Origin of the sequence: Streptomyces lasiicapitis, assembly GCF_014646335.1 — a bacterium.
Classification (GTDB): Bacteria; Actinomycetota; Actinomycetes; order Streptomycetales; family Streptomycetaceae; genus Streptomyces; species Streptomyces lasiicapitis.
In genome coordinates this window covers 1-57,671 of sequence record NZ_BMNG01000006.1, presented here as the reverse complement: position 1 = coordinate 57,671, position 57,671 = coordinate 1, and the positions used below count along the sequence as shown (strand labels likewise).

Annotated in this window: 44 protein-coding genes and 2 tRNA genes (1 of these 46 running past the window's edge); 12 read left to right on the top strand and 34 right to left on the bottom strand. The window is 71.6% G+C overall.

Features of this window, described 5'->3' with window-relative positions:
- Both dnaJ and hrcA read right to left on the bottom strand, forming a co-directional pair.
- Positions 1-473, bottom strand: partial view of a molecular chaperone DnaJ gene (dnaJ, locus tag IEY91_RS14390; protein ID WP_164325158.1) — the 5' portion only. Its footprint begins 664 nt before the window's first position; the window shows 473 of its 1,137 coding nt (coding positions 1-473); it begins with the start codon at positions 471-473; the stop codon falls past the left edge of the window.
- Positions 474-1,490, bottom strand: a complete 1,017-nt coding sequence (gene hrcA / locus IEY91_RS14385; RefSeq protein ID WP_164325156.1) for a heat-inducible transcriptional repressor HrcA — start codon at positions 1,488-1,490, stop codon at positions 474-476.
- Positions 1,491-1,684: 194 nt separating this feature from the next.
- On the opposite strand from hrcA, the gene IEY91_RS14380 reads away from it, so the two are divergent.
- Both IEY91_RS14380 and IEY91_RS14375 read left to right on the top strand, forming a co-directional pair.
- Complete coding sequence (locus IEY91_RS14380) at positions 1,685-2,449, top strand: MBL fold metallo-hydrolase (protein WP_189174240.1); 765 nt, start codon at positions 1,685-1,687, stop codon at positions 2,447-2,449.
- A gap of 23 nt (positions 2,450-2,472) precedes the next feature.
- The gene (locus IEY91_RS14375; protein ID WP_189174239.1) at positions 2,473-3,291 is read left to right on the top strand and encodes a DUF3097 domain-containing protein; all 819 of its coding nucleotides are present in this window, start codon (positions 2,473-2,475) and stop codon (positions 3,289-3,291) included.
- A gap of 110 nt (positions 3,292-3,401) precedes the next feature.
- On the opposite strand, the gene hemW is transcribed toward IEY91_RS14375, so the two are convergent.
- Together hemW and IEY91_RS14365 are read right to left on the bottom strand one after the other, a co-directional pair.
- Entirely contained in the window at positions 3,402-4,634 is a 1,233-nt protein-coding gene (hemW, locus tag IEY91_RS14370; protein ID WP_189174238.1) for a radical SAM family heme chaperone HemW, read from the bottom strand.
- A 99-nt stretch (positions 4,635-4,733) separates the two neighbouring features.
- Positions 4,734-6,641, bottom strand: a complete 1,908-nt coding sequence (locus IEY91_RS14365; RefSeq protein WP_229696955.1) for a SpoIIE family protein phosphatase — start codon at positions 6,639-6,641, stop codon at positions 4,734-4,736.
- A 612-nt stretch (positions 6,642-7,253) separates the two neighbouring features.
- Between IEY91_RS14365 and IEY91_RS14360 the strand changes: the two genes are divergently transcribed.
- Positions 7,254-11,399: a HAMP domain-containing hybrid sensor histidine kinase/response regulator gene (locus IEY91_RS14360; protein ID WP_189174467.1), complete on the top strand. Its 4,146-nt coding sequence runs from the start codon at positions 7,254-7,256 to the stop codon at positions 11,397-11,399.
- 13 nt (positions 11,400-11,412) lie between these two features.
- Positions 11,413-11,997, top strand: a complete 585-nt coding sequence (locus tag IEY91_RS14355) for a response regulator (protein ID WP_164325146.1) — start codon at positions 11,413-11,415, stop codon at positions 11,995-11,997.
- 60 nt (positions 11,998-12,057) lie between these two features.
- Here IEY91_RS14355 and IEY91_RS14350 read toward each other — a convergent pair whose 3' ends face one another.
- Together IEY91_RS14350 and lepA are read right to left on the bottom strand one after the other, a co-directional pair.
- Complete coding sequence (locus IEY91_RS14350) at positions 12,058-13,947, bottom strand: AMP-dependent synthetase/ligase (protein WP_164325144.1); 1,890 nt, start codon at positions 13,945-13,947, stop codon at positions 12,058-12,060.
- Positions 13,948-14,207: 260 nt separating this feature from the next.
- Positions 14,208-16,073 (bottom strand): translation elongation factor 4, encoded by a 1,866-nt coding sequence (lepA, locus tag IEY91_RS14345; RefSeq protein WP_164325142.1) that lies wholly within the window; start codon positions 16,071-16,073, stop codon positions 14,208-14,210.
- Positions 16,074-16,305: 232 nt separating this feature from the next.
- Between lepA and rpsT the strand changes: the two genes are divergently transcribed.
- Positions 16,306-16,572 carry a 30S ribosomal protein S20 gene (gene rpsT, locus IEY91_RS14340; protein ID WP_164325140.1) on the top strand — a complete coding sequence of 89 codons (267 nt, stop codon included), beginning with the start codon at positions 16,306-16,308 and terminating at the stop codon, positions 16,570-16,572.
- A gap of 224 nt (positions 16,573-16,796) precedes the next feature.
- Here the strand turns inward: rpsT and holA are convergent, their stop codons facing one another.
- Entirely contained in the window at positions 16,797-17,783 is a 987-nt protein-coding gene (gene holA / locus IEY91_RS14335) for a DNA polymerase III subunit delta (protein WP_189174236.1), read from the bottom strand.
- Positions 17,784-17,919: 136 nt separating this feature from the next.
- Between holA and IEY91_RS14330 the strand changes: the two genes are divergently transcribed.
- Entirely contained in the window at positions 17,920-18,165 is a 246-nt protein-coding gene (locus tag IEY91_RS14330; RefSeq protein ID WP_164325136.1) for a hypothetical protein, read from the top strand.
- A 16-nt stretch (positions 18,166-18,181) separates the two neighbouring features.
- Here IEY91_RS14330 and IEY91_RS14325 read toward each other — a convergent pair whose 3' ends face one another.
- The 6 genes from IEY91_RS14325 to leuS form a co-directional block, all read right to left on the bottom strand.
- Positions 18,182-19,063, bottom strand: a complete 882-nt coding sequence (locus IEY91_RS14325; RefSeq protein ID WP_164325134.1) for a YceI family protein — start codon at positions 19,061-19,063, stop codon at positions 18,182-18,184.
- Positions 19,064-19,196: 133 nt separating this feature from the next.
- A complete protein-coding gene (locus IEY91_RS14320; protein WP_189174235.1) occupies positions 19,197-22,271 on the bottom strand; it encodes a ComEC/Rec2 family competence protein in 3,075 nt (1,024 codons plus the stop codon).
- A complete protein-coding gene (locus IEY91_RS14315; protein WP_189174234.1) occupies positions 22,268-23,227 on the bottom strand; it encodes a ComEA family DNA-binding protein in 960 nt (319 codons plus the stop codon). Before IEY91_RS14315 ends, IEY91_RS14320 begins: the two co-directional genes overlap by 4 nt.
- A 538-nt stretch (positions 23,228-23,765) precedes the next feature.
- Complete coding sequence (locus IEY91_RS14310; protein WP_189174233.1) at positions 23,766-24,611, bottom strand: DegV family protein; 846 nt, start codon at positions 24,609-24,611, stop codon at positions 23,766-23,768.
- 133 nt (positions 24,612-24,744) lie between these two features.
- Positions 24,745-25,545, bottom strand: coding sequence for a hypothetical protein (locus IEY91_RS14305; RefSeq protein WP_189174232.1), 801 nt, complete (start codon positions 25,543-25,545; stop codon positions 24,745-24,747).
- 307 nt (positions 25,546-25,852) lie between these two features.
- Positions 25,853-28,795: a leucine--tRNA ligase gene (gene leuS / locus IEY91_RS14300; RefSeq protein WP_189174231.1), complete on the bottom strand. Its 2,943-nt coding sequence runs from the start codon at positions 28,793-28,795 to the stop codon at positions 25,853-25,855.
- A gap of 437 nt (positions 28,796-29,232) precedes the next feature.
- On the opposite strand from leuS, the gene IEY91_RS14295 reads away from it, so the two are divergent.
- Both IEY91_RS14295 and IEY91_RS14290 read left to right on the top strand, forming a co-directional pair.
- Positions 29,233-30,726, top strand: coding sequence for a ferric reductase-like transmembrane domain-containing protein (locus IEY91_RS14295; protein WP_229696953.1), 1,494 nt, complete (start codon positions 29,233-29,235; stop codon positions 30,724-30,726).
- Complete coding sequence (locus tag IEY91_RS14290) at positions 30,723-32,312, top strand: NADH-quinone oxidoreductase subunit NuoF family protein (protein WP_164325122.1); 1,590 nt, start codon at positions 30,723-30,725, stop codon at positions 32,310-32,312. The genes IEY91_RS14295 and IEY91_RS14290 overlap by 4 nt, the downstream gene beginning before the upstream one ends.
- 115 nt (positions 32,313-32,427) lie before the next feature.
- Here IEY91_RS14290 and IEY91_RS14285 read toward each other — a convergent pair.
- Positions 32,428-32,500, bottom strand: a tRNA-Ala gene (locus IEY91_RS14285).
- 114 nt (positions 32,501-32,614) lie between these two features.
- On the opposite strand from IEY91_RS14285, the gene IEY91_RS14280 reads away from it, so the two are divergent.
- Positions 32,615-33,895, top strand: a complete 1,281-nt coding sequence (locus IEY91_RS14280) for a glycosyltransferase 87 family protein (protein WP_189174230.1) — start codon at positions 32,615-32,617, stop codon at positions 33,893-33,895.
- On the opposite strand, the gene IEY91_RS14275 is transcribed toward IEY91_RS14280, so the two are convergent.
- From IEY91_RS14275 to IEY91_RS14265, 3 genes are all read right to left on the bottom strand, one after another.
- Positions 33,864-34,097 carry a hypothetical protein gene (locus IEY91_RS14275; protein ID WP_016643127.1) on the bottom strand — a complete coding sequence of 78 codons (234 nt, stop codon included), beginning with the start codon at positions 34,095-34,097 and terminating at the stop codon, positions 33,864-33,866. The two genes, IEY91_RS14280 and IEY91_RS14275, sit on opposite strands and share 32 nt — an antisense overlap.
- 3 nt (positions 34,098-34,100) lie before the next feature.
- Positions 34,101-34,277 carry a hypothetical protein gene (locus IEY91_RS14270; protein WP_189174229.1) on the bottom strand — a complete coding sequence of 59 codons (177 nt, stop codon included), beginning with the start codon at positions 34,275-34,277 and terminating at the stop codon, positions 34,101-34,103.
- An 87-nt stretch (positions 34,278-34,364) separates the two neighbouring features.
- The gene (locus IEY91_RS14265; protein WP_189174465.1) at positions 34,365-35,729 is read right to left on the bottom strand and encodes an MFS transporter; all 1,365 of its coding nucleotides are present in this window, start codon (positions 35,727-35,729) and stop codon (positions 34,365-34,367) included.
- A 193-nt stretch (positions 35,730-35,922) separates the two neighbouring features.
- On the opposite strand from IEY91_RS14265, the gene IEY91_RS14260 reads away from it, so the two are divergent.
- Positions 35,923-36,828, top strand: coding sequence for a helix-turn-helix transcriptional regulator (locus IEY91_RS14260; RefSeq protein WP_373287943.1), 906 nt, complete (start codon positions 35,923-35,925; stop codon positions 36,826-36,828).
- Positions 36,829-36,907: 79 nt separating this feature from the next.
- Here the strand turns inward: IEY91_RS14260 and IEY91_RS14255 are convergent.
- From IEY91_RS14255 to IEY91_RS14225, 7 genes are all read right to left on the bottom strand, one after another.
- Positions 36,908-36,980: transfer RNA gene (locus IEY91_RS14255), tRNA-Ala, on the bottom strand.
- Positions 36,981-37,096: 116 nt separating this feature from the next.
- On the bottom strand, positions 37,097-37,738 hold the full coding sequence (locus IEY91_RS14250; protein WP_189174228.1) for a histidine phosphatase family protein: 642 nt from the start codon (positions 37,736-37,738) through the stop codon (positions 37,097-37,099).
- Positions 37,735-38,193, bottom strand: coding sequence for a ribosome silencing factor (gene rsfS / locus IEY91_RS14245; protein WP_164325116.1), 459 nt, complete (start codon positions 38,191-38,193; stop codon positions 37,735-37,737). Before rsfS ends, IEY91_RS14250 begins: the two co-directional genes overlap by 4 nt.
- Positions 38,194-38,292: 99 nt before the next feature.
- On the bottom strand, positions 38,293-40,110 hold the full coding sequence (locus IEY91_RS14240) for an LCP family protein (protein WP_189174227.1): 1,818 nt from the start codon (positions 40,108-40,110) through the stop codon (positions 38,293-38,295).
- Positions 40,111-40,147: 37 nt separating this feature from the next.
- Positions 40,148-40,795 (bottom strand): nicotinate-nucleotide adenylyltransferase, encoded by a 648-nt coding sequence (gene nadD / locus IEY91_RS14235; RefSeq protein ID WP_164325112.1) that lies wholly within the window; start codon positions 40,793-40,795, stop codon positions 40,148-40,150.
- Between the two features lie 68 nt (positions 40,796-40,863).
- Complete coding sequence (locus tag IEY91_RS14230; RefSeq protein WP_189174226.1) at positions 40,864-41,028, bottom strand: hypothetical protein; 165 nt, start codon at positions 41,026-41,028, stop codon at positions 40,864-40,866.
- 110 nt (positions 41,029-41,138) lie between these two features.
- Positions 41,139-41,291: a hypothetical protein gene (locus tag IEY91_RS14225; protein WP_189174225.1), complete on the bottom strand. Its 153-nt coding sequence runs from the start codon at positions 41,289-41,291 to the stop codon at positions 41,139-41,141.
- Between the two features lie 101 nt (positions 41,292-41,392).
- Here IEY91_RS14225 and IEY91_RS14220 point away from each other — a divergent pair, with 101 nt between their 5' ends.
- Positions 41,393-42,517 carry a M48 family metallopeptidase gene (locus IEY91_RS14220; protein ID WP_229696951.1) on the top strand — a complete coding sequence of 375 codons (1,125 nt, stop codon included), beginning with the start codon at positions 41,393-41,395 and terminating at the stop codon, positions 42,515-42,517.
- Between the two features lie 43 nt (positions 42,518-42,560).
- On the opposite strand, the gene IEY91_RS14215 is transcribed toward IEY91_RS14220, so the two are convergent.
- The 5 genes from IEY91_RS14215 to proB all read right to left on the bottom strand — a co-directional run bounded on the left by IEY91_RS14215 (position 42,561) and on the right by proB (position 47,738).
- The gene (locus IEY91_RS14215; protein WP_164325110.1) at positions 42,561-43,625 is read right to left on the bottom strand and encodes an SCO2583 family membrane protein; all 1,065 of its coding nucleotides are present in this window, start codon (positions 43,623-43,625) and stop codon (positions 42,561-42,563) included.
- 100 nt (positions 43,626-43,725) lie between these two features.
- Entirely contained in the window at positions 43,726-44,373 is a 648-nt protein-coding gene (locus IEY91_RS14210; protein WP_189174224.1) for an SCO2584 family spore wall biosynthesis protein, read from the bottom strand.
- Positions 44,374-44,422: 49 nt separating this feature from the next.
- Positions 44,423-45,706 (bottom strand): glutamate-5-semialdehyde dehydrogenase, encoded by a 1,284-nt coding sequence (locus IEY91_RS14205; RefSeq protein WP_164325107.1) that lies wholly within the window; start codon positions 45,704-45,706, stop codon positions 44,423-44,425.
- Between the two features lie 130 nt (positions 45,707-45,836).
- On the bottom strand, positions 45,837-46,340 hold the full coding sequence (locus IEY91_RS14200) for a DUF8830 family protein (RefSeq protein WP_164325105.1): 504 nt from the start codon (positions 46,338-46,340) through the stop codon (positions 45,837-45,839).
- A gap of 264 nt (positions 46,341-46,604) precedes the next feature.
- The gene (gene proB / locus IEY91_RS14195) at positions 46,605-47,738 is read right to left on the bottom strand and encodes a glutamate 5-kinase (protein WP_189174223.1); all 1,134 of its coding nucleotides are present in this window, start codon (positions 47,736-47,738) and stop codon (positions 46,605-46,607) included.
- Between the two features lie 309 nt (positions 47,739-48,047).
- Between proB and IEY91_RS14190 the strand changes: the two genes are divergently transcribed.
- A complete protein-coding gene (locus tag IEY91_RS14190; protein WP_189174222.1) occupies positions 48,048-50,138 on the top strand; it encodes a CDP-glycerol glycerophosphotransferase family protein in 2,091 nt (696 codons plus the stop codon).
- Positions 50,139-50,250: 112 nt separating this feature from the next.
- On the opposite strand, the gene obgE is transcribed toward IEY91_RS14190, so the two are convergent.
- The 5 genes from obgE to IEY91_RS14165 all read right to left on the bottom strand — a co-directional run.
- The gene (gene obgE / locus IEY91_RS14185; RefSeq protein ID WP_164325099.1) at positions 50,251-51,699 is read right to left on the bottom strand and encodes a GTPase ObgE; all 1,449 of its coding nucleotides are present in this window, start codon (positions 51,697-51,699) and stop codon (positions 50,251-50,253) included.
- 135 nt (positions 51,700-51,834) lie between these two features.
- A complete protein-coding gene (rpmA, locus tag IEY91_RS14180; RefSeq protein WP_030362615.1) occupies positions 51,835-52,089 on the bottom strand; it encodes a 50S ribosomal protein L27 in 255 nt (84 codons plus the stop codon).
- A gap of 14 nt (positions 52,090-52,103) precedes the next feature.
- Positions 52,104-52,424: a 50S ribosomal protein L21 gene (rplU, locus tag IEY91_RS14175; protein WP_030362614.1), complete on the bottom strand. Its 321-nt coding sequence runs from the start codon at positions 52,422-52,424 to the stop codon at positions 52,104-52,106.
- Positions 52,425-52,638: 214 nt separating this feature from the next.
- Complete coding sequence (locus IEY91_RS14170; protein ID WP_164325097.1) at positions 52,639-54,009, bottom strand: phospholipase D-like domain-containing protein; 1,371 nt, start codon at positions 54,007-54,009, stop codon at positions 52,639-52,641.
- A gap of 259 nt (positions 54,010-54,268) precedes the next feature.
- A partial coding sequence (locus IEY91_RS14165; RefSeq protein ID WP_189174221.1) for an Rne/Rng family ribonuclease occupies positions 54,269-57,671 on the bottom strand: 3,403 nt, incomplete at its 5' end.

Genomic DNA, 57,671 nt, shown 5'->3' with positions numbered 1-57,671 from the left:
TGCGCGGAGGTGCCGGGCGCGGCCCCTTCGCCGGAACACGTGGTGCAGACGACGGCCGTGTCGACCTGGATGTCCTTGGTCGTACCGAAGGCCGCCTCGTTGAGGTCGATCTCCAGGCGGATCATCGCGTCCTGGCCGCGCCGGGTGCGCGAGCGCGGCCCGCGCTGCGACGCCGTACCGAAGAACGCGTCCATGATGTCGGAGAAGTTGCCGAAGCCACCGGCCCCGAAACCGCCCGCACCGCCGCCGCCCGCCTGGGACAGCGGGTCGCCGCCGAGGTCGTAGACCTGCTTCTTCTGCGGGTCCGACAACACCTCGTACGCGGCGTTGATCTCTTTGAAGCGCTCTTGCGTCTTCGGGTCAGGATTGACGTCCGGGTGCAGCTCGCGTGCGAGCCGCCGGAAGGCCTTCTTGATGTCGTCCTGGGAAGCGTCGCGGCGCACGCCTAGTACGGCGTAGTAGTCCGTGGCCACTTACGACTCCGCCAGGATCTGTCCGACGTAACGTGCCACTGCGCGTACTGCTCCCATCGTTCCCGGATAGTCCATGCGGGTCGGTCCGACCACGCCGAGCTTGGCGACTGCCTCGCTCCCCGAACCGTAGCCGACCGAGACCACCGACGTGGAGCTGAGTCCCTCGTGGGCGTTCTCGTGGCCGATCTTTACGGTCATGCCCGAATCCGTCGCCTCACCAAGCAACTTGAGGAGGACGACCTGTTCCTCGAGGGCCTCGAGGACGGGCCTGATCATGAGGGGAAAGTCATGTCCGAAGCGGGTGAGATTGGCGGTTCCGCCGATCATCAGCCGCTCCTCGGTCTCCTCCACGAGCGTTTCGAGGAGGGTGGAGAGGACCGTGGCGACCGTTCCCCGGTCGTCCTTGTCGAAGGATTCGGCGAGGTCCTGCACGAGCTGCGGCACGTCCGAGAAGCGGCGGCCCGCGACCCGGCTGTTGAGCCGCGCCCGCAGATCCGCGAGCGACATCTCACCGAACGGCGCCGGGCAGTCGATCATGCGCTGCTCGACCCTGCCGGTGTCCGTGATCAGCACCAGCATCAGTCGGGCCGGAGCCAGTGAGAGAAGCTCCACATGCCGCACCGTCGAGCGCGTCAGCGACGGATACTGCACCACCGCGACCTGCCGGGTGAGCTGCGCGAGCAGCCGCACCGTCCGCCCGACCACGTCGTCCAGGTCCACCGCGCCGTCCAGGAAGTTCTGGATCGCACGGCGCTCCGGCGCGGTCATCGGCTTGACGCCCGCGAGCTTGTCGACGAAGAGGCGGTACCCCTTGTCGGTGGGGATGCGCCCGGCGCTGGTGTGCGGCTGGGCGATGAACCCTTCCTCCTCCAGGGCGGCCATGTCGTTGCGGACCGTGGCCGGCGAGACGCCGAGGTGGTGGCGCTCGGTGAGCGCCTTGGAGCCGACGGGCTCCTCCGTGCCGACGTAGTCATGGACGATGGCGCGCAGCACTTCGAGCCTGCGTTCACTGAGCATCGCGCACACCTCCCGCTCTCGTCCCTCGCCCTGAGCCCCCGCGGTGGCCCCTCACCCTGGCACTCACCCCGGGCGAGTGCCAGCCTTCACCGAGTCAGTGTACGGCCGGTGGGTACAGGCCCGGCAAGGGCCGACCCCTTTGTCATGCCGACGGGTGGCCACGGCCCCCGCTTCGTCGGCGCTAGCGTCGCCCCATGAACACGAGGGATACGAGCACGCCCGTCGCCGCCCCGGCCTGGGAGGAGGCGGGCTGGGAACGGCTCGCCGCACGCGTGGGGCGGTGCAGGCTGCCCGTGTGGGACTGCACCGCGGGGCTCGTCGTCGGCGACGACGCCGCCCTCATGGTCGAGGCCGGGTCCAGCCTGCGCGAGGGCTCCCGGCTGCGCGCCGACGCCCGGCGGCTGCTCGGCGGCGACCGGCGTGTGACCCATCTCGCCCTCACCCACCCCCACTTCGACCATGTGCTCGGCGGCGCGGCGTTCGCGGGCGTCGAGGTGTTCGGCGCCGTCGGCGTCGACAGCGTCCTGGACCACGACCGCGAAGGGCTGCGTGCCGACGCCGTCGCCCAGGGCCTCGACCCGGCCGCCGCGGCCGAGGCCGCCGACCTCCTCGTCCTCCCCCGCCACCTGGTGTGCGGCGAGCGGACCCTCGACCTGGGCGGGCTCCAGGTGCTGCTCGCCAACGTCGGCCCCGGGCACACCGGCCACGACCTGGCCGTCCTCGTGCCCGGCGGCCGGGGCGAGCCCGAGGTCGTCTTCTGCGGCGACCTCGTCGAGGAGTCCGGTGAGCCGCAGGCCGGGCCCGACGCGGCGCCCCGGCACTGGCCCGCCGCGCTCGACCGGCTGCTCGACCTGGGCGGCGAGGACGCGGTGTACGTGCCCGGACACGGGGCCGTCGTCGACGCCGCCTTCGTACGCCGCCAACGCGACGAGCTGGCCCGGCGGTTCGGCGTCGCCTGACGCCATGCCATAACGTCTGGCCCATGCGCAGCTACAACCCGGACCTGACGCCGCCCTGGAAGAAGTCGGCTCCCGTCCCCGAAGTGCCCGCCGAGGCCGACCTGGTCGTGGAGGAGGTCGGGACGGGCTTCTGCGGTGCGGTGATCCGCTGCGAGAAGACTGCCGAGGGGCCGACGGTCACCCTGGAGGACCGCTTCGGCAAGCACCGCGTGTTCCCGATGGCGCCGCGCGGATTCCTCCTCGAAGGCCGGGTGGTCACCCTGGTCCGCCCCACCGCGGCCGCCGCCCCGCGCAAGCCCGCCCGCACCGCCTCCGGCTCCCTCGCCGTCCCCGGCGCGCGGGCGCGCGTGGCCCGTGCGGGGCGCATCTACGTCGAGGGCCGGCACGACGCCGAGCTGGTCGAGAAGGTCTGGGGCGACGACCTGCGCATCGAGGGCGTGGTCGTCGAGTACCTGGAAGGCATCGACGACCTCCCCGCCATCGTCGACGAATTCGCCCCCGGCCCCGACGCCCGCCTGGGCGTCCTCGTGGACCACCTGGTCCCCGGCTCGAAGGAATCCCGCATCGCCGCGGCCGTCAGCAGCGACCACGCTCTGATCGTCGGCCACCCCTACATCGACGTGTGGGAGGCCGTGAAGCCGTCCTCGGTGGGCATCACGGCGTGGCCCCGCGTCCCCCACGGCCAGGACTGGAAGACGGGCGTGTGCCGCGCCCTGGGCTGGCCGGACAACACGGGCGCGGCGTGGCAGCACATCCTGGGCAGGGTCCACACGTACAAGGACCTGGAGCCGGAGCTGCTCGGACGGGTGGAGGAACTGATCGATTTCGTCACAGCCCCCTAGCCCCGGGGCGCCCTTCTGCCGCCGGACGAGGAGATATCAGCCCGTCCGGCGCTTGAGGACGAGGCGCGAAGCGCCAACAGGGGGAAAGGGGCGAAGCCCCATGAGAACGCTCAGTCGACCAGGTCCCGCACGACGGCGTCGGCAAGCAACCGCCCCCGCAGGGTGAGGACGGCCCGCCCCTCCGCGTAGGGGCCGGCCTCAAGCAACCCATCAGCGAGCGCACGCCACGCGGCTGCCAGCCCGGCATCCCGCAGCAGCTCCAACGGACACCCCTCCCGAAGCCGCAGCTCAAGCAACACCCGCTCAACCCGCCGATCCTCGTCCGAGAGAACCTCCCGCCCGGCCCCGGGCGACCTCCCCCCGGCCAGCGCAGCGGCATACGCGCCGGGGTGCTTCACGTTCCACCACCGCACGCCCCCCACGTGGCTGTGGGCCCCCGGCCCGGCCCCCCACCAGTCGGCGCCCCGCCAGTACAACTCGTTGTGCAGACACCGCCCCGCCTCGGAAGTGGCCCAGTTCGACACCTCGTACCAGTCGAACCCCGCACCCCCAAGAACCTCATCGGCGATGAGATACCGATCCGCGTGCACGTCGTCATCGGTCATCGGCACCTCCCCGCGCCGAATCCGCCGGGCGAGCTGCGTCCCTTCCTCGACGATCAGCGCGTACGCGGACACATGATCGGGCCCGGCCCCGAGAGCCGCGTCCAGGGAGGCCCGCCAATCATCGTCCGTCTCCCCAGGGGTGCCGTAAATGAGATCGAGGTTGACGTGCTCGAACCCCGCGGCACGCGCTTCGGCGACGCAGGCCTCGGGCCGCCCCGGCGTATGCGTACGGTCGAGGATCTTCAGTACGTGCTGCTTGGCGCTCTGCATGCCGAAGGAGATCCGGTTGAAGCCGCCCTCGCGCAGCGCGCTCAGATAGGCGGGGCCGACGGACTCCGGGTTCGCCTCGGTGGTGATCTCCGCGTCGTCGGCGAGCCCGAACTCGTCGCGGACGGCGGCCAGCATGCGTACGAGGTCGTCGGCGGCGAGCAGCGTGGGCGTGCCGCCGCCGACGAACACGGTCCGCACGGGCCGGGGGTCGTCGCCGAGGACCTTCCGCGCGAGGCGGACCTCGTCGACGAGGGTGTCGGCGTAGTTGTCGCGGGAGGCGAGGACGCCGCCGGTGCCGCGCAGCTCGGTGGCGGTGTACGTGTTGAAGTCGCAGTAGCCGCAGCGGGTGGCGCAGTACGGCACGTGCAGATAGAACCCGAGCGGCCGCTCACCCGCTCCGACCAGGGCGGACTCGGGCAGCGCCCCATCCTCGGGCATGGACTCACCATCGGGCAGTGCGGAAGGCATACCTGCCATTGTCCCGTACCCACGCGGCCCGCCCACCGCTCCCTGGGGCTCCGCCCCAGACCCCGCTCCTCAAACGCCGGAGGGGCTATATCCCCCGCCTCACCGCGCCTGCAGCACCAGCAAAGCCAAATCATCATCCGGCGGTCGCTGCGAGAACTCATGCACAAGCCGGCGAATCCGCTCAGCCACAAGCCCCGCGTCAAGCCCCGCACACCCCGCCAGCGCATGCGCGAGCCCATCCTCGTCGTCGAACAGATGCCGCCCGGACCGCCGCTCGGTGACCCCGTCCGTCACACACAGCAACGTGTCCCCGGGAAGCAGGTCAAAGCTCACACTCGTGTAGGTCTCGTCGTCGACGACCCCCAGCAGCATCTGCGGCCCCGCGACAGCCCGCACCTCCCCGTCGGCACCGAGCAGCAGCGGCAACGGATGCCCCGCGCACGCGACGGTGCACCGCACCCCGCCCTCGTACGGAACAAGCTCCCCATACAGAAGAGACAGGAAGCGCGAGGTGGGGCCGTCCATGGGCTCCTCCTGGCCGCCCGCGACCGCGAGGACGGCCGCGGCGGCGTCGGCGGCCTCCGTGGCATCGTCGAGGAGGAGCTGGTTGAGCCGGTCGAGGACCTCCGCGACCTGATACCCCTCGCGGGCGAGCAGCCGCAGCCAGGGCCGCGCGAGCCCGATGACGACGGCGGCCTCGGGCCCTTTGCCCTGGACGTCGCCGAGCGCGAAGCACCAGCGCCCCTGTCCGGCGGGGAACACGTCGTAGAAGTCGCCGCCGGGCCCGCCCTGCTCCAGCGGCTCGTACACGATGCCGCTCTCCACGCCGGGGATCTCCGCGACGGCGCTGGGCAGCAGCCCGCGCTGGAGGACCCGGCTGATGGTGGCCTGCCGCTGATAGCGGCGGGCCGCGCCGATCGCGAGGGCGACGCGGCGGCTGAAGTCCTCCACGAGGCCCGTGGCCTCGTCGGGGAAGCGGACGAGTCCGGCCCGCCCGATCACCAGCGTGCCGAGCTGCCGCCCGCCCGCCACCAGGCGGTACGCGAGTGCCGCGCCCGCCGATTCGCCGCCGCCCAGGGCCTCCCCGGGCCACGGCACGGCCACCGCACCCGATCCCGCCGCCTCCGTCAGCCGCGGCGGCTCCTTCTCCAGGAGCCGCCGCAGCTCTTCTATCCGCTGTTCACTGGTGTGCCAGACGCGCGCGAGGCGCGTTCCCGGCGCGCGCCCGTCGGGCGTGCGCCCGGGGCCTTCCGTCTCGTCGTCCAGCCACACCGCGCACCAGTCCGCGAGCCGTGGCACGAGCAACTGTCCGGCGAGGGCCGCGACCAGGTTCTCGTCGAACTGCCCGGCGAGCAGGTCGGAGGCCTCGGCGAGGAAGGTGAGCGCCCCGCGGTTGATCCACTCCGTGTCGTGCGAGGCTCTCTTGGGCAGCGGCGCCAGGATCTCCGCGGCGCGCAGCCCGCGCTGCAGGGCCTGTTCGCCCGCGTACTTCTCTATCTCCTGCACGGCGGGGACGCCCTCGACGGGCAGCCGGGCCCAGACCGTCTTGGTGCCGGAGCGGTAGGTGATGCCCCAGGACTCGGAGAGGGTGGCGACGAGTTGGAGGCCGCGGCCGTACTCCGGGGTGCCGGGCTGCGAGGAGCGCGGTTCACTGCGGACGGCGCGCGACGGGTGGTGGTCGGAGACCTCGATGACCAGGGCGTCGGCGCTCTCGCCCGGCAGCCCCTCGTCGAACCGGCAGAGGACCTCGACGGCCGTGCCCGCGTGCACCACCGCGTTCGTCACCAACTCGCTGACCAGGAGCACCGAGTCGTCGGCGAGCCGGTCGTTGATGCCCGCCGCGGCGGGCGTGCCGAGCTCCGTCCAGTCGGCGAGCGCGGCCCGCACGAAACGGCGGGCGGCGGCGGGCGCGAGCGGGTTTCCGGGCAGGGACGTGCGCACTACCGGCGGCGGCCCGGGACGTACCGCGGGCTGGGCGGAAGCACGAAAAGCAGTCTCCCGTTGCATCGGAATGGCCCCCACTGTGCGGCTCCTGAGCAGTTCGGACGAATAGGCCTCAGGCGACACGGACAGAGTGACAGACTGACTGGGCCCATAAGCACCGAGTTACCGAAGTGGGCCACCATGAGTGAGAACAGTGCTATGCCCGCGCTCGGACGCGGTCAGATTCCGTCATCCGCCGCTCCGGGGAGCCCCGCGCGGATTCCGTCCCCGGGCGCCGCGCCGGCGCCCGGCCCACTTCCCCCACCGGCCGCTCCGGCGGATTCCGGCGGCCGCAGCCGGCCGGACGGGGCAGCCGTGGCACCCGACGCGATCCGGCCACCCGGCGGCGCCCCGCCCGACACCCTGCCACCGACCCCGGGTCCGGACCGTCTTGACGCTCCGTCACCGTCAATCGCCGCTGATATATCGGCACTTGACGCCCCGTCGGGTACGGCGGCGAAGGTTCCCGCCCGCCGGGCCCTCGCCGCCGCGCGCACCTCCGCGTCCTCCGCCCGCGCCAAGGTCCCGCCCCCGGCCGGGGAGCGGGCCCGCGCGTCGGCCACCACCCCGTCCGGTGCCCTCTCCGTCGCCTCCACCCCCGAGTCCTCCGCCGACCTGCGGGCCCTGCTCGCCGCCATGCGGGCCGCCCGCGACGGCAACTTCACCAAGGCCCCGCACACCAGCTCCGGCCTGGTGGCCGAGCTCGTCACCGTGTTCAACGAACTGGTGGACCGCTCCACGCACTTCGACGACGAACTCATCCGCGTACGCCGCGAGATGGTCCGCCACGGCCGCCTCGACGAGCGGTTCACGGCGAGCCCGGGGCAGGGCAGTTGGGCCACCCGGATCATCGAGGTGAACTCGCTCCTGGACTCCCTCGTCGCGCCCGCCACCAATGCGACCCGGGTCCTGAACGCCGTCGCGGGCGGCGACCTCACCCAGCGCGTCGACCTGCACGACGGGTCCCGGGAGCTGCGCGGCGACCTGCGCCGGCTCGGCCGCGCCGTCAACACGATGGTCGACCAGCTGTCACTCTTCACGGGCGAAGTGACGCGGGTGGCCCGCGAGGTCGGCACGGAGGGGCGGCTCGGCGGGCGCGCCAAGGTCCGCGGCCTCTCCGGGAGCTGGCGCGACGTGACGGAGGCCGTCAACACGATGGCGTCCCGCCTCACCGCCCAGGTGCGCGACATCGCCCTGGTCACCACGGCCGTCGCGCAGGGCGACCTGACCCGCACGGTCACCGTCGAGGCCACCGGCGAGCTGCTCGAACTGAAGCTCACCGTCAACACGATGGTCGAGCAGCTCTCCGCGTTCGCCGCCGAGGTGACACGAGTGGCCCGCGAGGTCGGCACCGAGGGGCGGCTCGGCGGGCGCGCCCAGGCCCGGGGTGTCTCCGGGGTGTGGAAGGACCTCACCGACAACGTCAACTTCATGGCGTCCAACCTCACCTCCCAGGTGCGCAACATCGCGCAGGTCACCACCGCCGTCGCCAACGGCGACCTGAGCCAGAAGATCACCGTGGACGCCCGCGGCGAGATCCTGGAGCTCAAGGACACCGTCAACACGATGGTCGACCAGCTCTCCGCCTTCGCCGACGAGGTCACCCGCGTCGCCCGCGAGGTCGGCACCGAGGGCAACCTCGGCGGCCGCGCCCACGTACGCGGCGTATCGGGCGTCTGGAAGGACCTCACCGACAACGTCAACTTCATGGCGGACAACCTCACTTCGCAGGTCCGCAACATCGCCCTCGTGTCGACGGCGGTCGCCCAGGGCGATCTGTCGAAGAAGATCACCGTGGAGGCGAAGGGCGAGATCCTGGAGCTGAAGTCGACGATCAACACGATGGTCGACCAGCTCTCCGCCTTCGCCGACGAGGTCACCCGCGTCGCCCGCGAGGTCGGCACCGAGGGCAACCTCGGCGGTCAGGCGCAGGTGCGCGGCGTGTCCGGCGTCTGGGAGGAGCTGACGGACAACGTCAACTTCATGGCGTCCAACCTCACCTCCCAGGTGCGCAACATCGCGCAGGTCACCACCGCCGTCGCCAACGGCGACCTGTCCAAGATGATCACGGTGACGGCGCGCGGCGAGATCCTGGAGCTGAAGGACACCGTCAACACGATGGTGGAGCAACTGCGCGCCTTCGCGGACGAAGTCACGCGTGTGGCGCGTGAGGTGGGCACGGACGGGCGGCTCGGCGGCCGGGCCCAGGTGCTCGGCGTATCGGGCGTCTGGAAGGACCTCACCGACAACGTCAACTACATGGCGGACAACCTCACCGGGCAGGTCCGCAACATCGCGCAGGTCGCGACGGCCGTGGCGCAGGGCGACCTGTCGAAGAAGATCGACGTGGACGCGCGCGGCGAGATCCTGGAGCTGAAGACCACCATCAACACGATGGTGGACACCCTGTCCTCCTTCTCGTCCGAGGTGACACGCGTCGCCCGCGAGGTCGGCTCGGAGGGCCAGCTCGGCGGCCAGGCCCGCGTCGAGGGCGTGTACGGCACGTGGAAGCGCCTGACCACGAACGTGAACGAGCTCGCGCTGAACCTCACCACGCAGGTCCGCGCGATCGCCGAGGTCGCCTCCGCGGTGGCGCAGGGCGACATGTCCCGCTCGATCACCGTCGAGACGCGCGGCGAGGTCGCCGAGCTGAAGGACAACATCAACCTGATGGTGTCCAACCTCCGTGAGACCACCCGCGCCAAGGACTGGCTGGAGTCCAACCTGGCCCGGCTCGCCGGCCTGATGCAGGGCCACCGGGACCTGATGGAGGTCGCCGACCTGATCCTGCGCGAGCTGACGCCGCTGGTGAACGCGGGGTACGGCGCGTTCTTCCTGGCCGACCCGGACGCCGACGGCACCGTGCCGCTGCAGACCTCGCCCGCCAAGGGCCTCGCCTTCATCGCGGGCTACGGCTCGGCGCAGGGCAGCGCCACCGAGGCGGAGGGCTTCCTCGTCGACACCGGCGGCATGCCCGCGCACGGCCTGGTGCGCCAGGCCGCCCTGGAGAAGAAGCGCATCCTCCTCGACGAGGTCCCGCCCGACTACATCAAGATCCACTCAGGCCTCGGGGACGCCTCACCGGCCAGCGTCGTCATCATCCCGATCCTCTTCGAGGACAAGCTCCTCGGCGTCATCGAGCTGGCCACGTTCTCCCGCTTCTCCGACGTCCACCTGGCGTTCTTCGACCAGTTCGTGAACACCATCGGCGTCGCCATCAACACCATCATCGCCAATTCCCGTACGGAGTCGCTGCTCAGCGAGTCCCAGCGGCTCGCCACGCAGTTGCAGGAGCGCTCCGACGAACTCCAGCGCCAGCAGGCCGAGTTGCGCCGCTCGAACGCCGAGCTGGAGGAGAAGGCGGCCCTGCTCGCCACGTCCTCGCAGTACAAGTCGGAGTTCCTCGCGAACATGTCGCACGAGCTGCGCACCCCGCTGAACTCCCTGCTGATCCTGGCCCGGCTGCTCTCCGACAACCCCGACAGCCATCTCTCCGACCAGGAGGTGCAGTTCGCGACCACCATCCACCGTTCGGGGTCCGACCTGCTCCAGCTCATCAACGACATCCTCGACCTGTCGAAGATCGAGGCGGGCCGCATGGACGTACGCCCCAAGAAGCTCCCGCTGATCAAGGTCCTGGACTATGTGCACGCCACGTTCCGCCCGCTCACGCTCGACCGGGGCCTCGCCTTCGACGTGACGGTCGGGCACGACGTGCCGCGCGAGATGTTCTCCGACGAGCAGCGGCTCCAGCAGATCCTGCGCAACCTGCTGTCCAACGCGGTCAAGTTCACCTCCAACGGCCGCGTCGAGCTGCGCGTGCAGCACGTCACGCAGTCCCCGGACCCGCTGCTCAGCGACCGTGGCGACCTGATCAGCTTCGCCGTGCAGGACACCGGCATCGGCATCCCGCCGGAGCAACTCCCGGTGATCTTCGAGGCGTTCCAGCAGGTCGACGGCACCACCAACCGCAAGTACGGCGGCACCGGGCTCGGCCTGTCCATCAGCCGCGAGATCGCGGGACTGCTCGGCGGCCGCATCACCGCCGAGAGCAGGCCCGGTGACGGCTCCACCTTCACGCTGTACGTTCCGGTCGTGCACCCAGGACACGGCGCGGCGGCCGCGGCGTACGCCTCCGCGCGCATCGCGCCGACGCCCCTCCCGCCGGACGAGCCCACCACGATGGCCGCGCACACGCTGCCGGAGGTCGACGACAACTGGCCGGCGCCCGCCAAGCTGGAGACCTGGAAGGAGGGGCGCGCGGGCCGGGTCCTGCCGGGCCGCCGGGTGCTCATCGTCGACGACGACATCCGCAACGTCTTCGCGCTGACCCATGTCCTCAGCCGCGTGGGCCTGGTGGTGCTCTACGCCGAGAACGGCCGCGAGGGCATCGAGACCCTGGAGCGCAACCCCGACACCGACCTGATCCTGATGGACATCATGATGCCGGAGATGGACGGGTACGAGACCATCGCCGCCATCCGCCGCACGCCCCGCTGGACCGGTCTGCCCATCGTGGCGCTGACCGCGAAGGCCATGCCCGGCGACCGCGAGAAGGCCATCTCACAGGGCGCCACGGACTACGTCCCGAAGCCGGTGGACGTGGACCAGCTCCTCACCGTCGTCTCGGCGCTCCTGGACCCCGAGGGCGCGGCGGCCTACAAACTGGCGGCTGCCGCGTCCGAAGATTCCACCGAGTCCGTCGAACCCGACGAAGCCACTCAGTTCATTGAGCGCACTGAGTCCGATCAGTCCGCCGAGTCCACCGAAGTCACCGAGTGAGGCACTTGTCACCATGAGCACAGAGGCGCCGACCGACAACCGCGCCAGCATCCTCCTTGTCGACGACATGGAGGACAACCTGATGGCCCTGGAGGCGGTGCTTGGCTCCCTCAACGAGCCTCTCGTCCGGGCCCGTTCCGGCGAGGAGGCGATGAAGGCACTGCTGCGGCAGCGATTCGCCGTAATCCTGCTCGACGTCCGGATGCCGGGCATGGACGGCTTCGAGACCGCGTCCAACATCAAGCGCCTGGACCAGACGAAGGACGTGCCCATCATCTTCCTGACGGGCACGGACAACGACGCTGGCTATGCCTTCCGCGGCTACGCGACGGGCGCGGCGGACTACCTCACCAAGCCCTTCGACCCCTGGGTGCTGCGCGCCAAGGTCACGGTCTTCCTCGAACTGCACCGCAAGAACCAGCAGTTGGAGCGGATGCTGGCGCGCGAGCACGAGCAGTTCGACGAGCTGGCCGAGCGGCTCGCCGCGATCGAGCGGCACATGGCGGCGAGCAGCCTGACGGACGTCCTCGAACTGCGCCACCACGTCACGCACATGGAGGAACTGCTCGGGGAGATGCGGCGGGGCCGGGGCGGGTGAGGGCGCCCCGGCCGGGCGCGCGATCATGCCTTGCGCGCCCCGGTCCGGCAGAGGCGGGGCTCAGGCCTCGCGCGAGCCCGCGTACATCTCCTCGATCAGGCCCTTGTACGCGCGCTCCACGACGGGCCGCTTCAGCTTCAGGCTCGGCGTCAGCTCGCCGTGCTCCACGTCGAGGTCGCGCGGGAGCAGCTTGAACTTCTTGATGGTCTGCCAGCGCTGCAGTCCGTCGTTGAGCTCCTTCACATAGCCCTCGACCAGCGTGACCGTGGCGGGGTCCGCGACGACGGCGGCGTACGACTTGCCGCCGAGCCCGTTCTCCTCGGCCCAGGCCATGATGGACGGCTCGTCCAGGGAGATGAGCGCGGTGCAGAAGTTCCGGTCGGCGCCGTGCACCAGGATGTTGGAGACGTACGGGCAGACGCCCTTGAACTGGCCCTCGACCTCGGCGGGCGAGATGTACTTGCCGCCGGAGGTCTTGATCAGGTCCTTCTTGCGGTCGGTGATGCGCAGATAGCCGTCGGGGGACAGCTCGCCGATGTCGCCGGTGTGGAACCAGCCGTCGGACTCCAGTACCTCGGCGGTCTTCTCGGGCTGGCCGTGGTAGCCCTCCATGACGCCGGGGCCGCGCAGCAGGATCTCGCCGTCGTCCGCGATGCGCACCTCGGTGCCGGGCAGCGGCTTGCCGACGGTGCCGGTGCGGTAGGCCTCGCCGGGGTTGACGAAGGACGCGGCGGAGGTCTCGGTGAGGCCGTAGCCCTCCAGGATGTGGATGCCGGCGCCCGCGAAGAAGTAGCCGATCTCGGGCGCGAGCGCCGCCGATCCTGACACCGCGGCCCGCAGGCGCCCGCCGAAGGCCTCGCGCAGCTTGGTGTAGACGAGCTTGTCGGCGACCTTGTGCTTGGCGCCGAGCCCGAACGGCACCGAGGCGACACCGGTCCGGCGGAAGTTGTCCTGACTGGTCTTCGCGTACTCGCGGGCGACCTCGGCCGCCCACTGGAAGATCTTGTACTTCGCGCCGCCGCCCGCCCGCGCCTTGGCCGCGACGCCGTTGTAGACCTTCTCGAAGATGCGTGGCACGGCGGCCATGTACGTCGGCTGCACCACCGGAAGATTCTCGATGATCTTGTCCACGCGGCCGTCCACGGCGGTGACGTGGCCGAGCTCGATCTGCCCGCTGGTCAGCACCTTGCCGAAGACGTGCGCGAGCGGCAGCCACAGGTACTGCACGTCCTCGGACGTGAGAAGGCCGGTCGCCGCGATGGCCTTGGCCATGTACGACCAGTTGTCGTGCGGGAGCCGCACGCCCTTGGGGCGGCCCGTCGTCCCCGACGTATAGATGATCGTCGCGAGGTGATCGGACTTGATCGCCTTGATGCGCTCCTTGACCGCCTCCGGGTTCTTCTCCAGATAGGCGGCGCCGCGGGCCTCCAGGTCGGCGAGCGTAAGGACCCAGCCCTCGGGGTCGTCCGCCGCGGGCTCGACACCCTCGGCATCGAAGACCACGACATGCTTCAGCTCGGGCAGGTTCCCGCGCTGCTCGCGCGCCTTGGCCAGCTGCTCGGCGTTGTCGGCGATCAGGACCCGGCTGCCGGAGTCGCCGAGGATGAACGCGGACTCCTCGGCGTTGGTCTGCGGATACACGGTCGTGGTGGCCGCGCCCGCGCACAGGATGCCGAGGTCGGCGAGGATCCACTCGGCGCGGGTCGCGGAGGCGAGAGCCACCCGGTCCTCGGGGCGCAGGCCCAGGTCGATGAGGCCGGCCGCGATGGCGAAGACCCGCTCGGCGGCGCCCGCCCAGCTCAGCGACTTCCAGTCGTCAGGACCCTGACCGGACGCCGCCGGGACGGGATAGCGGTAGGCCTCGGCGTCGGGTGTGGCCGCGACCCGCTCCAGGAAGAGGTGCGCCACGGAGGGCGGTCGGTTCTCGATCAAGGTCTGTGTGTCGCTCACGACATCCTCCGGGCCCGCGACGGTGCGTCCTACTGGCTGGTGTCCTGCTGGCTGCGTTCTGCTGGCTGCGGCCTGCGCTCTCGTGCCTCTCCGGGCACTTGTTTAACTTGCGAGTAACCTACGAGCAGAGATCAGAGTAAAGGCCGGACGCCATGTGCGTAAGGGGCTGCCGCCTGTCACTTCCCACGGGTTCCGCGGGGTGAACGCGTGGAGCGCCCGTCCGGTGGCCGGACGGGCGCTCCACGTAAGACGCTCGGGGGCTACTTCTTCTTGCCGGAGCCCTCGTCGCTGGACAGCACCGCGATGAAGGCCTCCTGCGGGACCTCCACGGAGCCGACCATCTTCATCCGCTTCTTGCCTTCCTTCTGCTTCTCGAGCAGCTTGCGCTTACGCGAGATGTCACCGCCGTAGCACTTGGCGAGGACGTCCTTGCGGATGGCGCGAATGGTCTCGCGGGCGATGACCCGGGAGCCGATGGCGGCCTGGATGGGCACCTCGAAGGCCTGCCGCGGGATGAGCTCGCGCAGCTTGGCCACGAGCCGCACGCCGTACGCGTACGCCGCGTCCTTGTGCGTGACGGCGGAGAAGGCGTCGACCTTGTCGCCGTGCAGCAGGATGTCGACCTTGACGAGGCTGGCGGACTGCTCGCCGGTGGGCTCGTAGTCCAGCGAGGCATAGCCGCGGGTCTTGGACTTCAGCTGGTCGAAGAAGTCGAAGACGATCTCCGCGAGCGGCAGCGTGTAGCGGATCTCGACGCGGTCCTCGGAGAGGTAGTCCATGCCGAGGAGCGTGCCGCGGCGGGTCTGGCAGAGCTCCATGATCGAGCCGATGAACTCGCTGGGCGCGAGGATCGTGGCGCGTACGACGGGCTCGTACACCTCGTCGATCTTGCCCTCGGGGAACTCGCTCGGGTTGGTGACCGTGTGCTCGGTGCCGTCCTCCATGATCACGCGGTAGACCACGTTCGGAGCGGTGGCGATGAGGTCGAGCCCGAACTCGCGCTCGAGCCGCTCACGGATCACGTCGAGGTGCAGCAGCCCCAGGAAGCCGACGCGGAAGCCGAAGCCGAGCGCGGCGGAGGTCTCCGGCTCGTAGACGAGCGCGGCGTCGTTGAGCTGCAGCTTGTCGAGGGCGTCGCGCAGGTCGGGGTACTCCGAGCCGTCCAGCGGATACAGACCCGAGAACACCATCGGCTTGGGGTCCTTGTAGCCGCCGAGCGCCTCGGTCGCGCCCTTGTGCAGGGAGGTGATCGTGTCACCGACCTTGGACTGACGGACGTCCTTCACGCCGGTGATGATGTAGCCCACCTCGCCGACGCCGATGCCGTCGGCCGGGGTCATCTCGGGGGACGAGACGCCGATCTCGAGCAGCTCGTGCGTGGCGCCGGTCGACATCATCCGGATCCGCTCACGCTTGTTGAGCTGGCCGTCGACGACTCGTACGTACGTCACCACGCCCCGGTACGAGTCATAGACCGAGTCGAAGATCATCGCGCGGGCGGGCGCGTCCTTGACGCCGACCGGCGCCGGGACCTCGGCCACGACCTTGTCGAGCAGCGCCTCCACGCCGAGCCCGGTCTTCGCGGAGACCTTCAGCACGTCGTCGGGGTCGCAGCCGATGAGGTTGGCGAGCTCCTCGGAGAACTTCTCCGGCTGGGCCGCCGGCAGGTCGATCTTGTTGAGCACCGGAACGATCTTGAGATCGTTCTCCATCGCCAGATACAGGTTGGCGAGGGTCTGCGCCTCGATGCCCTGGGCCGCGTCGACCAGGAGGACCGTGCCCTCGCAGGCCGCGAGCGAACGTGAGACCTCATAGGTGAAGTCCACGTGACCCGGGGTGTCGATCATGTTCAGGATGTGCGTCTTGCCCTGGTCGGGGCCCTCGGACGGGGCCCAGGGCAGACGCACCGCCTGGGACTTGATCGTGATGCCGCGCTCGCGCTCGATGTCCATGCGGTCGAGATACTGGGCACGCATCTGCCGCTGCTCGACCACGCCGGTGAGCTGCAGCATGCGGTCGGCGAGCGTGGACTTGCCGTGGTCGATGTGCGCGATGATGCAGAAATTGCGGATCAGAGCCGGGTCGGTACGGCTCGGCTCGGGCACAGTCTTAGGGGTCGCGGGCACGCAGGGTCCTGTCTCTTGAGGCGCCTTATGCCTCGGGTCGGATCGATACGTAGCCTCCATCGTCCCACGGGTGGGAGGCAGGGACCGGTTTGGGCCGGTCGGAGGGCGGCTGGTACCGTGGGCAGCTGTGTCTCACTGCCCTCGGACAGTTCTCTTGTTCCTTGGGTCAGCCCTCGGGCACGAGGCACATGTCAGAGAAATCAGCAGTACCTGAACCTGAGAAGGCTCTTTCGTGGCGAACATCAAGTCCCAGATCAAGCGGAACAAGACCAACGAGAAGGCGCGCCTGCGCAACAAGGCGGCCAAGTCCGCGCTCAAGACGTCGATCCGCAGGACCCGTGAGGCGATCACCGCGGGTGACGCCGAGAAGGCCACCGTCGCGCTGCGCGACGCCAGCCGCAAGCTGGACAAGGCCGTCTCGAAGGGCGTCATCCACAAGAACCAGGCCGCCAACAAGAAGTCGGCGCTTGCTTCGAAGGTCGCGACCCTCCAGGGCTGACCAATGCTGTAACCGCCGGACGGACCAGAGCGGGCCCTCTCTCTTCCGCTCCCGCCCGGCACCCCCGATCCACACACGATCTGCGTTCGCCACGCGGGTGTGGATCTTTCAAGAGCTTGAACCGAAGACCCCGTGCGCTGTCCCTTCCCCGGGATGGAGTACGGGGTTTTTGGGGTTCGGGGGTCCGGGGGCGGAGCCCCAGTCCCCCGAACCCGAGGGGAGACCTACCCCCGGCGGAGCCGAGCCGCGCGGGCGACGGTGACGACGGCCTTCTCCAACGCGTACGCGGGATCGTCCCCGCCCCCCTTGACGCCCGCGTCAGCCTCCGCACAGGCCCGAAGCGCGACAGCAACCCCCTCCGGGGTCCACCCCCGCATCTGCTGCCGCACCCGATCGATCTTCCAGGGCGGCATCCCCAGCTCACGGGCAAGATCGGCGGGCCGCCCCCCGCGGGCAGAGGAAAGCTTCCCGATGGCCCGCACCCCCTGCGCCAACGCGGACGTGATCATCACGGGCGCCACCCCGGTGGCCAACGACCACCGCAACGCCTCGAGCGCCTCAGCCGCCCGCCCCTCCACGGCCCTATCGGCCACGGTGAAACTGGAGGCCTCGGCCCGCCCCGTGTAGTACCGCCCGACGACGGCCTCGTCGATCGTGCCCTCGACGTCCGCAACGAGCTGCGCCGCGGCGGAGGCGAGCTCCCGCAGATCACTGCCGATGGAGTCGACCAGCGCCTGGCACGCCTCAGGCGTGGCCGACCGCCCGAGCCCTCGGAACTCCCCCCGCACGAACGAGAGCCGATCCGCCGGCTTGGTCATCTTCGGGCAGGCCACCTCCCGCGCCCCCACCTTGCGCGCGGCGTCGAGCAGCCCCTTGCCCTTGGCCCCGCCCGCGTGCAGCAGCACGAGCGTGATCTCCTCGACGGGCGCGCCCAGATACCCCTTCACGTCCTTGACGGTGTCCGCCGACAGATCCTGCGCGTTGCGCACGACGACGACCTTGCGCTCGGCGAACAGCGACGGGCTGGTCAGCTCGGCGAGCGTGCCGGGCGCGAGCTGGTCGGGCGTGAGGTCCCGCACATCGGTGTCGGCGTCCGCGGCGCGGGCCGCGGCGACGACCTCCTGCACGGCGCGGTCGAGCAGCAGATCCTCCTGCCCCACGGCGACCGTGACAGGAGCGAGCGGATTGTCGTTTGCGTTCTTCCTGGCCATCGCGGTCAAGCATCCCACGCGCCACTGACAGCCCGACGCGACCGGCGGCGCCGGGGCGCGCAGTGCGTGGGGCCGGGGCCGGGCGGCATGCGGGGCCGGGGCCAGGCCGGGCTCGCCGGTATCGGAGAATGTCCAGGTGACCGACGTACGACATGTCCTGGTGCTGCCCGACCGCGACGCCGCCGAGCAACTCGCCGAGGAACTCCCCGACCGCTTCGGCGTCCCCGAAGAGCCCCAGCTCGTCCGCGACGCCCTGGCCGGCGAGGACGACGCCGAGGACGCCCAGTGGCTGGTGGTCGTCGAGGACCCGCAGCGGCGCCTCGACCCGAAGGAACTGGACGCGCTGGCGGCCGAGTTCGAGGGCTGGCTGGAGGCACCGTAGCCCCCGGGTCCGGGGCTCAGCTCTTGGGCAGAACCTGAATGTCGAGCTCGATGGTGATGCTGGCGCCCACCGCCGCGATCCCCCGGGCGAGCATCGTCTGCCACGTGATCGTGAAGTCGTCCCGGTGCAGCTCGGTCGTCGCCCGGCACGCGGCCCGCGCCTCGCCCTCCAGGCCGTGCCCGACCCCGAGATACTCCGTCTCCAGCGTGACCGTACGCGTCACACCGTGCAGCGAAAGCGCCCCCGTGATCGCCCAGCGCGTGCCGCCCTTGTGCACGAACTTGTCGCTGTAGAACTCCATCGTCGGAAACCGCGCCACATCCAGGAAGTCGCCCGACCGCAGATGGTCGTCACGCATCTTCACGGCCGTGTCGATGGACGACGCGTCGATCACGACATGCATCGCGGAGTCCTCCATCCGGTCCGCCAGCCGTATCGCCCCCGCGAACGTGTTGAACCGGCCGTGGATCCGGGCAAGCCCGATGTGCCGCGCCGTGAACCCGATCGAGGAGTGCATCGGGTCGATGTCCCAGTCCCCGGACTCGGGCAGCGCCGGAAGCTGCGCGATCTGCAGCGTCACATCGCCCATCGACGCGTGCGCACCATCACCCACCGTGACATTCGCCCGATACGGAGTGAACCCCTCCGCCGACACCGCGAGCCGATACTCCCCCGCCGGAACCGTCGCCACGAACGACCCGAACGGATCCGTCCCACCGCTGACGATCTTGCGGCCCATGGCGTCGCTGACGCTCAGCTCCGCGTGCCGCACCGGTTCGTTGACGGGGTCGAGCACCCGACAGCTCAGCACTCCCGCGCCGGTCGGCACCGCCATCGCCGACAGCGGACCGGACCGCCCGCCCCGGCCCGAACGGTTTCCCAGCCAACGGCCGAACACTGCGACACACCCCCGCGGGCCTTGACAACACCTGCAACGAAGAGGCATTCGATCACCGTTGCGGCATTCGATGCAAACGCGACCACTTCACCAAGAACGTTGCGGAAATGCCCTCACCGCCCCCGCTGCCCCACTAACCCGAATTAATCATTCCGCCCCACTTCACGACCCCGAGGCCCTCACTCGGGGGTAACCGACCGTAACCAGGAGACGGTCGCCCTCCCGTCACCGCGATCGCGCCGCTCCTGTCCGTCCGCTCCACCTGCGCGCCCCCGGCCCGCAGCGCCGCGACCGTCCGGGGCGACGGGTGCCCGTACGGGTTGTCCGCCCCGCACGAGATCAGCGCCAGGCGCGGTCCTGCCCGTCGCAACAGCAACGGGTCCTGGTAGGCCGAACCATGATGCGCGACCTTCAGCACATCCACCCTCGGCAGCGCCGCGGCCATCGGTGTGCGCAACAGGGCGCGCTGGGCGGGAGGTTCGAGGTCGCCGAGCAGGAGCACGGTGAGGCCCGCGATCCGCGCGAGCAGCGTGACGCTGGCATCGTTCGGTCCCTCCGGCCTCGCCGCCGGCGCGGACTGCGGCCAGAGCACCCGCCACTCCAGCCCGCCCGTACGCCGCCGCTCCCCCGCCACGGCCCGCGTCACCGGAATCCCCCGCGCGGCCGCCTGCCCCCGCACGAACTCGGCCTGCCCCTGCGGCTCCTGGAACCCCGTCGTCTGAATCGCCCCCACGGACCGCCCGCGCAGCACCCCCGGCAGCCCCGCCACATGGTCCGCGTGAAAGTGCGTGAGCACCACGAGCGGCACCCGCGTGATCCCGAGCGACCGCAGACACCGGTCGACCAGAACAGGATCGGGACCCGCGTCGACCACCACCCCGGCGCCCTCACCCGCCGCGAGGACGGTCGCGTCGCCCTGCCCCACATCGCACATCACCAGCCGCCAGTCCGGCGGCGGCCAGCCCACGATGACCCGGGTGAGCGGCGGCGGTTGGACGATCACCAGCAGGAGCAGCAGCACGCACCCCACACTCAGCCACGGATGCCTGGCCAGCCTCCTGCACGCGAGAACGACGACCACCGTCACGACCGCCAGCAGCAACGCCCCGCCCCAACTGCCCGGCCAGTCGATCCCGTTCCCCGGCAGCGCCGCCCCCGCCCTCGCGATCCCCGCGACCCAGCCGACCGGCCAACTCGCGCACCACGCGATCACCTTGGCCACCGGCATCCCCACCGGAGCCACCGCGAGCGCCGCGAACCCCAGCACCGTGGCCGGCGCGACCGCGAACTCCGCCAGCAGATTGCACGGCACCGCCACCAGACTCACCCGCGCCGCAAGCACCGCCACCACCGGCGCACACACCGCCTGCGCCGCCGCCGCGGCCGCCAGCGCCTCCGCCGCCCGCCCCGGAACCCCGCGCCGACGCAGCGCCGCACTCCACCTCGGCGCCAGCGTGAGCAACGCGCCCGTCGCCAGGACGGACAGCAGGAAGCCGTAACTCCGCGACAGCCACGGGTCGTACAACACCAGCAACAGCACCGCCGCCGCCAGCGCGGGCAGCAGCGACCTGCGCCGTCCGGTACCGATGGCCAGCAGCACGATCAGGCCGCACGCCGCCGCCCTCAGCACGCTCGGCTCCGGTCTGCACACCACGACGAAGCCGAGCGTGAGGCCACCGCCGAGCAGCGCGGTCGTCCGCAGCGGGATGCCCAACCTGGGCGCAAGGCCCCGCCGTTCCGCCCGGTGTGCCGTGCCGGGCGGGCCGATGAGCAGCGCAAGCACGATGGTGAGGTTGGCCCCGCTCACCGCGAGCAAGTGTGTGAGGTCGGTCGCCCGGAACGCCTGGTCCAGGTCCGGCGGCACCCGCGAGGTGTCGCCGATCACCAGCCCCGGCAACAGCGCCCGCGCGTCGTCCGGCAACCCGTCCGTCGCCTCCCGCAGCCCCGCCCGCAACTCCCCCGCCGACCGCTGCACCCCCGACGGCGCCCCGACCACCTTCGGCTCCTGCCCCTCCGGCACCCGCAACACCGCCGCGATCCGCTCGCCGTCCGTCAGCGGCGCCGCGAGACTGCCCCGCACCCGCAGCCTCGTGGACGGCAACAGGTCCAGCCACGGCGAGCCACGCGGGTGCGTTGCCTTGGCGGCGCCCCCGTCCGTCCGCGACCGCGCGGTGACCTCCTCGTCCGACGGGGCCACCGACTGGCCGACCGCCGCGTCGCCCACCGGGAGGCTGGGGGCACTTCTCTGCCAGTTGGGTCCCGGCGCGGGCCCTGGTGTCGTCGTCGGGGCCGGGGCCGGGGTCAGGACCGGGATCGAGGCCAGGGCCGGGGCCGGGGCCCGCGCCGGGGCTGGGACCGGAGCCAGGGCCGACGCCGGGACCGACGCCGGGACCGGGGCCGGGACCGGGGCCGGGACCGGGGCCGGGACCGGGGCTGGGACCGGGGCTGGGACCGGGGCCAAGGCCGGGGCTGGGACCGGAACCGGGGCTGGGACCGGAACCGGGGCTGGAGGCGGAGACGGGGCTGGAGGCGGAGACGGGGACGGCGCCGAGGCCAGTGCCGGGGTAAAGGCTCGGGTCGCGCCCGACTCACCCCGTTCCTTCGGCTCCTCTCTCACGATGACCAGAACCGGCGCCCGGGTCACGCTCGTCGTACCGTCGGCCTCCACCACCCGGACCACCTCTCCGTTCAGGACGATGGACGGCGGTGCCGCGCGGTCGCCGGTCACCCGGGGCCTGGTGCGGCGCGGGTCCGACGTCACCTCCACCTCCGCCGTCACCTCCGCGTACCGCTCGGCCAGCGCCGGGACCGGGCCTCGGCGCAGATCCGCCCCGTGCAGTCCGGCGGACGCTGCTGACCCTGCGGCGCAGAGCAGCACGGCGGCGACACTCACGCGGCCCCACGCGAAACCACCCCGCCTCCGAGCCGCACCGTCCGGGGCCGTGCCGCCCTGCCCGCCCCCGCTCCCACCCCTCCCCGCAGTCCACGTCACCAGGAGGACTCCGGCCACCACCACGCAGATCACCACCGCCCCGACCACCAGACGAGGCGGAGCCGTCAACGCGAGGGCCGCCGCAGCCCAGGCCCCGACAGCGGGCGGAACCAGGCGGAGGTCCACCGGGCCCTCTTGCCGGGGGTCCGCCACACCGAGCCTTCCGACCACTGCCGCGGGGCCGCCGACCGCCGCCCGGCCTGCCGCGCCCCTCATGGCCTCACGAGATTCTGCAGATCCGCGAACCGCTTCTCCCCGATGCCGTTCACCTCGCGGAGTTCGTCCACCGAACGGAAACCGCCGTGCTCCGTGCGGTAGTCGATGATGTGCTGCGCCAGGACCGGGCCCACGCCCGGCAAGGTGTCGAGCTGTTCAGCGGTCGCGGTGTTGAGCCCCACAGGTCCGGCCGCCGCGCCGGTGCCCCCGCCCGCCCCTGCCGCCGCACCGCCGGCCGCAGGCCCCGCACCGGAGCCCGCCCCCGATCCCGGCGCCGCACCCGCACCGCCGACCGCCCCCGCCCCCGGCGCTACAGGGCCACCCACCACAACCTGCTCACCATCGATGAGCAACCGGGCACGGTTGAGCCCGTCCGTCTTCGTGCCGGGACGCACCCCGCCCGCCGCCCGCAGCGCGTCGGCCACACGCGAGCCCGCGGGCAACCGCTGCACACCGGGACTACGGACCTTCCCCCTGACGTCCACGACGACCCCGCCGGCCGCCGCACCCGCGCCGTTCCCCGCTCCGGCGGCGTCACCCGCCGCGCCCGCCACCAACCCTCCATCGGGGTCCGGGGGCGCCCCGGGCGAAGGGGACGGCCCCGCCTCCCCACCCGGCCCCGCCGCCTCACCCACGACATCCGGAGCCCGGACCGGCTGCGTCCGTCCCGTCCAGAAATGCTGCGCCGCGAAGACCGCGGCCACGATCAGGACCAGGCCGAGGGCGACGACACTCCGCCGCTCCAGGCCACACCGCGACCGCAGCCAGAGTGGCAGCCGCTCCCGCACCGCGAGCCCGACCCGCATCCGCCACGACGGCTCCGCCGGAGCAGCGGCACCAGGCCCGCCGTCCCCAGCACCCGCCCCGTCCGGCACAGCCGGAGCCCCCACACCGCCCGTACGCGGCACCCGCACTCGCACACCCGTCGCATCACCCGCGCCCGCGCCAGCGCCCATGCCGCCAACACCCCGACCCCGCCGAGGAGTTGGAGGCCCACCAGCCCCCGGCGGCATACCGACCCTCGGCAGCGCACCCTCCGTCGGTGAACGCGGCAGCACACGCCCCCGCTCACCAACCCCACCCACGCCAGGCGGCCCCGCACCGGGCCCCGTAAACAGCGCCTCGGCCCGCAGCCGCATAGCTTCCGCCGCCGCGCGCCGACGCCGGGCCCGCCTCCGAGCGTGCCGATGCGTCAAGTGACTTACAGCGACGCGCTGTTCCGCGCCCGATCCCCCGGGAACCGCGCCCGCCACCCGCGACGCCGCCGAGGCCCTACCTGCCGTCTGTGAAGCTGATCGAAGTGCCATGCGGAAAACGCTAGGCACCGCCGCGAGAAGTTGTTGATCTTGCCCAATTCCCGGGGATTACCCAACAGTTGTGGATAACCCGGTCACCCATACGAGGAGACACGGACCCCGAACCAGAACGCCGAGAGCACTCCGCGAGCCAGGCCCCGGCACCTCAAAGGCCCCCGGCCAGACCCTGCCAGGCCTCTCAACGAGGCGAAACCACAGCCCCCAACAACCCAGGCCCCGTATGCGCCCCAATCACCGCGCCCACCTCACTGACATGCAGCTCGGCCAAGCCCGGGACGCGGTCTCGCAGACGATCCGCGAGGGCCGTCGCGCGCTCGGGCGCGGCCAGATGGTGCACCGCGATGTCCACCTCGTGCGCCCCGGCCCGCTCCACCACGATCTCCTCCAGGCGGGCGATCGCCTTCGACGCCGTGCGTACCTTCTCCAGCATCTCGATGCGGCCGTCGTCCAGCGAGAGCAGTGGTTTCACGGCGAGTGCGGAGCCGAGGAGGGCCTGGGCGGCGCCGATGCGGCCGCCGCGGCGGAGGTAGTCGAGGGTGTCGACGTAGAAGTACGCGGACGTGCCCGCGGCCCGCTTCTCGGCGGCCGTCACCGCTTCGTCCATGGAGCCGCCCGCCTCCGCGGTCTCGGCCGCGGCCAGCGCGCAGAAGCCGAGGGCCATCGCGACCATGCCGGTGTCCACGACGCGCACCGGTACCGGCGCCTCGCGTGCGGCGAGGACGGCGGCGTCGTACGTTCCGGAGAATTCGGCCGACAGGTGGAGCGAGACGATGCCGGTGGCGCCGGCCTCCGCGACCTTGCGGTAGGTCCGCGCGAAGACTTCGGGGCTGGGCCGCGAGGTGGTGACGGGGCGGCGCTTCTGCAGGGCGAGGGCGAGGGAGCGGGCGGAGATCTCGGTGCCCTCTTCGAGCGCCTGATTGCCGAGGACCACGGTCAGCGGCACCGCGGTGATGTCGTGCCGCTCCATCGTCCGTTGCGGCAGGTAGGCCGTTGAATCGGTGACGATCGCGACATGGCGGGACATGAGCTGGAGATTACCCGCAGGAACCCCGGTGCGGCAGTCCGGCCCCTTCACGCGGGGGACGGGGCCCACGCCCGCCGACGAGGCCGCGGGCGCGTGAGGGCCGGGCTCCGGTGCCGAGGGTGGGGCATGCGGGTCAGGTGGTGCTCTCGGGCTTGGGCTTCTTCTGCCAGGGGTACGTCGGCTGCGGTGCCGGCGGGGTGATGGCCTGGCGGGTGGGTTCCTGGGCGGCGCGCTCGGCGGCTTCCGCGCGGGCGGACGCCTGCGGCTTCGGCGTCGGCTGGGAGGGCTTGTTCAGGTCGGCCACGGGGCTCGCGCCGTTCTTCGCCTGGCCCGTCCCGGCCGTCGGCTTGGGGTCGGACCAGGAGGTGAGGGGCTGGTCGTCGGTGGTCTCCTTCGTCCAGTGCCGCAGCGCGCCCGCCTCCATGTCGATCTGCTCGCTGAGCAGGTCCAGGTCGTCGTCGGCGAACTTGTGCGCGCGGTCGCGGGCCGCCCAGCGGAGTGAGTCGGCGGCCTTGACGATCTGTTCGGTGCGCTCCTTCAGGGCGGGCAGGCGCTGGCTGAGCTCGATGCGGTCGGGCTCGCGCTCCAGGCGCTTGAGGTCGTCGTCCAGCTCGTGGCCGTGGGCGCTCAGGCGCTGGAAGAGCGCGAGGGACTCGTGCAGCGAGGAGTCCTCGGCGACGCCCGCGCGCAGCGAGTCCTGGGTGGCCCGCATCGAGGTGCGCAGCTTGAGGCGGAGCTGGGCCAACTCGCCGACGGCGCCGGGCTGCGCGAGGGTTCTCGCGCGCAGCGTGGTGTCCTCCACGGTGCGGCGGGCCTGCGTGATCGTGCGGTCCACTCCTCGGCGGGCCGCACCGACCACCTTGACCGTCGCATACGCCCCCACCGCCAGGAACAGCACGAAGAGCAGCGCGACCACTGCGATCACGGCTTCCACGATGCTTCTCCTTCGGCCCGGCGAATCGGTGTGCGGCTCGGTCTGCGGCGGCCCCAGCGCGCCGGTGTGCCAACGCGGACTGCGACCTTCTCCACGGTAAACGCAACGGGCAGCCCGAGGGTTCCAGCGGAACCCCCAAGCTGCCCGTAGGGGACTACCCCGATGCGCTTCGGCAGGCGCGCAGTTGGCCGCCTGCCGCGAAGGGCCGCGTGCCGCGAAAGACCGTCTGCCGCGAAGGCGCGGGCCCAGGCCCCGGCGGGCCCAGGCCTGAACATCGTTCCGACCCAGGCCTGAACATCCTTCCGACCTAGGCCGGGACGATGTTCACCAGCTTCGGCGCCCGCACGATCACCTTCCGGATGCCCGCCCCGCCCAGCGCCGCGACCACGCGCTCGTCGCCCAGGGCCACCTTCTCCAGTTCCTCGTCGGAGATGGCCGGCGGGACCTCCAGGCGGGCCTTGACCTTGCCCTTGATCTGCACGACGCAGGTCACGGTCTCGTCCACGACGTACGCGGGGTCGGCGACCGGGAAGTCCTGGTGGACGACCGAGTCGGTGCGGCCCAGCTTGCGCCACAGTTCCTCGGCGATGTGCGGGGCCAGCGGGGCGACCAGCAGGACCAGGCGCTCGGCGACGGAGCGGGACACCGGTCCCGCCGCCTTGGTCAGGTGGTTGTTCAGCTCGGTGATCTTGGCGATGGCGGTGTTGAACCGCATGCCGTCCAGGTCCTGGCGCACGCCGTCGATCGCCTTGTGCAGCGCCCGCAGCGTGTCCTCGTCCGGCTCGGTGTCCGTGACGGTGACCTCGCCGGTGGCCTCGTCGACGACCAGGCGCCACATGCGCTGCAGCAGCCGGTACTGGCCGACCACCGCGCGGGTGTCCCACGGACGCGAGACGTCCAGCGGGCCCATCGCCATCTCGTACAGACGCAGCGTGTCCGCGCCGTACTCCTCGCAGATCTCGTCCGGAGTGACGGCGTTCTTCAGGGACTTGCCCATCTTGCCCAGCTCGCGCTTGACCGGCTCGCCCTCGAAGAAGAACTTCCCGTCGCGCTCCTCGACCTCGGTGGCGGGCACCGGGAAGCCGCGGCTGTCGCGGTAGACGTACGCCTGGATCATGCCCTGGTTGAACAGCTTGTGGAACGGCTCGGCGGACGAGATGTGGCCCAGGTCGAACAGGACCTTCGACCAGAAGCGCGCGTACAGCAGGTGCAGCACTGCGTGCTCGGCGCCGCCCACGTACAGGTCGACGCCGCCGGTGGGCTGTCCCGCGCGGGGGCCCATCCAGTAGCGCTCGATGTCGGGGGCGACCAGCTGCCGGTCGTTGTGCGGGTCCAGGTAGCGCAGCTCGTACCAGCACGAACCGGCCCAGTTGGGCATGGTGTTGGTCTCGCGGCGGTAGCGGCGCGGACCGGCGCCGTCGCCCAGGTCCAGGGTGACGTTGACCCAGTCCTCGTTGCGGGACAGCGGGGTCTCCGGCTGGGTGTCGGCGTCGTCCGGGTCGAAGGTGCGCGGCGAGTAGTCCTCGACCTCCGGCAGCTCCAGGGGCAGCATCGAGTCGGGCAGCGAGTGGGCCACGCCGTCCTCGTCGTAGACGATCGGGAAGGGCTCGCCCCAGTAGCGCTGGCGGCTGAACAGCCAGTCGCGCAGACGGAAGTTGACGGTGCCCCGGCCGATGCCCTTGCGCTCCAGCCACTCCGTGATGCGCGCCTTGGCGTCGACGACGACCAGGCCGTCCAGGGAGACCTCGGCGCCGGACGAGTTGATGATCTTCGCTTCGTACGAGTCGAAGGAGTCGTCCCACGCGGCGGGTTCGGTGCCACGGTCGTCCGAGGGCTCCACGACGCAGCGCATCGGCAGCTCGAAGGCGCGCGCGAAGGCGAAGTCGCGGGAGTCGTGCGCCGGGACGGCCATGATGGCGCCGGTGCCGTAGCCCATCAGGACGTAGTCGGCGATGAAGACGGGGACCTGCTCGCCGCTGACGGGGTTCGTCGCGTACGCGCCCGTGAAGACGCCGGTCTTCTCCTTGGCGTCGGCCTGGCGCTCCACGTCGGACTTGGCGGCGGCGAACGCGCGGTACTTGGCGACGGCCTCGGCGGGGGTCGCGTGACCGCCCGTCCACACGTCGTGGGTGCCCTCGGGCCAGGCGGCCGGGACGATCGCGTCGACCAGTTCGTGCTCGGGCGCCAGGACCATGTAGGTCGCGCCGAACAGGGTGTCCTGGCGGGTGGTGAAGACGGTGATGGCGTCGTCTCCGGAGCCGACGGGGAAGTCGACGCGCGCGCCTTCGGAGCGGCCGATCCAGTTGCGCTGCTGCAGCTTGATGGCCTCAGGCCAGTCCAGCGCGTCCAGGTCGTCCAGCAGGCGGTCGGCGTAGGCGGTGATGCGCATGTTCCACTGGCGCAGCTTGGCCTTGAAGACGGGGAAGTTGCCGCGCTCGGAGCGGCCGTCGGCGGTGACCTCCTCGTTCGCCAGGACGGTGCCCAGGCCGGGGCACCAGTTGACGGGGGCGTCGGAGGCGTAGGCCAGGCGGAAGCCGCTCAGGACTTCGGAGCGCTCCGTCGCGTTCAGCTCGTGCCACGCGCGCGTGGAGTCCGGTACGGCGCGCTCACCGCTGTCGAACTGGGAGATCAGGTCGGCGATGGGGCGGGCCTTCTTCGCCTCGTCGTCGTACCAGGAGTTGAAGATCTGCAGGAAGATCCACTGGGTCCACTTGTAGTAGTCCGGGTCGATCGTCGCGAAGGAGCGGCGCTTGTCGTGGCCCAGGCCCAGGGCGCGCAACTGCGCCTTCATGTTCTCGATGTTGGCTTCCGTGGACACGCGCGGGTGCGTGCCCGTCTGCACGGCGTACTGCTCGGCGGGCAGGCCGAAGGCGTCGAAGCCCAGGGAGTGCAGGACGTTGTGGCCGGTCATGCGCTGGAAGCGGGCGAAGACGTCCGTGGCGATGTAGCCCAGCGGGTGGCCGACGTGCAGGCCCGCACCGGAGGGGTACGGGAACATGTCCATGATGAACTTCTTGGGCCGCTCGACGACCGCCCGGTCGCCGGCCAGGTCGCCGCTCGGGTTGGGTGCCTCGTACGTGCCGTTCGCGTCCCAGAAGTCCTGCCAGCGCGCCTCGATCTCGGCCGCGAGGGCGGCCGTGTAGCGGTGCGGTGCCGCCGCCTCGGCGGCCGAGGGGGCGCCTCCTGCGGCTCCGGCGCCTTCAGCGCCCGAAGCGCCTTCAGCAGTGGCGAAGGAATTCGTCTCGCTCATGGTCCTCAAAGCTCCATCGATCGTCTCTGCCTGCGGAATTGACCGGACGGCCAAACAAAAATGCCCCTCGCACAGGAGGGGACGCCGCGCCGATTCCGACCGCGCTCACTGGGCGGTCGGGACTGATCAGCGCGGCCCGCTAAGCAGAAGGCGTACGGCACGCATGGCGTCAGGGTACCGCAGCGCTCCGGAGCGGGGCGACGCGCTTTGTCCGGTCCCGGGGCGGATGCCGGGACCCGTCCTCGCCGAGCCCGGGACCCCGCCCCATGGAGGCCGGAACCCGACCCTTGGCCAAGGGTTACCCCGCGTACCGCCCACTATCGGGGCAACACCAAGATCGAGTCGCACTTTGATAACAACGCAATAACTCAAACCACGTACCCGCTGGTATGGCGCGACTTAGCATGCGGCGACCGAACCATTTCGGAGTCGCCCCCATGAACCCTCTGAACCCGCACCGCAAGCGTCCCAGGAGTCCCGCCGCACCCGCGTCGCCGCCGCGTTCCGCCCGGGCGTCCGCGTCTTTCCAGCCGTCGGCGCCGCCCTCGGCGCCCGCGTTCCCCACCTTCCGCGAGCCGAGCAGAGCGGCCCGCGGCATCGTCACCACGGCCGCGCTGCTGCTCATCCCCCTGCTCGTGTTCGCGGGCGGCGACGACTTCCGCGCCGCCCTCGACTTCACCACCGGCGTCCTGTCGCTCGTCGCCCTGACCGCCTCGGTGATGTGGGGCCTGGTCGCCTCCGACCGGCTCTTCCTGCGCTCCCGCCAGCGACTGCTCGCCCAGGCCGTGCACCGGGCCACAGCGATCGCCTCGGTGGGCTTCCTGCTCCTGCACGGCACCGTGAAGCTCGCGCTCGACCACGTGTCGTTCGTGGGCGCCCTGGTGCCGTTCGGCCTCGGCTTCTCGGGCAGCGACGGCCTCATCGGCCTCGGCTCGCTCGCCGGGCTCCTCATGATCACCACCAGCGTCACCGGCGCCCTGCGCAGCGCCTTCGCCTCACCGGTCCAGGTCGCCTCCCGGTGGCGGGCGCTGCACATGCTGGCCTACCCGGCCTGGTGCGCGGCCCTGGTCCACGGTCTGTACGCGGGCCGCGCCCCGAAGCCGTGGGTGGTCGTCATGTACTGCCTGTGCCTGGTCGCGGTCGCAGGGGCGGTGGCGCTGCGCGCGGCCCCGCGCCCCGTCAAGCGCAAGGTGGCCGCCCGGATCTTCGCCCTCCTGGACCCGGACGCCCGGCCCGCTCCCGGCCGCTCCCGGCGCCGCGAGCCCGGCACGCCCACCCGGGACACCGCGTCCGCCCCGCTGCCCGGCACCGCCTCGGGCCGCGTCACCGCCCCGCCCGACCAGACCCCGGTCGTCGGCATCGCCGCCGCCTACCGCGCCCTGGCCACGCCCTCCGACCCCGACGCGGCCCTCCCCCTGGACCTCCAGCCCACGGAGGCCCTGCCCACCATGGCCCCGCGCTGGCCGGCCCCCTCACCCCCACCGCCGGCAGAGGCCCCGTCGACCCCGTTCCCGCACGACTCCGTAGACAACGGATACGGCGGCCACCCCTCCGTAGACACGCGATACGACACCGCCGTCCCGGGCCACCCCTCCGTAGACACGCGGTACGACCCCTCGGACGCAGGGCACGACCCCTTCCTGGACACCTTGGACAGCCTGGACACCCAACACGACTACGGAGACAGGGGATTCGGCTCCCTCGGCCCCGATCCGTACGCCACGGGGCCCGGGCCCCGCTACGAACCGCCCGCCCCGGCCTACCCCTCGCCGGTGCGCGAGGCCTCGTACGACCCCGTACGGGAGCCCGCCCACGACCCCGTGCGCGACAGCGCGTACGGCGACGGCCCCGCCACCCAACAGCTACCCGGCCCCTTCCAGGCGCCCAGCACGGGCGAACCCTGGAACGCGTCCACCGGAGGCAGCAAGTGAACGCGTCCCTGCCCGACGTCCCCGAAGTCCGCGTCGTCGGGCTTCCACTCCTGACCTCGGGCTTCGATCTGGTCGAGCGCCTCGACCTGGCCATGCACCTCAAGGTGCACGGCCCGCTGGAACCGATCGCGGGCGAGCACCTCGCGTCGCTGGCCGAACAGATCTCGCTGCGCGGCCGCGGCGGCGCGGGCTTCCCGTTCGCCAAGAAGCTGCGGGCCGTCGCGGAGTCCGCGATCCGCCGTGGCGTACGTCCCGTGGTGGTCGTCAACGGCAGCGAGGACGAGCCCGCGTGCCGCAAGGACACCGTCCTGATCAACCGCGCCCCGCACCTCATCCTGGACGGCGCCCTCCTGGCCGCCGAGGCCCTCGGCGCCCGCACCCTCGTCATCGGAGTCACGCGTGACTCCACGGAGGCGTCGATGCAGTCCGCGCTCGCCGAGCGCGGCCTCGGCAACCGGCGCGGATCGAGCCTTCGCGCGCGCGTGCAGCGCAACCCGGTGCGCATGGTCACCGGCGAGTCCTCGGCACTGGTGCGCTCCGCGGACGGCGGCCCACCGCTGCCCCCGGGGCGCAAGGTCCGCACCTCCGACTCCGGAGTGGGCGGCGCGCCCACGCTCCTGTCGAACGCGGAGACCTTCGCGCAGCTCGCCGTCGCCGCCCGCATCGGCCCCGACCGCTACCGGCGCACGGGCCTGCGCGACGAGCCCGGCACGGTGCTCCTCACCCTCTCCGGAGCGGTCGCGCGGCCCATGGTCCTTGAGGTCCCGACGGGTGTGCCGCTTCGGTACGTCCTGCAGCTCGCCGGCGCTCCGCCGCTGCCGCAAGGCGTCCTCACGGGCGGCTATCACGGCAAGTGGCTGGACGCGGTCACCGCGCACGACGCGGTGGTCTCCCGGGCCGCTCTGGAGGCCTGCGGGGGCGCGCTCGGGGCGGGCGCGGTCCTGCCGATCGGTCCGGGCACCTGTCCGCTCGGCGAGGCCCTGCACGTGGCGAACTGGCTGGCGGCCGAGAGCGCCGGTCAGTGCGGCCCCTGCTACCTGGGCCTGCCGGCCGCCGCGCGCGGCCTCGCCGACGTCCTGGACGGCGGCGGGCCGACCGCCCTGGAGGCGCTGCGCGAGGTGACGCGGGCGGTGAAGCGGCGCGGGGCGTGCAAGCACCCGGACGGCTCGGCGGCATTCATCGAGTCCTCGATCGCGGCGTTCACGGACGATCTGGCCGCGCATGTCCTGGGCGACGGCTGCGGCCGCCCTGTGGAGGGCGTGCTGCCGCTCCAGGACGACAGCCCTGGAGGTGAGGCGTCGAGCGGCCGCAGGCTCGCCGTCGACTGGACGCTGTGCCAGGGCCACGGGCTGTGCGCGGACATCGTGCCGGAGCTGATCCAGCTCGGCCCGGACGGCTTTCCCTCGGTCGCGGAGGCCTCGGTGCCGCGCTACTCGGAGGCGCGCGCCCAGCGTGCGGTGCGCCGCTGTCCCGCGCTCGCCCTGCGCCTCGAGGAGGCCCCCGGGGCGGCCCCGCCGCCGCCCACGGCCCTGCCGATGCTGCCGCGCGGCCGAAGCCGCAGGGCGCTCGGCAGCGGACGGCAGTAGCGCGCCGTGCGCCCTGAAGAGGGCGCACGAAAGGCAGACACACGAAGAGCAGGGGCACGAAAAGCAGGCACACGAAAAGCGGGCCACCCGATCCGGGTGGCCCGCTCATCTGCTGTGGAGCTAAGGAGAATTGAACTCCTGACCTCCTGCATGCCATGCAGGCGCTCTACCAACTGAGCTATAGCCCCTTGCTGCTGCTCCGCCCGGTTTCCCCGGCGGCTCCGCAAACATTACACGGTCACCCCCGTGGTCCACCAAATCGTTTCCGTCCCGGACACACACGGTCGCTACCGTCCCGCCTCGTGACCGTGCTCGCCACCGCCGTCGTCCGCCGCCGTGTGCCTCTGGCCGCCGGGGCCTGCCTGTTCTCCTTCGCCGTCTTCTGGGCCGTGCAGCGCGCGGCCGACGTCTCGATGATCGACTTGATGGTCTACCGCGCGGAGGGCGGCGCCGTCCACGCGGGGGCCGATCTGTACGCGATGCGTGCCACCGACTACGACCTCCCCATGACCTACCCGCCGTTCGCGGCGCTGCTGTTCACACCGCTGACGCTGCTCGACCCGGCGGACATGCGCACGCTCGCGACACTCGGGAACCTGCTTCTTCTTGTGGCGTTCGTACGGCTGTCGCTGTGCCTGGTCGGTGTGCGCGGGCACGCGCGCGTGGAGACCGCTCTGTGGGTGTCGGCGCTGGCGGTCTGGTCGGAGCCCGTGTGGACGACGCTGCGCTACGGGCAGGTCAATCTGCTGCTGGCCGTCCTGGTGCTGTGGGACCTGACGCGGCGCCCGGGGCACCGGTGGGCGGGTATGGGCATCGGGATCGCCGCGGCGATCAAGCTGACGCCCGCACTGTTCGCGGTCTTCTTGTTGGTGGTCGGCACTGTCGCGGCGGTACGGCGCGGGGTGTGGCGGCCTGCCGTGCGGCACGCGTGCGTGGCCGCCGGGGCGTTCCTGGGGGCGACGTCGGTCACGGCGGTGGTGCTGCCGGACGACTCGCGGAACTTCTGGACCCGGGTGGTCTTCGAGGCGGGCCGGGCCGGGCGGACGGAGAACACCGCGAACCAGTCGGTGCGCGGCGTGCTCGCCCGGCTGCTGCACACCCCGGAGCCGGGGGTGTGGTGGGCGGCCGGGGCGGTGGTGGTGTGCGTGGCCGGTCTCGCCGTCGCGGTGGCCGCGGCGGTGCGCGGGGAGCGCGCCTGGGGCGTCGCCGCCTGTGCGGCGACCGCGCTGCTCGTCAGCCCCGTGTCGTGGTCGCACCACTGGGTGTGGTGCGTGCCGATGGCGCTGCTGCTGTGGACGCGCGGGGTGTCTCGGGGTGGCGCGGCGCGGTGGGCGGCGGCGGGCGGGTTCGCCGTGACGTTCTGTTCGTACGCCCTGTGGTGGGTGCCGCACCGCCCCGGGCGGCCGGAACTCTCCCAGGACTTTGGCCAGATGACGCTGTCGGCGGTCTATCCGCTGGCCGCCGGGGGCTTCCTCGCCGTCGCCGCGGCCACTGCTCTGGGGCGTACGAGAGGGCGCACAGGAACGGCCCCCGGGAGGCCGGCCGGAAGGGTCAAGCGGTGGCGAAGGAGTAGAAGCGCTTGAGGGTGCAGTGCTCGTCGAGGAGGCGGCCGTAGATCGGCTCCCCTTCGAGTTCGCGGTACGTCTCGATGGGGTCGCCCTTTATGATCAGCGCCCGCGCGCACTCCTCGCACCAGTACTGGTAGTCCGGGTTGACCGGTTCCATGTCGCGGACGATCGGCGTACCGCTGCCGCACCAGTCGCATTTACGCCTGTGTGCACCCATCGATCAGCTCCAGATGTGGCCGCAGGCCGTGCACACGTAACTGACTCCGCCGTTGTCGCCGAGGACTTGGGCCACATGGGCCGAGCCGCAGGAAGGGCAGTGCAGGAGCGTGGCGTCGCCGGCCCGTGTGTCCGCCGCTTCGAGGAGGCCACCGGCCTCTTCGAAGATGCTCGCAGGCATCGCGCTCTCCCTCCCGTCCGGTCACCGTCGGCGCAGTGGTCCAGTCCCTTCCGGTCCGTCGATTCTGCCACGACCACGGCGAGCCGGTCAGCGACGCATACGTACCAGTCCGGACACGGCGCCCAGGGCCGCCGCCGCGGCGAGCGCGTAGAAGCACACCAGGAGCGCGTCCGCCGATGAATACGCCCCAGGAGCCCCCTGTGACTCAATCCGGCCGAGGAAAATCGCGCCGAAGACGGCGACGCCGGTGAGCTGTCCGAGCTGGGTGACGGTGGCGAGGAAACCGCTGGCGTCCGCCGCGTCCTGCGGGCCGACCGCCGCGAGGGCGCGCGTGAGGGTCGGGCTGAATCCGAGCGACATCCCCACGCCGCCGCCCACAAAGGCCACGTAGACCCACGCCCCGCCGTCGCCGCCGTCCCGCAGCAGCAGCCCCACCGCGACGCACGAGAGCGCCGCCAGCGCGAACCCGCCCGGAATCAGCGCCCGTTGCAGCACGGCGGGCCACTTGCGCCAGGTCAGGCCGACCACGCCGAAGACCACCCCGGACGGCCCGAACGTGAGCCCCGCGCGCAGCGCGCTGTAGCCGAGACCGCCCTGCAGATGCAGGGAGAGCACGAACAGGAACCCGGAGTTGACCGCCATCACCGCGCCGAGCCGGAACACGGCCAGGCTCATGCCCGGCACGCGCAGGACCCGCGGCGAGATCAGCGGCGCCCCGCCGCGCCGGGCGAGGCGCCCCTCGAAGAGGCAGAACAGCGCGAAGAGCACGACCGACGCACCCAGCGACACCCAGGTCCACAGCGGCCAGCCCTCCTGCTCACCGAGCACCAGCGGCACCGTGAACAGCGAGACGGCGGCGCCGAGCAGCACAAGCCCCGGCAGGTCGAGCCCGCGCGCACGCCCCGGCTCGCTGCGGTCGTCGCGGGGCAGCACGCGCGCCGCGAGGAACAGCAGGGCCACGCCGACGGGCACGTTCACCAGGAACACCGGACGCCAGCCGGCGCCGAACAGGTCCGCGCTGACGAGGACTCCGCCGACGACCTGCCCGGCGACGGCACCGGTGGCCAGCACCGCCGAGTACGCGCCGAGCGCCTTCATCCGCGCCTCGCCCGTGAAGTTCCGCTGGATGAGGCTGAGCACCTGCGGGATCAGGACGGCGGAGCCCGCGCCCTGCACGAGCCGGAACGCGATGAGCTGGCCGGTGCTCTGGCTCAGCCCGCAGGCGAGCGAGGCGGCGGTGAACACGGCGAGCCCGGCGAGGAAGACCCGGCGGTGGCCGAGCCGTTCGCCGAGGCGCGCGCCGGTGATCAGCAGGACGGCGTACGAGATGGTGTAGCCGGCGATGACGAGTTGCAGTCCGGCGCCGGACGCGTGCAGTTCGACGCGGATCGTGGGCGCGGCGACGTTGACGATGAACACGTCGAGCAGAGCCATGAACTGGGCGGTGAGCACGACCGCGAGGAGTCGGCCGCGGCGATTGTCAGTGCCGGGGTCTTTACTGGATCCAGGAGTTGAGGCGGGGTTCGCCACCGGCGGGGTCGTTGTCGTCATGCCTTTGAGGGTGGCCGTGGCTCGGTACAGGTAGTGAGAGCCCTCTGATGCTGGTACTGACAGCACCTGGCAAGGACCGGGCCGGGCACGGACGATGGGGGATGTGACAACGATGGACATCAGGGGGACAACGGAGACGACGGCGGCGCCGGCACCCACCCCGGCCACCACCCGCCGCCGTTCCGAGCTGGCCGCGTTCCTGCGCGGCCGCAGGGCCCGCGTCACCCCGGCCGACGTGGGCATGCCGCCCGGCCCGCGCCGCCGCACCCCGGGCCTGCGCCGCGAGGAGGTAGCCCAGCTCTCCGGCGTCGGCGTCACTTGGTACACGTGGCTGGAGCAGGGCCGCCCCATCAACGCCTCCGCCCAGGTCCTGGACGCCGTCGCCCGCACCCTGCGCCTGGACAAGGCGGAGCGCGAGCATCTGTACCACCTCGCGGAGGTGCCCCACGTAGCGCGCCGCGAGGCCACGGCGAACGCGGTCGGCCCGGAGATCCAGGGCATCATCGACGCCTTGGACCCGCACCCGGCGGTGGTCTACAACTCGCGGTACGACATCCTCGCCACCAACCCCGCCTACCAAGACGTCTTCGTGGGCCCGGCGATCGAGGCGATAGGCGTGTCCAACGTGCTGTGGACCCTGTTCGTCGTGCCCGAGCCGCACTGCCCGCTGGTGTTCCGGGACTCGGAGCTGCCGGTGATGGTGGCGACGCTGCGCGGGGCGTACGGCCGGCATGTGGGCGAGCCCGTCTGGGAGGACTTCATACGGGAACTGTCCGCGGCCAGCCCAGAGTTCGCGCGGCTGTGGGCGAGCGGGGACGTGGTGCCGCCGGGGCCGCGGGTGAAGACGTTCCGGCACGAGGCGGTCGGCGAGCTGCGGATGACGTCGGTGTCGCTGTCGATCAACGGCATGCCGGAGTGCCGCATCGTGGCGTACACACCGGACGACGAGGAGACACGGAGGCGCACGGAGCGGCTGCGGACGCTGCGGCGGGGCGCATAGGGCGTGCGGGTGGCGGCCGGGGGCGTGAGCCGGGACAGCAAAAAGTCCCGCCCTCTTGATGAGGGCGGGACCGAAAATGTGGAGCTAAGGAGAATTGAACTCCTGACCTCCTGCATGCCATGCAGGCGCTCTACCAACTGAGCTATAGCCCCGTATGTTCTTCCCGCTCGGCGGGCGAACAAGAAGAACTTTAGCCTGCGACCTGCCCGAATGTGAAATCCGGTCACCGGCACCGGTGACCTGGGCTTCCGTCGGGACACGCCGGAGGCTAGTCGTCGTCGCCGAGCACCAGCTCCGGCAGCGTGCCCGCGTTGTGCTCCATCAGGCGCCAGCCGCGCGCGCCCTGGCCTAGGACCGACCAGCAGCAGTTGGTGAGCCCGCCGAGGCTCTCCCAGTGGTGCGGCTCCAGGCCGAGGAGGCGGCCGATGGTGGTGCGGATCGTGCCGCCGTGGCTGGCCACGACGAGCGTGCCGTTGTCGGGCAGCTTCTCGGCATGCCGCAGGACGACCGGCGCGGCGCGGTCGGCGACCTCGGTCTCCAGCTCACCGCCGCCGCGGCGCACCGGCTCGCCGCGCTTCCACGCGGCGTACTGCTCGCCGTGCCGGGCGATGATCTCGTCGTGGGTCAGGCCCTGCCAGGCCCCGGCGTAGGTCTCGCGCAGGGACTCGTCGTGGGTGACGTCCAGGCCCGTGACGGCGGCCAGCTCGGCGGCCGTGGCGGCGGCCCGCTTCAGGTCGGAGGCGATGATCGCGTCCGGCTTCAGCGAGGCGAGCAGCCGGGCGGAGCGCCGGGCCTGGGCGACGCCGGTGTCGGTCAGCTCGATGTCCGTGGTGCCCTGGAAGCGGCGTTCCAGGTTCCACGCGGTCTGGCCGTGCCGCCACAGGATGATCCGGCAGCCGCGGTTGCTCACCGAAGCTCACCGCCCAGCTCGCGCAGGGCTCCGGCCTCCTCGGCCGCCTGCTGCCGGTCGGCGTGCTCGGCGGCCTTGCCGCGGGTGGCCTTGGCGTCGGCCGGCAGGTCGATCTCGGGGCAGTCCTTCCACAGGCGCTCGAGCGCGTAGAAGACACGCTCCTCGCTGTGCTGGACGTGCACCACGATGTCGACGTAGTCGAGGAGGACCCAGCGGGCCTCTCGGTCGCCCTCGCGGCGCACCGGCTTGGCGCCGAGCTCCTTGTTGAGGCGCTCCTCGATCTCGTCGACGATCGACTTGACCTGGCGGTCGTTGGGCGCGGATGCGAGCAGGAAGGCGTCCGTGATCGACAGCACGTCGCTGACGTCGTACGCGATGATGTCGTGCGCGAGCTTGTCGGCGGCCGCCTGGGCGGCGACGGTGATGAGCTCGGTGGAGCGGTCCGTGGCGGTCACTAGAGACTTTCCTTCAGATGGGCGATACCCACCAAGGGTCTCACGGACCGCGCACGGCTCCCCAGAAGATTGTTTCCGGCCGCCTTCCACGGCCGCGGCTCACCCCGCGTCGTAGTCCCCGCCGAGCACCACGGACACGTCCGCGTTCGGCGCCGCCTTGCCCTTGCGGACGGCGCCCGCGGGCAGGCCGAGGGTCTTGGCGACCTCTTCCGCCTCCGCCTTCCTGTCCGCGTCGGCGTACGTGACCTGCGACGACGTCGACGCCCCGGAGCCTGAGCCGCTGTCGACGAAGGTGTAGCCGCCGTTGACCAGGGCGATGCGGGCGTTCTCGGTGGCGCTCTTCTCGCCGGTGGCGTTCTTCACACCGACCCGCACGGCCGCGCCCTGCTCGGGGCTCTTCACGACACCGCCGAGGACGTCCTTGACCACGCTGGCGCTGGCCTTGTCCGTCAGCGTCCCGTCCTGCTGCACCGGGAGCAGCGCCGTGGCGTAGTCGCCGCCCTTGGCGCGGTCGGCGAGCTTGGCGAGGAAGCCGCCGAGGTCCTTCTCCTTCAGGGACGGGTCGAGGATCTGCGCGAGCGACTGCACGGTGACGGTCGCGGCCTGCGGGTCGGACGACAGCTTGCGCAGCACGCCCTGCATGACCTGCCCGAACCGGGTGAGCTGCGCGGTCTCGGCCTCGCCGGGCGCGCGGTAGGTGGCGTACGCGACGGCCATCGGCCCGCTGAGGGTCTGCTGCTCGCCCTTCTTGACGAGCGGCGCCTGGCCCTTCTTCTTCGCCTTCGGGTCGGGTACGTCGGCGTTCGTGTCGATGTCGATGTTGCCGACGAGCTCGACGAGGTTGTTGAGGTAGGGGGTGTCCAGGCGCCAGGTGCCCTCGACATGGGTGCCGAGCGCGGTGTCGATCTCCTCGCGGGTACCGGTCGAGCCGTCGTCCTCGACGGACTTGGCGAGCGTCGTCGCGCCGTCGTCGCCGGTCAGGGCGAGGGAGTTGGGCAGCAGGACGGTGTTGCCGCGCTTGGTGGTGGTGTTGTTCACCAGGAGGGCCGTGGAGGTGCCGCCGCCCTTGGTGTTGTGCAGGTGGACGACGACCACGTCGCGCTTCTGGGGTCCGGCCGCGGCCTGCCCGCCGGACTTCTCGTCCGACTGGCCGGGCAGCTTGCCCGCGGTCCACAGGTAGCCGGCGCCGCCGACGACGGCGAGCGCGAGCACCACGACCAGCGCGACGACGCGCGAGCGGCCGCGCCGCTTGGCCTCCTCGCGCCGCTCGGTGCGGCTCTCGGTGAACTGGAGCCAGTCGATGACGTCTTCGGAGTCCTCGTCGGGCTCCTCTACGAACGAGAACTGCTCGGTGCGGTACTCACGGGGCTCGTGAGACTGCTCCGGCGAAAGGTCCGAATCCGGGGACGGCTGGTGCTGCTGAGACTGCTGTTGCGACTGCTGCTGGTGGGCCTGCTGCGGCTGTTGGTGCGCCTGCGACTGCTGTTGCTGCTGAGGCTGTTGCTGCTGCGGCACCCACCCGGCCTGCTCCCCGGTACCCGTGCCGGCGCCGGTGCCGGCGCCGGTGCCGGTGCCGGTGCCGGCGCCGGTGCCGGTGCCGGCGCCGGTGCCGGTGCCGGTGCCGGTGCCATAGGGATCCGCAGGCGCGTACGGGTCGTACCCGTACCCCTGCGCCTGCGGCTCCACCTGATGCTGCTGCTGAGGCTGTTGCTGCTGCGGCCACTGCTGCTGCCCCGCATACGTGTCGTACGAAGGCCCCGCCTGCGGCGGGACTTGGGGGTGCTGCCGCACCAGCTGGTACACCGGCTGCCCGTACTCGTCGTACCCGACGACCTCGTACTGGTCCGCCGCGTCACCCGCGTACTGACCCGCATACGGGTCCTGGCCCGCATAAGGGTCGTACTGTCGGTCGTTCACCGGTGCCCCTCTCGGCTCACTGGCCGCTCTCGGCTCACTAGCCGCGGTACAGCTCGCGCTTGTCGATATAACGCACCACGCCGTCCGGCACCAGGTACCAGACGGGGTCCCCCTTGGCGACGCGCGCACGGCAGTCCGTGGACGAGATCGCCAGGGCCGGCACCTCCACGAACGAGACACCGCCCGCGGGCAGACCCGGGTCGGCCAGGGTGTGGCCGGGCCGGGTGACGCCGATGAAGTGGGCCAGCGAGAACAGCTCTTCGGTGTCGCGCCAGGTGAGGATCTGGCCGAGGGCGTCGGCGCCCGTGATGAAGAAGAGGTCGGTCTCGGGGTTGAGACGGCGCAGGTCGCGCAGGGTGTCCGTGGTGTAGGTGGGGCCGCCGCGGTCGATGTCGATGCGGCTGACCGAGAACTGCGGGTTCTCGGCGGTCGCGATGACCGTCATCAGATAGCGGTCCTCGGCCGGCGAGACGTTCTTGTCGCTCTTCTGCCACGGCTGCCCGGTCGGTACGAACACGACCTCGTCGAGGTGGAACTGGGCGGCGACCTCGCTGGCCGCCACCAGGTGTCCGTGGTGGATCGGGTCGAATGTCCCGCCCATGACGCCGAGACGGCGCTTGGCGGTGCTCGACGGGCCGGAGCCCGGGCCGCCCTGCGGGCCGGTCGGCATGTCCTGCTCTCCCATGCGTGCAGACACTACCGGCCCCGCCGACGGGCCCCGGTCTCAGCCGCCCGGGGCCGGGCCGCGACGGCTCAGCGGTCGCGGTTGAAGCGGGTGGTGATCCACAGCAGCAGGAGCAGTACGAAGAGGGCGCCGCCGCCGGTGACATAGGCGCTGAGGCTTTCGTGGTTGCCGGCGTGCTCGCCCTCGGAGGCGAGGGAGACGAGCTGGGCGGTGGCGGTGCTGGGGAGGCTCATCGTCAGCAGGACCTATCCGGGGTGTGGGACGGGGATGTGGGATCGGGATAAAGACGGGCCCATCGTATGCGGGAGCCCGCCCGGCGGCGACGCCGCCCTGCCGGGGCGGGCTACTTGCGGTACCCGCGCAGCAGCAGCCAGCCCACCAGGACGCAGCCCACCACCATCACGATCAGTACGACGCGCAGCAGGTTGCCGAGGCCTGGGTCGTCCTGTGTCCCGGCGGCCAGGGCGAGGGCGTGGGCTGCGGAGATGTGCTCCATGGCGGATGACTCCTTCTGTGCGCTGCCCTGTCACGGTATCTCCGCCTAGGCTGGGGACCGTCTCGGGGGCAGGAACGAGGACACGACATGGGGGCTCCGGCATGACCAACGGCAAGAACGACGGCAACGACCACGACAAAGACGGCAACGGCACCGAGGGCGACGGCACCGGCCAGGAGAACGTGCCGAGCCGCCGGCGCAGGCGCTTCCCCGGGATCTCCTCCCGGGCGTACGAACACCCGGCGGACCGCTCCGCCCTGGTGGCGCTGCGCAAGCTCACCGGCTTCGACACGGTCTTCAAGGCGCTGAGCGGGCTGCTGCCCGAGCGCAGCCTGCGGCTGCTGTTCCTCTCGGACTCGGTGCGCGTCTCCGACGCCCAGTTCGCCCACCTGCACACGATGCTGCGGGACGCCTGTTACATCCTGGACCTGGAGAAGGTCCCCGCGATGTACGTCCAGCAGGACCCGAAGCCGAACGCGATGTGCATCGGCCTGGACGAGCCGATCATCGTGGTCACCACCGGCCTGGTCGAGCTGCTCGACGAGGAGGAGATGCGCGCGGTCGTCGGCCACGAGGTGGGCCACGCCCTCTCCGGCCACTCGGTGTACCGCACGATCCTGCTGTTCCTCACCAACCTCGCCCTCAAGGTCGCGTGGATCCCGCTCGGCAATGTCGCGATCATGGCGATCGTGACGGCGCTGCGCGAGTGGTTCCGCAAGTCGGAGCTGTCCGCGGACCGTGCGGGCCTGCTCGTCGGCCAGGACCTGCAGGCGTCCATGCGCGGCCTGATGAAGATCGCGGGCGGCAACCACCTGCACGAGATGAACGTGGACGCGTTCCTGGAGCAGGCCGAGGAGTACGAGGCCGGCGGCGACCTGCGCGACTCCGTACTGAAGATCCTGAACGTGCTGCCGCGCTCGCACCCCTTCACCACCGTGCGCGCCGCCGAGCTGAAGAAGTGGGCCGCGACCCGCGACTACCAGCGCATCATGGACGGCCACTACCCGCGCCGCGACGAGGACAAGGACACGTCGGTCACCGACTCCTTCCGCCAGTCCGCGTCCGCGTACGCCGATGACGTACGCGGCAGCAAGGACCCGCTGATGAAGCTGGTCACCGACATCGCGGGCGGCGCGGGCGACCTGGGCGGCAAGCTGCGCGGGAAGTTCACGGGCGGCCAGGGCAACGGCGGCAGCGGCTCGGACCGCCCGGCATCGGGCGAGTAACACCGAGCAACACCGAGTAGCACCGAGCAGCACCGAGCAGCACTCAGAGCGAAGGCTGGGCGGCCCCCGCCAGCGTCCCGCACAGCGCCGTCGCGTCCCCGGTCGCGTACGGATCGGTGCCCGCGGGCCCGCCCGCCTTCGCCCGCTGGCCCGCGAGCAGCGGGCGAAGGACCCGGGTGCTGTCGGCGGAGCAGGCCAGCGGCCCGGCCTGGACGTACGAGGCGAGCAGCTCGGCCTGGTGCATGCGCAGGTCGTCGCGGTCGAAGCGGAAGTGCAGTTCGCGCCGGACGGTGAACAGCGAGGCGCGGGCGCGGCCGTCGGTGCGGGCGGGCCGCAGCGCGTAGACGAAGGTGTGGTCCGAGGCGACTTCGAGGGTGTTCTTGTCCGTCTCGCCGGCCCGCAGGGTGCCCTGGACGCGTACGCCCGGGTGGGCGAGCGCCGTCTTCGCCGGGTCGAACCGCACCAGCCAGCCCGTCGGCGCGTGCCGCCCGTCGGCGGCGGGGTGCGCGATGCTGCGGTCGAACTGGTCGAGCTGCCCGGGGTCGAGCAGGACGCGCGGGGAGCGCACTGCGCGGCCCATGAGGACGTCCGGGTCGAGCGAGGACTCCACGAGGTAGTCCTTGGCGGTGGAGAGCGCAGCGACGACCTGGTCCGCGGAGAAGTGCGCGGTGCGCCGGGCGGCGGGCAGGTTGATGCCGCCCGCGCCGAGGCGGAACTGTGCTGCGGGGCTCTTCGCGAACAGGTCGGCGATCTTGGCGGTGCCGGGTACGCGGCCCTGGGGCGCGAGCGGTATGACGGTCATCCGCAGCGGGTCGGGGCGTTTGGCGGCGGGGGTGCCGTAGGGGTGGCGTACGCCCATGTAGATCGCGGTGCCGAAGGCGACGGCGATGAGGACGACGAGGACGATCACCTGGCGGGAGAGGCGGCGGTGCGGGGATGGCCTGCGGCGCACGGCGCGCGCGTGATCGCCCATCCGTTCCCGCGCGGAGAACTCCTGCAGCCGCGCAGCGCGCACGAACGACTCGTCGAACACGACGGATCGGTACTCGTCCTCACCACCGGGAGCGCCCTCGGGTGTCCCCGCAGGTGGTTCTCCTGGCCCGCCCATACCTTCAGGGTAGGTCTCCGGGCCGTGAGGTAAACGCCCTGGTACACGACAAGTTCTGACAACTCCTCACGTGCGCCGTCGAGTTGGCGCGGGCGCGCTGTCAGGGGGTACGGGGCTCGGCGGGCACCGCGGGCTGGCCGAACTCCGCCGACGCGGAGGGCCCGCCGGAGCCGCCGGGGCTCGCGTTCTGCTCGACCTCGGTGGTGGCGGGCGGGGGTATCCGGTCCTGGCGGCCGGACGACGCGCCCCGGTACACCGCGACGAAGGCGAAGGCGACCATGCCTATGCCCATCAGGAGGGCGAGCAGCCAGGCCACCGGGCGGTGCCAGCGGACGTGCGCGCCGCGGCGGCCGTAGCGCCCGCGGCCGTCCTGGAGGAACTCCCGGCCCTCCCAGTCGTCGCGGTCGTCCCAGTCGTCCCGGTCGGCGTCGGGGCCGAAGCCGACCGAGCCGTCCGGGCCGTATCCGTCGTACGCGTCGTAGGGATAGTCCTCGAAGTCGTCGTCCGGGGTGTCCGGGCCGCGGCGGCGGGCGCGGCCGCGGCGGGATTCGGCCTCGGAGGCCTCGGCGCGTGCCTGGGCGGCGGCGAGCAGCCGCTCCACCGCGGTGGGCTCATGGATCTCGGCGGCGCGCACGAAATCCTCGTCGAAGACCACGGAGGCGAACTCCTCGTCCGCATTCCCGTGGTCGCGGTCGTCGTCGGGCTCCCAGCCGTCCGGAGACGGCGTGCCCCCCACGTCCTCCGGCACCCGTCCAGCGTAGACCTGGAGGGGCATTTTGGGCAGGCGCAGCGGGAATTCAGCGGATGTGACCGTCGCCCGTGACGATGTACTTCGTCGACGTGAGCTCCGGCAGGCCCATCGGTCCGCGCGCGTGCAGTTTCTGCGTGGAGATGCCGATCTCGGCGCCGAAGCCGAACTGGCCGCCGTCGGTGAAACGCGTGGAGGCGTTCACGGCGACCGTCGTGGAGTCCACGAGCTGCGTGAACCTGCGGGCGGCCTGCTGCGAGGTGGTGACGATGGCCTCGGTGTGCCCGGAGGTCCACAGCCGGATGTGTTCGACGGCCTGCTCCAGGTCGTCGACGACGGCGGCCGCGATGTCGTACGAGAGGTACTCGGTCTCCCAGTCCTCGGTGGTCGCGGGCACGACGGTGGCCTTGGAGCCGGGGGCGTACGCCTGGACGCGCTCGTCGGCGTGCACGGTGACGCCGGCCTCGGCGAGGGCGTCGAGGGCGCGGGGCAGGAAGGCGTCGGCGATGTCGGCGTGCACGAGCAGGGTCTCGGCGGCGTTGCAGACGCTGACGCGGTGGGCCTTGGAGTTGATGAGGATGTCGACGGCCATGTCGAGGTCGGCCTGCGCGTCCACGTACACATGGCAGTTGCCGGTGCCGGTCTCGATGACGGGGACGGTGGATTCCTCGACGACGGTCTTGATGAGGGAGGCGCCGCCGCGCGGGATGAGGACGTCGACGAGGCCGCGCGCCCGCATCAGTTCGCGCACGGACTCGCGGCTCTCGCCGGGCACGAGCTGGATGGCGTCGGCGGGCAGTCCCGCGCCGTGCACGGCGTCGCGCAGGACCCGCACCAGCGCGGTGTTGGATTCGTACGCCGACGACGAGCCGCGGAGCAGCACCGCATTGCCGGACTTCAGGCAGAGGGCGGCCGCGTCCACGGTGACGTTCGGGCGGGCCTCGTAGATGATGCCGACGACGCCGAGGGGGACGCGGACCTGGCGCAGGTCGATGCCGTTGGGCAGCGTGGAGCCGCGCACGACCTCGCCGACCGGGTCGGGCAGGGCGACGACGTCCCGTACGTCGGAGGCGATGGCGCGGACGCGCTCGGGGGTCAGGGTGAGGCGGTCGACGATCGCCTCGCTGGTGCCGGCCTCGCGGGCCTTCGCGATGTCCTTGGCGTTGGCCGCGACGATCTCCGCCGTGCGCACTTCGAGGGCGTCGGCGATGGCGAGCAGCGCGTCGTCCTTCTCGGCGCGCGGAAGTGGCGCGAGGGTGGCCGCGGCGGCGCGGGACCGGTAGGCGGCCTGGGCGACCGGGGACATGTTGTCGTACGGCGAGAGCGCGGTCATGGGGGCAGCGTAGCCTCGCGCCGGGGGGCGTCCAGACTGAATTCCGTCCAGCGAGACGGGGTCCGCCCTGCGGTGGGCGGTGGGGCGGACATGGCTGGTATTGACCACTACGGTCACGTGCCACCGCCCGCTAGAACGGATGGACTCCTACCGGCGTCGCGGGCAGCGGCCCGTACCCCTCCGCGATCCGGTGGTGGTACGTGTCACGGTCGATCACTTCGAGCCCCACGATCTCCCACGGCGGCAGCTGCGCGCTCTGCCGGTGCTCGCCCCACAGCCGCAGCGCGACCGCGGCGGCGTCGTGCAGGTCCCGGGCCTCTTCCCAGTAGCGGATCTCCGCGTGGTCCTGGGCGTACCGGCTGGTCAGCAGAAAGGGGTGATCGTGGGCGAGCTGTTCGAGGCCGCGCCGGACTTCCGCCAGCGGCGTCTTGGCTCCGGACACGCTCAGCGTGACGTGCCAGAGGCGGGGCGCGTCGGCGGGCTCGCCGGCGTCGGTGTCCCCCGCCTGCCGCTCGCGCGCCTCCCGGTCGTGGCCCTCGACCGCGTCGCCGCCATACGCCGCCCCCGCGGCGACGCTGGTCAGCGCGCGCTCAGCCGACCCGCGGGACGCCGCCCCTGGGCGCACTCGTCTCACGACGGCCTCCTTCAACCAGTGATGGTGCGGATACGCAACGGTCGTGCGGAACTGCCTTGCAACAAAGTTGAGCAGGACAAGCGCTCCCGCGGGGCGGTTTTGCGGAGTTTCACCTCGCCCGAGCCAGCCGTGACACGGCGTTCGCGCCTGTTTTCGGCCTGATTCCCGCTGGTGCCCGTGAGCCGCGCGGGACTAGTGGTGCACCGTCTCCGGGGGTTGGTGGTGCACCTTCCTCCGGCCTTGTGGTGCATCCGTTCCACAACGTCAGGGATGCAGGACGACCAGGTCGTCCCGGTGCACCACTTCGCGCTCGTAGGCGGGCCCGAGCTCACGCGCGAGCTCGCGCGTGGAACGGCCGAACAAGCGCGGCAGTTCCTTGGCGTCGAAGTTCACCAGACCGCGCGCGACGGCCCGGCCCGCGGTGTCCCGCAGCTCCACCGGGTCGCCCGCGATGAACTCGCCCTCGACCGCCGCGATCCCGGCGGGCAGCAGCGATTTGCGGCCCTCGACGACCGCGCGCACGGCCCCGTCGTCGAGGGTGAGCGAGCCGCGCGGCGCGGAGGCGTGCTGGAGCCACAGCAGGCGGTCGGCGGAGCGGCGCCCGGTGGGGCGGAAGTAGGTGCCGGTGTCGCGGCCCGCGAGGGCGTCGGCGGCCTGGCTGGCGGAGGTGAGCACGACGGGGATGCCGGCGGCCGCGGCGATCCGGGCGGCCTCGACCTTGGTGACCATGCCGCCGGTGCCGACGCCCGCCTTGCCCGCGCTGCCGATCTTGACGTGCTCGATGTCGGCGGGGCCCGCGACGTCGGCGATGCGCGCGGTGCCGGGGGCGGCCGGGTCGCCGTCGTACAGGCCGTCCACGTCCGACAGGAGCACCAGGAGGTCCGCGCGCACGAGGTGGGCGACGAGGGCGGCGAGGCGGTCGTTGTCGCCGAAGCGGATCTCGTCGGTGGCCACCGTGTCGTTCTCGTTGACGACGGGCAGGGCGCCCATCGCGAGCAGCTTGTCGAGGGTGCGCGAGGCGTTGCGGTGGTGGGCGCGGCGGCTGGTGTCGTCGGTGGTGAGCAGTACCTGGCCGACGCGGACGCCGTAGCGCGCGAAGGAGGCGGTGTAGCGGGCGACGAGCAGGCCCTGACCGACGCTGGCGGCGGCCTGCTGGCGGGCCAGGTCCTTGGGGCGGCGGCGCAGGCCGAGCGGGGCGAGCCCGGCGGCGATGGCCCCGGAGGACACGAGCACGATCTCGCGCTCCCCGCCGCTGCGGCTCTTGGCGAGCACGTCGACGAGCGCGTCCACGCGGTCCGCGTCGAGACCGCCCGACGCGGTGGTCAGGGACGACGACCCCACCTTCACGACGACCCGGTGGGCCCCCGCGACGTCCGCCCGTCCCTTTGTCCCTGTCACGGCCCTTGTCACGTGCTTCCCCAATGGTCCCCATGTGCTGTGGACCAGCAATGTACGTGAGTCCGAGGCGGCGGCGCCCGCGCGTTTCGGTCGGCGGACGGGCCGGCGGACGCGGGTCGGACCACGGTCCCGGAGATCCGTTACCTTTGCCCCTTTATCCGGTGATTAGCGTCACGGAAGATTGCTACGGAGGCACCGAGCGTCATACGGTCAGGGGTCTTCCACTCATCCGGATGGGTGTCGTCCACACGTCCGGACCCCGCACCGCCCTCCCCCGTCCGAAACGCCCCCCGCCAGGAGCCCCAGCCCGTGCCCTCCGCCGGACTCGCCCCCCGCCGCGTCGTACAGCTCACCGCGCTGCTGTCGATGTTCGCACTCTTCACGGCGCAGCTCGTCTCCGCGCTCGTGCCGTACGTCCCGGTGTTCGTCGCCGCGTCGGCCGCGAACCTCGCGCTCGACATCTACCTGCAGTACAAGCAGCCGGGCCTGCTCTCCCTGCTCGGCAAGATCCGCTTCGACGTCACCGTCCGGCAGCTCCTCCGCGACATGCTGGTCCTGGTCGGTCTGCTGCGCATCGACGGCATCGAGCCGCTCGCCGAGCAGTCGCCGCTGACGATCACGCTGCTCGCGTTCTACGCCCTGCACTTCTTCTGCCAGGCCGTCGCCGTCATGGTCCGCCGCGCCCGTACGCTGCCGATCGTCACGCGCAACATCGACTCCTCGGCGCTGCACCTCAGCTCCGCCCCGCCGCGGATACTGGCCCGCCAGCAGGCGCGCCGCCTGCTCACCTTCTCCGTGCCCGCGACGCTCGGCCTGGTCCTGACGGCGGCCACCACGGACGCCTACTGGGGCGGCATCGGCCTCGGTGTCTCCGTGGTCATGATGGGCGGCGGCGCGGTCTACCTGGCGACCTGGATGCTGCCCAAGAAGCGGGCGAAGAACGACCAGGCCGTCATGGAGTGGCTCGACAAGTGGCTGGCCGAATACCAGCCGACGGTCGCCATGTACTTCTCCGGCGGCACCACGTCCGCGTACCAGGCGAACATGTGGCTCTCCACGCTCTCCCAGCTCGACGGCAACCCGCTGATCGTGCTGCGCGAGCGCTTCATGGTGCAGAAGATCGACTCCACGGACGTGCCGATCATCTGCTTCCCGAAGGTCGCCACGATGTTCTCCCTGGAGACGTCGACGCTGAAGATGATGCTGCACCCGGCGAACGCCGCGAAGACCTCCCAGGTCCTGCGCATCCCCTCGCTCAAGCACGCCTTCATCAACCACGGCGAGAGCGACAAGCTCTCGTCCTGCAACCCGTACGCGAAGGCGTACGACGAGGTGTGGGTCGCGGGCCCCGCGGCGCGCGACCGCTACCAGCTCGCCGACATCGGCATCGAGGACAAGGACGTGGTCGAGGTCGGCCGCCCCCAGCTCTCGCCGATCCGGCCGTACGCGGGCGCTCCCACGGGCGCGTTCACGACCGTGCTCTACGCCCCGACCTGGGAGGGCTGGGACGGCAACCCCGGCAACACCTCGGTCGTCCTCGCGGGCGAGAACATCGTCCGGCACCTGCTCGCCGACCCGGCCGTGCGCCTGGTCTACAAGCCGCACCCGATGACCGGTTCGCAGAACCCGGCCGCGGGCGCCGCCAACGAGCGCATCAAGGCCATGATCCGCGAGGCCAACACGCGGCGCTCCGGCGCCCGTCCCGGCCCCGAGGCCGCGGCCGAACTCACCGCCCGCGCGGACGCGTTGAACCTGCTCACCGCCAAGAAGTTCCGCAAGAGCGTGGACGAGATGGAGCGGATGATGCTCCAGGGCGCCCCCGACGGCGACAGCCGTGCCGCGATCGCCGAGGCGACCGCCGCGTGGGAGTCGGCGTACTGGGCCTCGCTGCCCGAGTGGGAGCACCAGATCGTCACCGAGTCCCGCCCGGCGATCTTCTCCTGCTTCAACCAGGCCGACCTGCTGATCAGCGATGTCTCCTCGGTCGTCTCGGACTGGCTGAGCAGCGAGAAGCCGTACGCCGTGGCCAACACCTCCGGGCTGAGCGAGGCGGACTTCCGCGCCGGCTTCCCGACGGTGCGCGCCGCGACGGTCCTCGCGCCCGAGGCGCACGGCATGCCCGCCCTCCTGGACGCCGTGCGCAACCCGGAGAAGGACGCGTACGCGGAGGCCCGCGCCGAGCTGAAGGAGCACCTCCTCGGCCCGTCCGACCCGCCCTCGCTGGTCCGCTTCAACGCGGCGGCCCTGGCCCTGTCCGCCAAGTCCGACGCCCGCCGCGCCCGCGCGGAGGCCCGCCAGGAGACGACGATCCCCGGGCAGCGCGAGGAGTCGGCCGAGGCCGTGGACGCGGCGGAGGCCGCGATGGACGCGGACCCGGCGGAGGAGCTGGAGTCGGCGTAGCCGCACGGTGAAGACAGCGAAGGGCCCCGGAGCGAATGATCGCTCCGGGGCCCTTTCACGTGACGGGGGCCTTTCACTTGACGGGGACCGGGCCCCGCCCAAGGCCTACGGCCTAGAAGGGCTCGAAGTCGTCGTACGCCCGCTCCGCCTCGTCCCGCTCCGCGTCCCGGTCCCTGCGGCGCTGCGCGGCCGGGCGCGGGGCCTCCAGGCGGTGGTCCTCGCCGCGCCGCCCGAGCATCTCCGCTCCGGCGGACAGCGACGGCTCCCAGTCGAAGACGACCGCGTTGTCCTCGGCGCCGATGGCCACGCCGTCGCCCGCGCGGGCACCGGCCTTCATCAGCTCGTCCTCGACGCCGAGGCGGTTGAGCCGGTCGGCGAGGTAGCCGACGGCCTCGTCGTTGTTGAAGTCGGTCTGGCGCACCCAGCGCTCCGGCTTCTCGCCGCGCACGCGGAACAGGGCCTCGCCCTCTTCCTCCTCGCGCGTGACGGTGAAGCCCGCGTCGTCGACGGCCTTGGGCCGGATGACGATGCGCGTGGCCTCCTCCTGGGGCTTGGCGGCCCGCGCCTCGGCGACGAGCCCGGCGAGCGCGAAGGACAGCTCCTTGAGGCCCTTGTGGGCGACCGCGGAGACCTCGAAGACGCGGTAGCCGCGCTCCTCCAGGTCGGGCCGCACCAGGTCGGCCAGGTCCTGGCCGTCGGGGATGTCGACCTTGTTGAGGACCACCAGACGCGGCCGGTTCTCCAGGCCCGCGCCGTACTCCCGCAGCTCCGCCTCGATCACGTCGAGGTCGGACACCGGGTCACGGTCGGACTCCAGCGTCGCCGTGTCCAGGACGTGCACGAGCACGCTGCACCGCTCCACATGGCGCAGGAACTCGAGGCCGAGGCCCTTGCCCTGGCTGGCGCCGGGGATGAGACCGGGCACGTCCGCGATCGTGTAGACCGTGGCACCGGCCGTGACGACGCCCAGGTTGGGCACCAGGGTCGTGAACGGGTAGTCGGCGATCTTCGGCTTGGCGGCGCTGAGCACCGAGATCAGCGAGGACTTGCCCGCGCTCGGGTAGCCGACGAGCGCGACGTCCGCGACCGTCTTGAGCTCCAGGACGACGTCACCGCCGCCGCCGGGCTCGCCGAGCAGCGCGAAACCGGGCGCCTTGCGCCGGGCGGAGGCCAGCGCCGCGTTGCCGAGGCCCCCGCGGCCGCCCTGCGCGGCGACGTACAGGGTGCCGTGGCCGACCATGTCCGCGAGCACGTTGCCCTGCTTGTCCATGACGACGGTGCCGTCCGGGACGGGCAGGACCAGGTCCTGGCCGTCCTTGCCGGAGCGGTTGCCGCCCTCGCCGGGCTTGCCGGCGGTGGCCTTGCGGTGCGGGCTGTGGTGGTAGTCGAGGAGCGTGGTCACGGACTGGTCGACGACCAGGATGACGTCGCCGCCCCTGCCGCCGTTGCCGCCGTCCGGGCCGCCGAGCGGCTTGAACTTCTCACGGTGAACGGAGGCACAGCCGTGGCCTCCGCTACCCGCGGCGACATGCAGCTCGACGCGGTCCACGAAGGTGGTCATGGTTCAGTGCCTCCAGAAACGTACGGGAATGTCTTACGTCTAACACGCAAAAGGCGGACCCGCTTCCCGCACTCCAGGAGCACGAGAAGTCGAGGTCCGCCCTAGCGAAGAACTTGTTCTACGGAACCTGAGTGATCAGGCGACCGGAACGATGTTCACGACCTTGCGGCCACGGTGGGTACCGAACTCCACCGCACCGGCGTCCAGCGCGAACAGGGTGTCGTCCTTGCCGCGGCCGACGCCCGTGCCCGGGTGGAAGTGGGTGCCGCGCTGGCGGACCAGGATCTCACCGGCGTTGACGGTCTGACCGCCGAAGCGCTTCACACCGAGCCGCTGAGCATTGGAATCGCGCCCGTTCCGAGTGGACGATGCGCCCTTCTTGTGTGCCATCTTGTCTCAGTCCCTTACTTCGCAGCCGTGGGGATGCCGGTGATCTTGATCGCCGTGTACTGCTGACGGTGACCCTGACGGCGGCGGTAGCCGGTCTTGTTCTTGTACCGAAGGATGTCGATCTTGGCACCCTTGTGGTGGTCCACGACCTCGGCGGTGACCTTGATGCCGGCCAGGACCCACGGGTCGCTGGTCACGGCGTCGCCGTCGACAACGAGCAGGGTCGAGAGCTCGACCGTGTCGCCAACCTTGGCGGTGGAAATCTTGTCAACCTCAACGATGTCGTCGACAGCAACCTTGTGCTGGCGACCACCGCTGCGCACGATGGCGTACACGCGGATCTCTCTCTCGCTCGGAACGGGACCCCCGCAGTCCAGCCGCCCCGCGCCGATGGCGCGAACGGCCTCTCCCCGATGTCACACGGAATTCCGCGTGATTTCCGGGAGGAATGAGGTTTACAGGGGTTGGGCGTGGCATAGGAACACGCCGACGGTCAAGGTTACGGGGCGCGTCCGTACGGGTCAAACCGGGTCCGCGCCCACGCCCTCGCTAGCGGGGGGTGGGCTTCTCGCCGTCCGGCGGCAGCGGCTTCACACCCCGGCACAGGTCCGTCTTGTCGCTGGTCCCCGGCCAGGCCACCTTCTTCACCCGGTCGAAGTGCTTGCGGTAGGTGTCGTGCACCGAGTCGTCGTCGACCTTCACGATCACTTCGTCGTTCTCACGCAGCGCGGGCGCCGTGTAGTTCTGCGAACCGGTGAAGGAGACCTTGTTGCGCTTGCCGTCGTACACGCCGTCGATGAGGACGTACTTGCTGTGGATGATGTACGGCGTGACCAGCTTCTGGCCGGGCAGCAGCGGGTCCCGGTCGTCGTTGTAGCAGCGCAGGGTCGGGCCGCCGCGCTTGTGCAGGGCCTCCCAGGTGCCGGGGGTGCCGCCCTGGCTCTTGGCGCTGTCCGTCTCGGCGTAGACGAGGTCGACGGCGCAGCCCGCCTTCTTCAGGGACACCAGCTTGTCGGCGATCTGCTTGCGCGTGATCTTGAAGATGGAGGCGCGGACCCTGGTCTGCCGCTTCACGCCGTTCGCGTCCTTGTAGGTGCACGAGACGTTGTTCAGGACCGAGTACATGGTGTCGGTCTCGTTGACCGTGCCCTCGCGCGGGAAGAAGTACGCCTTGTACTGCCCGTTGCTGGCCGTGCGGTAGTCCCAGCCCCGCCAGTCCTTGCGCACCATGTCGTCGAAGTACTCGGCGAACGCGTCGTACATCGCCGGGTTGTCCGGCAGCAGCAGCGCGTCGTTGAAGAACTTGGTGTGCGCCGACGGCGTCGAGTTCGACGTGGTCTGTACGACGACGTCCCGGGCGCCCTTGACCTGGGAGAACAGCCAGAACTTGTTGTGCATGATCGATTTTCCGTGGCGCGGGTCGCCCAGGCACGACTTGTCCGTGGGACACAGCGCGACGAAGGACTTGTCGCTCCGGTCCGTGCCGAGCGACGTCGCGAGCTTCGCGTACGAGGGGTTGTCCGGGCGGTCCGTGCGGCTCGTGGAGTCGAGCAGGATCTGTACGTGGACACCGCGCTGGCGGGCGTTCAGGAGCGCGTCGACGACCGGGGCCTCCCACACGTGGTAGACGGCGACCTTGATGGTGGAGCCGGGCACGGCCGCGTCGGTGAGCTGGATCAGGCGGGTGCGGATCGTGTGCTGGGCCTCTTCCGTGCCGAGCGGGTCGTTGAAGACCGGGCCCTCGGTCCAGGTCGGCGTGGTGGCCTTGTCGTCCGGGGCGGCGCCCGCGACGCCCATGCCCGCGGCCTGGAGGCTCGCCGCCGCGGAGAGCACCGTGGCGATCGCCGCGGCCTGCCGTCCTCCCCTGACCTGCTTCACGGCGCGGTGGCGGCCCGTACCTCTGAGGCGCGACTGCGCCATGGTGCATCCCTCCCCTGACCCCGGCGCGCGGTCTCCCCACGGCGCGCCCGCGTCATGTCCTCACTACCAACAACGTTTCTTCACGTTCAGCAAACCGCATGAGTCTTACAGGTAAGCCTGTCAGTTCCAAGTGGCGGCTGAAAACGGCGCATTGAGTGCGCGGACCGATCACACCGCGCCCCGACGCGCCGGTGCCCCCACGCGGCGGGTTCGCCGTGCGGGGGCACCGGTGTTGACGCGTGACCAGCCGTCAGACGGATCAGCCGGCGTCGGCCGGGGCCGAGACCGCCGTTTGCGACTGCTCCGCCGCGGCGGCGGCCTTCTTCGAAGTGGCGGTCTTCGCCGCCTTCTTGGCCGTCGTCTTCTTGGCGGCCGTCTTCTTCGTCGCCGTCTTCTTGGCCGCGGTCTTCTTCGTCGCGGCCTTCTTGGCGGTGGCCTTCTTGGCCGTCTTGCGCGCCGTCTTCTTGGCGGCCGGAGCGGCTTCCTCGGCGGCGTCGGCGGCGGGCGCCTCGGCCTTGTCCTCGGACGGCTGCTCCGTGGCGGCCTCGGCCGGCTTGTCCGCCGCGGGGACGACCACGAAGGCCGTCTCCTCCGGCGCGGTCGGCGCGGTGGCCTTGCGCACGGCACGGCGGCGCGGGCGCGCCGGGGCCTCGGCGGCGGGCTCCGCGACCGGCTCGGCCGGGGCGGCCTGCGCGACCGGCTCGGCGGCGGCAGGCGCCTCGGTGACCGCCTCCGGCTCCGGCTTGACCGGCTCCGCGACGATCACCTCGCCGCTGTCGGCCGCGGCCTTGGGCGAACCGGCGGGAGCCGTCGCCTTACGGGTCGCACGACGCCGCGTACGCCCCTTGGGAGCCGCGTCGTCCTCAACGGGAGCGACAGGCGCGGCGGGCGCCTCGGCGACGGGAGCGGCCGGGGCCTCGGCGACGGGAGCAGCCGGGGTCTCCTCGACCGGGGCTGCGGCCTCGACGGCCTCCGCCTTGGCCTTGCCCGCACGGGACTTGGCCCTCTTCTCGGCGCGCCCGGCCTTCTCCGGCTTCTCGGCCTTCTCGGGCTTCTCAGCCTTCTCGGCACGCTCCTCGCGCTCGGACGGACCGGCCTCGGCCGTCTCCGACTTCGGCGCACCCGCCGGAGCGGACGCCCGGCGCGTGGCACGGCGCCGCGAACGGCCACCACGGGAAGCGGCGGCCTCGGCCTCGGCCGGGCTGCTGTACAGCTCCTCGTCCGGCACGAAGTCCGGCTCGGGCAGCGCGACCGGCTCGGCGACCTCGGCGGCCACCTCGGCGGCCGTCTCCTGACCGGAGTCGGCGCTGTCCGCGGTCTCGTGCGTGTGGTCGTGCGCCGCGGCCTGGTCGCCGCCGCGGCCGCGCTTCTTGCGCTTGCCGCCGCCACCGGCCGTCGTCGCCTGCTCCATGTGCACGATGACGCCACGGCCGTTGCAGTGCACGCAGGTCTCGGAGAACGACTCCAGAAGGCCCTGGCCCACACGCTTGCGGGTCATCTGTACGAGACCCAGCGAGGTGACCTCGGCGACCTGGTGCTTGGTCCGGTCCCGGCCCAGGCACTCCAGCATCCGCCGCAGGACCAGGTCCCGGTTGGACTCCAGGACCATGTCGATGAAGTCGATGACGACGATGCCGCCGAGGTCGCGCAGACGCAGCTGGCGCACGATCTCCTCGGCCGCTTCGAGGTTGTTCCTCGTCACGGTCTCTTCGAGGTTGCCGCCCTGACCGGTGAACTTGCCGGTGTTGACGTCGATGACGACCATCGCCTCGGTCTTGTCGATCACGAGGGAGCCGCCCGAGGGCAGCCACACCTTGCGGTCGAGCGCCTTGGCGAGCTGCTCGTCGATCCGGTACGTCGCGAAGACGTCGACCTCGGACGTCCACCGCGAGAGGCGGTCGGCGAGGTCGGGCGCGACGTGCGAGACGTAGCCGTGGATGGTCTCCCACGCCTCGTCGCCGCTGATGATGACCTTCGAGAAGTCCTCGTTGAAGATGTCGCGGACCACGCGGACGGTCATGTCCGGCTCGCCGTAGAGCAGGCTCGGCGAGCTGGTGGTGGTCATCTTCGACTTCTTGAGGATGTCCTCCCACTGCCCCTGCAGCCGCTCGACGTCACGGCGCAGCTCGTCCTCGCTCGCGCCCTCGGCGGCGGTGCGCACGATGACGCCCGCGTCCTCGGGGACGATCTTCTTGAGGATGGTCTTCAGACGCGCGCGCTCAGTGTCGGGCAGCTTGCGGCTGATGCCGGTCATCGAGCCCTCGGGCACGTAGACCAGGTAGCGGCCGGGCAGCGAGACCTGGCTGGTCAGGCGGGCGCCCTTGTGGCCGATCGGGTCCTTGGTGACCTGCACGAGCACGGACTGCCCGGACTTCAGGGCGGACTCGATGCGGCGCGGCCCGTTGGCCATGCCGAGCGCCTCGAAGTTGACCTCACCGGCGTACAGGACGGCGTTGCGGCCCTTGCCGATGTCGATGAAGGCGGCCTCCATCGACGGCAGGACGTTCTGCACCTTGCCCAGGTAGACGTTGCCGACGTACGAAGTCGACTGCTCCTTGTTGACGTAGTGCTCGACGAGGATGTTGTCCTCGAGGACGCCGATCTGGGTGCGGTCGCCGTTCTGACGGACGATCATTTCCCGGTTGACGGCCTCGCGGCGGGCCAGGAACTCGGCCTCGGTGATGATCGGGACGCGGCGGCGGCCCTGCTCGCGGCCTTCGCGGCGGCGCTGCTTCTTCGCCTCCAGACGCGTCGAGCCCTTGATGGACTGGACCTCGTCGGACGGGTGGTCGTCGCCCTTCTTGCGGGGCTCGCGGACCTTGACGACCGTGCGCTCCGGGTCGCCCTCGCCCGGCTCGGCCTCACCGGTGTCACCGGCGCGGCGGCGACGGCGACGGCGGCGACGGCTGCTGCTGGAGCCGCCTGCGGCCTCCGCGCCCTCGTCGTCGTTGTCGTCGTCGGCCTGGTCGGCGGCGTCCGCCGCTTCGTCGTTGTCGTCGTCGCCCTGCTCGGCGTCGTCCGCGTCGGCGGAGCCGTCCGCGTCGGCGGACTCCCCGCGACGGCGGCGACGGCCACCGCGGCGACGGCGACGGCCGTGGCGCTCACCGGCGTCGTCGTCCGCGGCCTCGTCGGCCTCGGTCTCGACGTCGGCGTCGGCCTCGGCGGGCGCGGTGTGCTCAGTGGACTCGGCGGGCTCCTCGGCCTCCTCGGCGGCGGGCGCCGGGGCGGCGGGCTGCTCGTCGGCGGCGCGACGGCGGCGACGGCGGCGCGGCCCGGTCTCCTCCTCGACGGCGACGGCAGGCGCGGCCTCGACGGGCTGCTCGGCCGCCTCGGCGGCGGCAGCGGCGGCGGCGCGCTCCGGGGTCTGGAACATCGGCTCGGCGAACACGGGCGCCTGGAACACGGCCACGGAAGGCCGCGCGGGACGCCGCTCGCCGTCCTCGCCGGACCGCGCGTCCGGCTCGGCGGGCGCGGTGAACCCGGCGGCGGCCTTGCGGGTGGCACGGCGACGCGTACGACCACGCGGGCCGGCGTCGGCCTCGGCGTCACCGGCGTCACGGCCACGCGGGGCGGCCTCGGTCTTCACCGGCTGCTCGGACTTCTCGGCCTGCACGTCCGGTGCCTGCTTGTCGTCGGCGGGCGCGACGTCGGCCGCGGGGGCC

Excerpts from the sequence above, each read along its gene's own strand:
- IEY91_RS14310 (WP_189174233.1), bottom strand. The coding sequence starts at position 24,611 with ATGTCCCGCCATGTCGCGATCGTCACCGATTCAACGGCCTACCTGCCG.
- hrcA (WP_164325156.1), bottom strand. The coding sequence starts at position 1,490 with ATGCTCAGTGAACGCAGGCTCGAAGTGCTGCGCGCCATCGTCCATGAC.
- IEY91_RS14220 (WP_229696951.1), top strand. The coding sequence starts at position 41,393 with ATGACCAACGGCAAGAACGACGGCAACGACCACGACAAAGACGGCAAC.
- IEY91_RS14355 (WP_164325146.1), top strand. The coding sequence starts at position 11,413 with ATGAGCACAGAGGCGCCGACCGACAACCGCGCCAGCATCCTCCTTGTC.
- IEY91_RS14315 (WP_189174234.1), bottom strand. The coding sequence starts at position 23,227 with ATGGGCGCTGGCGCGGGCGCGGGTGATGCGACGGGTGTGCGAGTGCGG.
- IEY91_RS14295 (WP_229696953.1), top strand. The coding sequence starts at position 29,233 with ATGAACCCTCTGAACCCGCACCGCAAGCGTCCCAGGAGTCCCGCCGCA.
- IEY91_RS14365 (WP_229696955.1), bottom strand. The coding sequence starts at position 6,641 with ATGCAACGGGAGACTGCTTTTCGTGCTTCCGCCCAGCCCGCGGTACGT.
- IEY91_RS14270 (WP_189174229.1), bottom strand. The coding sequence starts at position 34,277 with ATGCCTGCGAGCATCTTCGAAGAGGCCGGTGGCCTCCTCGAAGCGGCG.
- IEY91_RS14360 (WP_189174467.1), top strand. The coding sequence starts at position 7,254 with ATGCGGGCCGCCCGCGACGGCAACTTCACCAAGGCCCCGCACACCAGC.
- IEY91_RS14320 (WP_189174235.1), bottom strand. The coding sequence starts at position 22,271 with ATGAGGGGCGCGGCAGGCCGGGCGGCGGTCGGCGGCCCCGCGGCAGTG.
- leuS (WP_189174231.1), bottom strand. The coding sequence starts at position 28,795 with ATGAGCGAGACGAATTCCTTCGCCACTGCTGAAGGCGCTTCGGGCGCT.
- IEY91_RS14170 (WP_164325097.1), bottom strand. The coding sequence starts at position 54,009 with ATGGCGCAGTCGCGCCTCAGAGGTACGGGCCGCCACCGCGCCGTGAAG.
- rpmA (WP_030362615.1), bottom strand. The coding sequence starts at position 52,089 with ATGGCACACAAGAAGGGCGCATCGTCCACTCGGAACGGGCGCGATTCC.
- obgE (WP_164325099.1), bottom strand. The coding sequence starts at position 51,699 with ATGACCACCTTCGTGGACCGCGTCGAGCTGCATGTCGCCGCGGGTAGC.
- IEY91_RS14230 (WP_189174226.1), bottom strand. The coding sequence starts at position 41,028 with ATGAGCCTCCCCAGCACCGCCACCGCCCAGCTCGTCTCCCTCGCCTCC.
- IEY91_RS14260 (WP_373287943.1), top strand. The coding sequence starts at position 35,923 with ATGGGGGATGTGACAACGATGGACATCAGGGGGACAACGGAGACGACG.
- IEY91_RS14275 (WP_016643127.1), bottom strand. The coding sequence starts at position 34,097 with ATGGGTGCACACAGGCGTAAATGCGACTGGTGCGGCAGCGGTACGCCG.
- IEY91_RS14205 (WP_164325107.1), bottom strand. The coding sequence starts at position 45,706 with ATGACCGCGCTCTCGCCGTACGACAACATGTCCCCGGTCGCCCAGGCC.
- IEY91_RS14215 (WP_164325110.1), bottom strand. The coding sequence starts at position 43,625 with ATGGGCGGGCCAGGAGAACCACCTGCGGGGACACCCGAGGGCGCTCCC.
- hemW (WP_189174238.1), bottom strand. The coding sequence starts at position 4,634 with ATGCCTTCCGCACTGCCCGATGGTGAGTCCATGCCCGAGGATGGGGCG.
- IEY91_RS14380 (WP_189174240.1), top strand. The coding sequence starts at position 1,685 with ATGAACACGAGGGATACGAGCACGCCCGTCGCCGCCCCGGCCTGGGAG.
- IEY91_RS14225 (WP_189174225.1), bottom strand. The coding sequence starts at position 41,291 with ATGGAGCACATCTCCGCAGCCCACGCCCTCGCCCTGGCCGCCGGGACA.
- IEY91_RS14375 (WP_189174239.1), top strand. The coding sequence starts at position 2,473 with ATGCGCAGCTACAACCCGGACCTGACGCCGCCCTGGAAGAAGTCGGCT.
- holA (WP_189174236.1), bottom strand. The coding sequence starts at position 17,783 with ATGGCCAGGAAGAACGCAAACGACAATCCGCTCGCTCCTGTCACGGTC.
- nadD (WP_164325112.1), bottom strand. The coding sequence starts at position 40,795 with ATGGGAGAGCAGGACATGCCGACCGGCCCGCAGGGCGGCCCGGGCTCC.